Origin of the sequence: Pseudoalteromonas sp. APC 3495, assembly GCF_030407645.1 — a bacterium.
Classification (GTDB): Bacteria; Pseudomonadota; Gammaproteobacteria; order Enterobacterales; family Alteromonadaceae; genus Pseudoalteromonas; species Pseudoalteromonas tetraodonis.
Window position 1 is genome coordinate 1 of record NZ_JASDDA010000003.1, and the last position, 57,671, is coordinate 57,671.

The 57,671-nt window shown below is 40.4% G+C and carries 51 protein-coding genes and 1 riboswitch (1 of these 52 running past the window's edge); of the genes, 34 read left to right on the plus strand and 17 right to left on the minus strand.

The features are described from left to right. Positions 1-93 precede the first annotated feature (93 nt). Positions 94-259, plus strand: a riboswitch (cobalamin riboswitch). A gap of 36 nt (positions 260-295) precedes the next feature. Beyond that, a complete protein-coding gene (locus QL984_RS01580; RefSeq protein WP_273002734.1) occupies positions 296-2,146 on the plus strand; it encodes a TonB-dependent receptor in 1,851 nt (616 codons plus the stop codon). A 66-nt stretch (positions 2,147-2,212) separates the two neighbouring features. Here QL984_RS01580 and msrA read toward each other — a convergent pair whose 3' ends face one another. The 3 genes from msrA to QL984_RS01595 all read right to left on the minus strand — a co-directional run bounded on the left by msrA (position 2,213) and on the right by QL984_RS01595 (position 6,980). Next, positions 2,213-2,749: a peptide-methionine (S)-S-oxide reductase MsrA gene (gene msrA / locus QL984_RS01585; protein ID WP_033104041.1), complete on the minus strand. Its 537-nt coding sequence runs from the start codon at positions 2,747-2,749 to the stop codon at positions 2,213-2,215. A 76-nt stretch (positions 2,750-2,825) separates the two neighbouring features. Further along, positions 2,826-5,924, minus strand: a complete 3,099-nt coding sequence (locus QL984_RS01590) for an efflux RND transporter permease subunit (protein WP_013464318.1) — start codon at positions 5,922-5,924, stop codon at positions 2,826-2,828. Positions 5,925-5,927: 3 nt separating this feature from the next. Further along, on the minus strand, positions 5,928-6,980 hold the full coding sequence (locus QL984_RS01595; RefSeq protein ID WP_138686400.1) for an efflux RND transporter periplasmic adaptor subunit: 1,053 nt from the start codon (positions 6,978-6,980) through the stop codon (positions 5,928-5,930). Positions 6,981-7,227: 247 nt separating this feature from the next. On the opposite strand from QL984_RS01595, the gene QL984_RS01600 reads away from it, so the two are divergent. From QL984_RS01600 to QL984_RS01625, 6 genes are all read left to right on the plus strand, one after another. Further along, positions 7,228-7,932: a DUF2982 domain-containing protein gene (locus QL984_RS01600; protein WP_028835496.1), complete on the plus strand. Its 705-nt coding sequence runs from the start codon at positions 7,228-7,230 to the stop codon at positions 7,930-7,932. A 35-nt stretch (positions 7,933-7,967) separates the two neighbouring features. Then, positions 7,968-8,300 carry a hypothetical protein gene (locus QL984_RS01605; protein WP_013464320.1) on the plus strand — a complete coding sequence of 111 codons (333 nt, stop codon included), beginning with the start codon at positions 7,968-7,970 and terminating at the stop codon, positions 8,298-8,300. Positions 8,301-8,366: 66 nt separating this feature from the next. After that, positions 8,367-10,013 carry a DUF1566 domain-containing protein gene (locus QL984_RS01610; RefSeq protein ID WP_290171930.1) on the plus strand — a complete coding sequence of 549 codons (1,647 nt, stop codon included), beginning with the start codon at positions 8,367-8,369 and terminating at the stop codon, positions 10,011-10,013. Positions 10,014-10,023: 10 nt separating this feature from the next. Then, positions 10,024-10,539, plus strand: coding sequence for a DUF1566 domain-containing protein (locus QL984_RS01615; RefSeq protein WP_013464322.1), 516 nt, complete (start codon positions 10,024-10,026; stop codon positions 10,537-10,539). 153 nt (positions 10,540-10,692) lie between these two features. Beyond that, on the plus strand, positions 10,693-11,610 hold the full coding sequence (locus QL984_RS01620) for an AAA family ATPase (RefSeq protein ID WP_290171931.1): 918 nt from the start codon (positions 10,693-10,695) through the stop codon (positions 11,608-11,610). A gap of 11 nt (positions 11,611-11,621) precedes the next feature. Further along, positions 11,622-12,629 carry a general secretion pathway protein GspB gene (locus tag QL984_RS01625; RefSeq protein WP_290171932.1) on the plus strand — a complete coding sequence of 336 codons (1,008 nt, stop codon included), beginning with the start codon at positions 11,622-11,624 and terminating at the stop codon, positions 12,627-12,629. Positions 12,630-12,636: 7 nt separating this feature from the next. Here the strand turns inward: QL984_RS01625 and QL984_RS01630 are convergent, their stop codons facing one another. Together QL984_RS01630 and putA are read right to left on the minus strand one after the other, a co-directional pair. After that, a complete protein-coding gene (locus QL984_RS01630; RefSeq protein ID WP_033104047.1) occupies positions 12,637-13,833 on the minus strand; it encodes an HD-GYP domain-containing protein in 1,197 nt (398 codons plus the stop codon). A gap of 110 nt (positions 13,834-13,943) precedes the next feature. Continuing rightward, the gene (gene putA / locus QL984_RS01635; RefSeq protein WP_290171933.1) at positions 13,944-17,747 is read right to left on the minus strand and encodes a bifunctional proline dehydrogenase/L-glutamate gamma-semialdehyde dehydrogenase PutA; all 3,804 of its coding nucleotides are present in this window, start codon (positions 17,745-17,747) and stop codon (positions 13,944-13,946) included. Positions 17,748-17,916: 169 nt separating this feature from the next. Here putA and QL984_RS01640 point away from each other — a divergent pair, with 169 nt between their 5' ends. Continuing rightward, complete coding sequence (locus tag QL984_RS01640; protein ID WP_016899359.1) at positions 17,917-18,399, plus strand: winged helix-turn-helix transcriptional regulator; 483 nt, start codon at positions 17,917-17,919, stop codon at positions 18,397-18,399. Positions 18,400-18,490: 91 nt separating this feature from the next. Here the strand turns inward: QL984_RS01640 and QL984_RS01645 are convergent, their stop codons facing one another. Continuing rightward, positions 18,491-19,096 carry a TIGR04211 family SH3 domain-containing protein gene (locus QL984_RS01645; RefSeq protein ID WP_013464329.1) on the minus strand — a complete coding sequence of 202 codons (606 nt, stop codon included), beginning with the start codon at positions 19,094-19,096 and terminating at the stop codon, positions 18,491-18,493. Positions 19,097-19,308: 212 nt separating this feature from the next. On the opposite strand from QL984_RS01645, the gene QL984_RS01650 reads away from it, so the two are divergent. Both QL984_RS01650 and QL984_RS01655 read left to right on the plus strand, forming a co-directional pair. Then, a complete protein-coding gene (locus tag QL984_RS01650; protein ID WP_290171935.1) occupies positions 19,309-20,829 on the plus strand; it encodes a CYTH and CHAD domain-containing protein in 1,521 nt (506 codons plus the stop codon). Further along, positions 20,829-21,506, plus strand: a complete 678-nt coding sequence (locus tag QL984_RS01655; protein ID WP_290171936.1) for an START domain-containing protein — start codon at positions 20,829-20,831, stop codon at positions 21,504-21,506. Before QL984_RS01650 ends, QL984_RS01655 begins: the two co-directional genes overlap by 1 nt. Before the next feature lie 69 nt (positions 21,507-21,575). Here the strand turns inward: QL984_RS01655 and QL984_RS01660 are convergent, their stop codons facing one another. Next, positions 21,576-23,093, minus strand: coding sequence for a carboxypeptidase (locus QL984_RS01660; protein WP_290171937.1), 1,518 nt, complete (start codon positions 23,091-23,093; stop codon positions 21,576-21,578). A gap of 303 nt (positions 23,094-23,396) precedes the next feature. On the opposite strand from QL984_RS01660, the gene QL984_RS01665 reads away from it, so the two are divergent. The 5 genes from QL984_RS01665 (at position 23,397) to QL984_RS01685 (ending at position 31,741) form a co-directional block, all read left to right on the plus strand. Continuing rightward, positions 23,397-24,179 carry a response regulator gene (locus QL984_RS01665; RefSeq protein ID WP_028835488.1) on the plus strand — a complete coding sequence of 261 codons (783 nt, stop codon included), beginning with the start codon at positions 23,397-23,399 and terminating at the stop codon, positions 24,177-24,179. A 255-nt stretch (positions 24,180-24,434) separates the two neighbouring features. Beyond that, entirely contained in the window at positions 24,435-24,773 is a 339-nt protein-coding gene (locus tag QL984_RS01670) for a P-II family nitrogen regulator (RefSeq protein WP_010391070.1), read from the plus strand. A gap of 9 nt (positions 24,774-24,782) precedes the next feature. Then, the gene (locus QL984_RS01675) at positions 24,783-26,012 is read left to right on the plus strand and encodes an ammonium transporter (RefSeq protein ID WP_138764156.1); all 1,230 of its coding nucleotides are present in this window, start codon (positions 24,783-24,785) and stop codon (positions 26,010-26,012) included. 138 nt (positions 26,013-26,150) lie between these two features. Further along, complete coding sequence (gene mrcB, locus QL984_RS01680) at positions 26,151-28,484, plus strand: penicillin-binding protein 1B (RefSeq protein ID WP_138686408.1); 2,334 nt, start codon at positions 26,151-26,153, stop codon at positions 28,482-28,484. Between the two features lie 236 nt (positions 28,485-28,720). Beyond that, entirely contained in the window at positions 28,721-31,741 is a 3,021-nt protein-coding gene (locus QL984_RS01685) for a TonB-dependent receptor (RefSeq protein WP_128583256.1), read from the plus strand. Positions 31,742-31,829: 88 nt separating this feature from the next. Here the strand turns inward: QL984_RS01685 and hemL are convergent, their stop codons facing one another. The 4 genes from hemL to QL984_RS01705 all read right to left on the minus strand — a co-directional run bounded on the left by hemL (position 31,830) and on the right by QL984_RS01705 (position 36,409). Continuing rightward, positions 31,830-33,110: a glutamate-1-semialdehyde 2,1-aminomutase gene (hemL, locus tag QL984_RS01690; protein ID WP_138764155.1), complete on the minus strand. Its 1,281-nt coding sequence runs from the start codon at positions 33,108-33,110 to the stop codon at positions 31,830-31,832. Between the two features lie 37 nt (positions 33,111-33,147). Continuing rightward, the gene (locus QL984_RS01695; RefSeq protein ID WP_013464336.1) at positions 33,148-34,164 is read right to left on the minus strand and encodes an aspartate carbamoyltransferase; all 1,017 of its coding nucleotides are present in this window, start codon (positions 34,162-34,164) and stop codon (positions 33,148-33,150) included. Positions 34,165-34,275: 111 nt separating this feature from the next. After that, entirely contained in the window at positions 34,276-34,710 is a 435-nt protein-coding gene (locus QL984_RS01700) for a CopD family protein (protein WP_010391077.1), read from the minus strand. A 16-nt stretch (positions 34,711-34,726) separates the two neighbouring features. Continuing rightward, complete coding sequence (locus QL984_RS01705) at positions 34,727-36,409, minus strand: chloride channel protein (RefSeq protein ID WP_016899367.1); 1,683 nt, start codon at positions 36,407-36,409, stop codon at positions 34,727-34,729. A gap of 238 nt (positions 36,410-36,647) precedes the next feature. Between QL984_RS01705 and erpA the strand changes: the two genes are divergently transcribed. Further along, a complete protein-coding gene (gene erpA, locus QL984_RS01710) occupies positions 36,648-36,986 on the plus strand; it encodes an iron-sulfur cluster insertion protein ErpA (protein WP_002958911.1) in 339 nt (112 codons plus the stop codon). 57 nt (positions 36,987-37,043) lie between these two features. Here the strand turns inward: erpA and QL984_RS01715 are convergent, their stop codons facing one another. Further along, positions 37,044-37,232: a hypothetical protein gene (locus QL984_RS01715; RefSeq protein WP_013464338.1), complete on the minus strand. Its 189-nt coding sequence runs from the start codon at positions 37,230-37,232 to the stop codon at positions 37,044-37,046. A gap of 361 nt (positions 37,233-37,593) precedes the next feature. Between QL984_RS01715 and QL984_RS01720 the strand changes: the two genes are divergently transcribed. Further along, the gene (locus tag QL984_RS01720; RefSeq protein ID WP_008111877.1) at positions 37,594-37,833 is read left to right on the plus strand and encodes a helix-turn-helix transcriptional regulator; all 240 of its coding nucleotides are present in this window, start codon (positions 37,594-37,596) and stop codon (positions 37,831-37,833) included. A gap of 68 nt (positions 37,834-37,901) precedes the next feature. On the opposite strand, the gene QL984_RS01725 is transcribed toward QL984_RS01720, so the two are convergent. From QL984_RS01725 to QL984_RS01740, 4 genes are read right to left on the minus strand one after another with little or no spacing between them, the layout of a single operon-like run. Beyond that, entirely contained in the window at positions 37,902-39,281 is a 1,380-nt protein-coding gene (locus tag QL984_RS01725) for an MFS transporter (protein ID WP_138764154.1), read from the minus strand. Between the two features lie 53 nt (positions 39,282-39,334). Next, entirely contained in the window at positions 39,335-39,955 is a 621-nt protein-coding gene (locus tag QL984_RS01730) for a peptidylprolyl isomerase (protein WP_013464341.1), read from the minus strand. Positions 39,956-39,957: 2 nt separating this feature from the next. Further along, a complete protein-coding gene (locus tag QL984_RS01735) occupies positions 39,958-40,518 on the minus strand; it encodes a YajG family lipoprotein (protein ID WP_013464342.1) in 561 nt (186 codons plus the stop codon). Further along, positions 40,519-41,667 (minus strand): methyltransferase, encoded by a 1,149-nt coding sequence (locus tag QL984_RS01740; RefSeq protein ID WP_290171940.1) that lies wholly within the window; start codon positions 41,665-41,667, stop codon positions 40,519-40,521. A gap of 43 nt (positions 41,668-41,710) precedes the next feature. Between QL984_RS01740 and QL984_RS01745 the strand changes: the two genes are divergently transcribed. From QL984_RS01745 to cyoE, 17 genes are all read left to right on the plus strand, one after another. Further along, a complete protein-coding gene (locus tag QL984_RS01745; protein ID WP_024601885.1) occupies positions 41,711-42,310 on the plus strand; it encodes an alpha-ketoglutarate-dependent dioxygenase AlkB in 600 nt (199 codons plus the stop codon). A 69-nt stretch (positions 42,311-42,379) separates the two neighbouring features. Further along, complete coding sequence (locus tag QL984_RS01750; protein ID WP_028835483.1) at positions 42,380-42,691, plus strand: BolA family protein; 312 nt, start codon at positions 42,380-42,382, stop codon at positions 42,689-42,691. A gap of 109 nt (positions 42,692-42,800) precedes the next feature. Beyond that, a complete protein-coding gene (fabV, locus tag QL984_RS01755; protein WP_024601887.1) occupies positions 42,801-43,994 on the plus strand; it encodes an enoyl-ACP reductase FabV in 1,194 nt (397 codons plus the stop codon). A 354-nt stretch (positions 43,995-44,348) separates the two neighbouring features. After that, positions 44,349-45,692, plus strand: a complete 1,344-nt coding sequence (locus tag QL984_RS01760) for a Na(+)-translocating NADH-quinone reductase subunit A (RefSeq protein ID WP_138764152.1) — start codon at positions 44,349-44,351, stop codon at positions 45,690-45,692. Between the two features lies 1 nt (position 45,693). Beyond that, positions 45,694-46,899, plus strand: a complete 1,206-nt coding sequence (locus tag QL984_RS01765; RefSeq protein ID WP_008111893.1) for an NADH:ubiquinone reductase (Na(+)-transporting) subunit B — start codon at positions 45,694-45,696, stop codon at positions 46,897-46,899. Next, complete coding sequence (locus QL984_RS01770) at positions 46,892-47,641, plus strand: Na(+)-translocating NADH-quinone reductase subunit C (protein WP_138764151.1); 750 nt, start codon at positions 46,892-46,894, stop codon at positions 47,639-47,641. Before QL984_RS01765 ends, QL984_RS01770 begins: the two co-directional genes overlap by 8 nt. Then, positions 47,641-48,273, plus strand: coding sequence for an NADH:ubiquinone reductase (Na(+)-transporting) subunit D (locus QL984_RS01775; RefSeq protein WP_006791491.1), 633 nt, complete (start codon positions 47,641-47,643; stop codon positions 48,271-48,273). Before QL984_RS01770 ends, QL984_RS01775 begins: the two co-directional genes overlap by 1 nt. A 10-nt stretch (positions 48,274-48,283) precedes the next feature. Further along, a complete protein-coding gene (nqrE, locus tag QL984_RS01780) occupies positions 48,284-48,892 on the plus strand; it encodes an NADH:ubiquinone reductase (Na(+)-transporting) subunit E (RefSeq protein ID WP_006791490.1) in 609 nt (202 codons plus the stop codon). A 17-nt stretch (positions 48,893-48,909) separates the two neighbouring features. Next, positions 48,910-50,133 (plus strand): NADH:ubiquinone reductase (Na(+)-transporting) subunit F, encoded by a 1,224-nt coding sequence (nqrF, locus tag QL984_RS01785; protein WP_013464349.1) that lies wholly within the window; start codon positions 48,910-48,912, stop codon positions 50,131-50,133. A 140-nt stretch (positions 50,134-50,273) separates the two neighbouring features. Then, positions 50,274-51,299, plus strand: a complete 1,026-nt coding sequence (locus tag QL984_RS01790) for an FAD:protein FMN transferase (protein WP_138764150.1) — start codon at positions 50,274-50,276, stop codon at positions 51,297-51,299. A gap of 97 nt (positions 51,300-51,396) precedes the next feature. Continuing rightward, positions 51,397-51,609: a (Na+)-NQR maturation NqrM gene (gene nqrM / locus QL984_RS01795; protein WP_010391098.1), complete on the plus strand. Its 213-nt coding sequence runs from the start codon at positions 51,397-51,399 to the stop codon at positions 51,607-51,609. A gap of 325 nt (positions 51,610-51,934) precedes the next feature. Then, complete coding sequence (locus QL984_RS01800; protein WP_013464351.1) at positions 51,935-52,363, plus strand: hypothetical protein; 429 nt, start codon at positions 51,935-51,937, stop codon at positions 52,361-52,363. A 327-nt stretch (positions 52,364-52,690) separates the two neighbouring features. After that, the gene (gene cyoA, locus QL984_RS01805) at positions 52,691-53,644 is read left to right on the plus strand and encodes a ubiquinol oxidase subunit II (protein ID WP_138764149.1); all 954 of its coding nucleotides are present in this window, start codon (positions 52,691-52,693) and stop codon (positions 53,642-53,644) included. A gap of 2 nt (positions 53,645-53,646) precedes the next feature. After that, positions 53,647-55,635, plus strand: coding sequence for a cytochrome o ubiquinol oxidase subunit I (gene cyoB, locus QL984_RS01810; RefSeq protein WP_138764148.1), 1,989 nt, complete (start codon positions 53,647-53,649; stop codon positions 55,633-55,635). After that, on the plus strand, positions 55,632-56,264 hold the full coding sequence (gene cyoC, locus QL984_RS01815; protein ID WP_090494147.1) for a cytochrome o ubiquinol oxidase subunit III: 633 nt from the start codon (positions 55,632-55,634) through the stop codon (positions 56,262-56,264). The genes cyoB and cyoC overlap by 4 nt, the downstream gene beginning before the upstream one ends. After that, a complete protein-coding gene (gene cyoD, locus QL984_RS01820; RefSeq protein ID WP_138764147.1) occupies positions 56,264-56,620 on the plus strand; it encodes a cytochrome o ubiquinol oxidase subunit IV in 357 nt (118 codons plus the stop codon). Before cyoC ends, cyoD begins: the two co-directional genes overlap by 1 nt. A gap of 9 nt (positions 56,621-56,629) precedes the next feature. Further along, entirely contained in the window at positions 56,630-57,514 is an 885-nt protein-coding gene (cyoE, locus tag QL984_RS01825; RefSeq protein ID WP_008111919.1) for a heme o synthase, read from the plus strand. 95 nt (positions 57,515-57,609) lie between these two features. Here cyoE and QL984_RS01830 read toward each other — a convergent pair whose 3' ends face one another. Next, on the minus strand, positions 57,610-57,671 hold the end of the coding sequence (locus tag QL984_RS01830) for a hypothetical protein (RefSeq protein ID WP_138764146.1). 616 nt of this gene lie beyond the right edge of the window; 62 of the gene's 678 nt are visible here — the last part of the coding sequence; its start codon lies off the right edge, out of view; its stop codon occupies positions 57,610-57,612.

Below are 57,671 nucleotides of genomic sequence, written 5' to 3' on the forward strand. Positions count from 1 at the left end.
TCCAGAACCTTGAATCTTTGGGTTTTTAGATGTTTAGACGTCCGTTGACTTTTTTTAGTAAACAGATAACAATAGCAGCCTATTTTCAAGGTGCTTGCTAAACACTTCAATGGTGTGATTTTTTTAGTAGGATAATCGGGAAGTTGGTGCGTTTTCATTGATGAAGTCAATCCCAACACTGCCCCCGCAACGGTAAAGTTATGCTGTATTAAATTATGGTAACTGAGTCCGGAGACCGGCCTTGATTTAATCTTACTTACTAACATCTTTGCGGTGGGCAAAGATAGGGGACATGATGTTAAATAAAACTGCATTGGGTGTGGCCATTTCGGCTGCACTCTCTATTTCTGTATCTGCTGCAGAACAAACCATTGAAAAAATAACCGTTACTGCGAATAAATTTGAACAACCTATAAATGATGTATTAGCAAGTGTTGCAGTTATCGACCGCGCTGATATTGAAAAAGCTAATTACCGAGACTTACCTGCAATATTAAATACCATAGCTGGGATAGATATTGTTCGTAATGGTGGATTAGGTCAAAAGGCAGATATATTTGTTCGCGGGGCCAGCGCTAAATATACCTTAGTATTGGTTGATGGCGTAAGAGTGAGCGATGCAAGTTCAGGCAGTGTATCGCTGACGAATATTCCAGTTAACAGTATCGAGCGTGTTGAGCTTATTAAAGGGGCAAGAGCTGCTATTTATGGCTCTGATGCGGTAGCCGGAGTAATTAATATTATCACCCGTAAAGCCTCAAATAACTCGCTTTCGGCTACTTTAGGCAGCCATAGCTACAGTAATTATCAGCTTGCTGGTGGGGTTGTAAAAGAGGCGCTTAGCTTTAATTATAATTTAGGCTTCGAAGAGACGGATGGTTTTGATGTAACTGGCAAAGATCCGGCGGCTGAGTACACAAAAGATCATGATGATGATGGCTACAAAAATAAAAACATTGGCTTTAATTTAGCTTATGAACTTGCTGAGCTAGGCCAATTGAGCCTGCAATCTCAGTACAGTGAAGGTGAAGCACAATATGATAATGCATGGGGTAACGATGCCTACGACTTTGAAAATTACACCGCTAAGCTAGGCTGGAACAAAGCCTCTGATGTATATAGCCAAAGTACTTCGGTGAGCGTTTCGCAAGAAGAAAATACCCAAACAGGTACCGATGTGCAGCAAGTGTATAGCACAGAGCGTGTTGAGTTTGAATATCGAGGGCTTTATACCCTTACTGAAGAACTTGATATATCGGGTGGCTTTAATTATTTATCTGAGGATTTATCAAACTCGTCAGCAACGTCATCAGAAGAAAAACGCGATAATAAGGCGTTGTTTATAGGCGCATTTTATAGCCATAACAAATGGTTAGCAAATGCGGTTGTTAGAACCGATGATTATGACTTCCATGGCCGTGCAAACACTTACAGTACAGGACTTGGTTACAAAGCAAATAACTATGTAACACTACGTTTAAATCACGGTACTGCATTTAGAGCTCCTTCGTTAATTAATGCGTTTGTGACTAACAGCCCGTACTATTTACCAAACAATAATATTAAACCTGAAGAAGCCTTAAATAATGAGCTTGGTATAACTTTAGAAACCCAATGGGGCCGTTATGATATTGCTATTTTCGATAACCGTATCAATAATTTGATTAGTAATAATTATGATGCAGACTCAGGTAAATATATTGCCACTAACATAGATAAAGTATCTATGCAGGGATTTGAGCTGTCGGCAGAGTTTTCAGCGCTAGGCTTTGAACACTCGGTTAATTTTAGCTTTTTAGACGCTACAGATGAAAAAACGAATACCGATTTACCACGTAGACCTTCTGAATCGTTTAATTATCAACTCGCTAAAACATGGGGTGATTTTGATGCCAGCTTGGATATGCAATATCGCTCATCGCGTCCTTCGATTGCGTATTATGACTCGGAGCTCGCTGCTTATACGGTATTTAATATAGCAGCCAATTACCAGTTGCTAGATAATTTGTCGTTAGCTGCTCGAATAGAGAATATTACTGATAAAGAATATTTTACTGCTGCGACGGGCTTTGCTGCCAGTGGTAAGCTATTAGGTTATAACAGCGCAGGAAGAACTTTCTTTGTAGGGGCAAATTATCAGTTTTAGTCACTTATCCTAGTTGCCAAGGAATAAATAGCCCAGCTTATTGCTGGGCTATTTATTAAAAGCACTTTATTTCGATAAAAACTCGCTAAATTCGGTTTCAAACTTATGTAATTTGGGTGCAATTAAAATACTGCAATAGCCCTGCTCAGGATTTTCATTGTAATAGTCCTGATGGTAGTGCTCTGCGGGGTAAAAAGTGGTTGCTGGGCTCACCTCAGTCACTATAGGTTCGCTAACATGACTTTGCAGCTCTGCAATAACTGCCTGTGTTTGTACTTGTTGTTGCTCATTATGATAATACACAACGCTGCGGTATTGAGTGCCTATATCGTTACCTTGGCGATTTAGTTGTGTGGCATCGTGTAGGGTAAAAAACATCGCGAGTAAGGTTTCAAAGCTGATAACACTGGCATCAAATTCAACCTTAATTACCTCTGCATGGCCACTGTTGCCAGTGCAAATAGTTTTGTATGTTGGGTTATCAGTATGTCCACCAGTATAACCAGAGCAAACACTGAGTACACCTTTTACACGCCTAAATGCTGCATCAATACACCAAAAACAGCCGCCGCCGAGTGTTGCTACTTGTGTGGTCGAACTCATAAGTACTTCCTCAATTGTTAGGGATATGTGCACTGAATAAAGCGCCGTAACAGCTAGTTACGACGCTCTGAGTGACTTAGATCTCTTTAAGCGGTTTTTCAGCGGCTTGCTTATCAAGTTTTTGTTGTAAAAACTCAGGTGATTGTGTGTTTCGCGCTAGTGCGTAATAAGCGGCTGGCACCACAAACAGAGTTAGTATGGTTGCAACCGTTACGCCGGTAAATACCACCACACCAATTACCATTCTACTTTCCGAGCCTGGACCGGAAGCCAACACCAAAGGTACGGCACTCATAACCGTTGTTAGGGAAGTCATAATAATAGGGCGCAAACGCTGTGTAGCCGCTTGTAAAATAGCCTCACTAAATTCTACGCCTTTATCACGTAACTGGTTGGTAAATTCAACAATCAGTATACCGTTTTTAGCACTTAACCCTATGAGCATAACAATACCTATTTGGCTGTATATATTAAGCGTTAACCCCATACTCCACAGCCCAAACATGGCACCCATTAAACCAAGTGGCACAGTTAACATAATAACAAATGGATGCATAAAACTTTCAAACTGAGCTGCCAGTACTAAAAAGGTCACGGTTAATGCCAGCACAAACACATAGGTCATGGCTGATGCACCTTCATAAAACAATTGCGACTCACCTTTATAGTCAATGGCACCATCAATGTCGTTTTCCTCTGTGGCAACCTTGTTTAAAAAGTTTAGTGCTTGTTCTAGCGTGTAACCATCAGCGAGGTTGGCACTTAAAGTAATTGCACGCATTCGGTTATAACGGTTTAAACGCGAGGCGGTGGCTTCTTCTTTTAAGCTAATAAGGCTATCAAGAGGAACAAGTTCTCCGCTACGTGATTTTAGGTAAATATTTGAAATATCAGTCGGGTTGGCAAAGTCTTGTTTTGTGCCCTTTAAAATTACATCGTATTCTTCACCGCGGTCAATAAAGGTGGTTACACGGCGTTGGCCAAGCATGGTTTCAAGTGTACGACCCACATCAGAGACTGATACGCCTAAATCAGCGGCTTTATTTTTATCAATACTGACTAAAAACTGAGGGAAGGTTTCTTTATAATCATGATCAATACGCACTAATCCAGGGTTTTTCTCAGCGCGTTTAATAATTCTATCTCGCCAATCGGCAAGTTGAGCATAATCATTACCTTGCAAAACAAATTCAATAGGGCGAGATGAACCACCTCCGCCAATACCACGGCGCATAATAGCAAATGCACGAACGTCGGTGACCTCTTGCATTTTGCCGCTTATTTCATCCATGACTTCCCATGTTGAGCGTTTGCGCTTATCCCAGTCAGCCATGCCAACAATAGCCACGCCGCCACTGCCACCCCAACCTGGGACTCGAACAAGCACTCGACTTAGTTCGCCAGATTCAGAATAAGGCATCAAGCGCTCTTCAATTTTTGCCATATTAGCGGCATTATTTTCATAACTTGCCCCTTCAGGGCCATTCATAAGCACAAAGAAGGTGCCACGATCTTCTTTTGGCGTGAGCTCTGAGGGTATTTGTAAAAATAATGAATAACTAACAAACCCAGCCAAAACTAAGCTCAGCATTAAGCCCCATTTACGGGTCATGTTTGACGCTAAAGCGTTACGGTATCCATTTTCTAATTTAGTAAAAAAACGGTCCATAACTTGGCTAAACTTACTTTCTTTTTCAGAGGCCTTTAACACTTTTGAACACAGCGCCGGAGAGAGTGTCAACGCAGTGATACTAGAGAAAAACACGGCAGCACTTACTGCCATAGCAAACTCTGTAAATAGTGCGCCAATTCGTCCTTCCATAAACACTAATGGTACAAACACGGATATAAGCACTAAGGTGGTGGCTATAATTGCAAAGCCCACCTCACGTGCGCCGCGATAAGCTGCCAATAAAGGCGGCTCCCCAAGTTCTATGCGGCGGTGAATATTCTCTAGCATTACAATGGCATCATCGACCACTAAGCCTATTGCTAACACCAGTGCTAGTAGAGTTAATAAGTTAATTGAATAACCCATTGCTAATAAAAACATAAAACTACTGACTAGGGCGACCGGTACGGTGACCGCGGGAATAAGAGTGGCGCGAATGTTACCTAAAAATATAAAGATAATAAGCACGACTAACCCCATAGAAATTGCTAAAGTTTTATAAACCTCATTAATTGACTCTTTAATAAATACCGAAGAATCATAACTGTCTTCTATGGTGGTGCCTTCAGGTAAATTACGTTTTATTTTTTCCAGTTCACTGCGGGCGTTATCAACCACAGTTAGGGTATTGGCTTTGGCTTGTTTTACAATACCCATACCAATCATATTACGGCCATTACCTCGGAATAAACTTTCATCATCGGCGGCTTCTAGTTTTACGTCAGCCACTTCGCCTAGACGCACTAAATAACCATCTTCACCTCGTTTAATAACTAGGTTTTGAAAATCACGTTGGTTTTTATAGCTGCGTGCAGTGCGAACGGTAAAATCACGATCAACTGATTCGATTTCACCGGCCGGAAGTTCTACATTTTCACTACGCAGTGTTTGCTCAATATCACTAGAGGTAATGCCACGGGCGGCCATCGCTTGGCGGTTAAGCCATACTTTCATGGCATACTTTCGCTCCCCCCCAATGCGCACATTCGATACGCCATCAACAACGGCTAATCGGTCTACAATAAAACGCTGTGCATAATCAGAAAGTTGCAATGAATCCATGGTTTCGCTGTTAAGTACAAACCACGCGATAGGGCTTTCGTCACTATTTGATTTTGATACTTCAGGAGGACGCACTTGTTCGGGTAGGCTATCAAGTGCACGCGCAACACGTTCACGCACATCGTTGGAGGCATCATCTATGTCGCGGCTAATATTAAACTCAATGGTAATGTTTGAGCGGCCATTACGACTCGATGAGTTAATACTTTTAATACCTTCAATGCCCGAAATACGGTTTTCAATAACTTGCGTTATTTTTGTTTCAATAATTTCGGCAGATGCACCGGTATATTCAGTACTAATATTTACAATCGGTGTTTCAATATCTGGATACTCACGCAAAGGCAACATGCTAAAAGCAACTAAGCCAAAAGTGAGTAACAGTAAGTTAATAACAATCGCAAAAACGGGGCGTTTGACGCTAGTATCGGTAATTTTCACGTGTTACCCCTTAACGCTTACTTTACTACCTGAGCGAATTTTAATTATTCCCTCGGTAACAATTTGCTCGCCATTACTTAACCCTTTGTCTATCGCAACCCAGCCATTATTTCTACTTGCAACATGTACTTCTTTACGGTTTGCTATGCCATCTTCAATTTGAAAAACGTAATGCTTATCTTGCAGAGGAATAATGGCCTTTTCAGGCACCATCAGCGCTTGGTTACTGCTCAGTTCTAAAGCGGTATTAAGCAACATACCTGGGCGAAGTAAACCTGATTTATTAGCAAAACTTGCTGTTACTTCTACACTGCGAGTGATTGAGTCGATTCGTGAGCTTATATGGGTTACTTTACCGCTGAAGGTTTGATCAGGGTAAGCATCGTTTTGAGTGCGAACAATCATTCCGTTTTTCAATTGAGCTAAATACTTTTCAGGCACTTTAAAATCAACTTTTATAATACTAATGTCATCGAGGGTTGTGATCACAGTACTATTATTAATATACGCACCCACCGATATTTCGCGTTTCCCCAGTAACCCAGAAAAAGGCGCGGTGATGGCCATTTCATTGAGTTTGGTTTTAGCACTTTCAAGTTGTGCTTCGCTGGCATCAACGCGAGCGAGTTGTTCTTCAAGCAATGACTTGGCCGTCGCTTGCGAGCGAGAAAGCTCGGTCAGTCTGGCTAATTGACGTTTTTCTTCTTGTAAATTAATGCTAAGTTCTTTTACTGCAAATTGTTCTTGTTGGTTTTGCAGTTGTACTAATTTTTGTCCTTTGCTGACCAAGTCGCCATCTTCAAAGTAAATGCTAGTGACATAATCGTTTTGGGCGCTTTTAATGTAGATAGCCTGATTAGCGCGAGCACTGCCAATGGCTTCAATCATAATTGCGTTTTCTTGCGATCTGACCGTGTGGGCAGAAACTTGCGTTGTCATTGCCGAGTAATTGGCTTGCTCGCCCTGTGATGCGGGAAAATACAAATAAACGCTAAAAATTATTAGTAACGAAATAATAAATGGAAATAAGGCTTTACCTGATTGTTTAGAGTGCATTGTTTTCATACCTGAAAATAGATTATAAGTATTGTACGAAATCAGGACAAAAAAAGGCGGTTATGTATCTCATTAATTTGTGCGTTAAGCGTAAAAATAACTGATACTTAGTCATTGCGCATATTTAACAGTAATAATGGGAGTTAATTGATGAGCTTTAAAACATCATGCAAACGCTGTTTAACGCTGAGAAAGTTAGTATTGTGGGCTATTATTATGTTTATATTTTATATGGCGTTTTTTCAGTATGGCTAATATAAATAAACAAATACTAAAATACCGAGCGCAAGGCGCTAAAAATGGAATTGAAATATTAGTGGTCGGCAGCATTGGCTTGATTATTATCATGCTGTTTAATTTATTACGCCCAGGCGAAATAAGTATTATCGAAATTTTTTTAGTAAGTTTATGTATTGCTGCAATTTTAATTGGCTTTTTTAAAACACAAGAACCTTTTTATAGTATTATTTTAACTGAGCAGCAATTAATATATCAGCATAAGTATGGACAATGGCATATACACCCAGAGAATTTGCACCATTGTGGTATACCTAAGGTTGATAATGGCATTGATTACCTTGAGCTTAATGCGATTGGTATTAAGTTAAATGATATAGATTCATTCTTGTCTGCTTTAGCTCCAAGAATTGCGGGTAAATTGTTGATAGAGCAGCGACATTTCTTTATGCAAGTTGTTCAAAAAAATTGCAAAAATGGGCATTGCCCATCAGAATGGTTAGTTGAAGATAATAAATATAGGTCAAAAAAAGGAATTGACTATAATGGGCTCATAGCGATGTTTGCTAATAGGGCTAAACATCTTCAGCTTTTAACAGGGTATGACTTACTGTTACCAGCGAGTGTAATAGAAAGTGATATTTGGGAATTTAGCGCAAATTTAAATAAATGGAAGCGCGATCCCTCTCAGTTTATAAAGTCGCAGTGTGAATAATAATATAAGCACTCACTGCGGGATTAGGAATAACTATGAGCCAAGACAGATCTTTCATTAAAAGTGGTCGAAACACCATAATACATAAAGACAGAAAACTAGATTTAGTGATTGTTAATGGTGAGACTCACCCTAAAATTAAAGTAACAGGTAATGGTCTTGAGCCATTTAAAGAAGAACTGCCAAAAAACCGCCGAGATGCAAAAGAGCGTTACCTCGACGTTGTTTATATTACTAGTGCTGATGTATTTAGCGAAGAAAAACAATTGTTGTTTATTCAATCCTTAGATGGCCGCGAATATAAAGTAGATTACAGTAAAGTTGGCACTAAATTATTTGTTCGTATTCATCAAGATAGCTATTTATAATTTATATTGGCATTTTTTTTGCTTAATAGTTTTATTAGATAATTTTAAGACAAAAAGGTGCTGAGTATGAGAGCAATTTCGTTAATACCACTTATGTCATGCTTGCTTTTGGCTGCATGCGGAGGGGGAGGCGGTGCTGATAACAGTGATATAAAAACATCAGTATTTGCAGGTAACGATCTTCAAGTTGTAGAAAAATCAGAGTTTACCATCTCAGCTAAAGGCTCTCCTGCGGACGGTACATTTACTTGGCAGCGTGTGAGCGGCCCTATTGTAGATGCTTTTCCGCTTGAAGGGGCTGAGCAAACAATTACTGCACCAGATGTAAAGTCTGACAGTGAACTGGTATTAAGAGTTAGCTATCAAACCTCAGATGGCAGTTTAGTGAATGACGACTTGAGTGTTTTCATTGCCTCTAATAATCAGCTTCCTCTTGCTGTTGTTACTCAAGTTGCTCCTGCAAACTTGCCCTCGGTTTATAAGGATACTGTAACACTTAGTGGTTTAACTTCCACAGACCCAGATGAAAATGGCGAAATTAGCAGTTATTTGTGGCAATTATTGTCAGGGCCGGATTTAACAATTGATAGCTATACCAATCCAACGCTTAGTTTTTCTCATCCATTATTAGAAAATAACACCAACTTAAAATGGCAGCTCACCGTAACGGATGATGAAGGCGGAGTATCTGCATCACAATTTGATATGACCCTTAATAAAACAGCTCAGGTAATTATTGCCAATGCAGGCGCTGATCAAACAGTAGAAGAGTTTGATAAGGTTATTTTAGATGCCACTGCAAGCGAAGCGGCAACTCAATCTTATCAATGTATGTGGCAACAACTTACCGGTAATGCAGAAACCCTGATTGAATCACAGTCATGTACTGCCAGCTTTTTTGCCTCTGATATTGATTTAAATGCAACGCTTAGCTTTGAAGTACAAGTTATGGACTTAAAAGGGCGCACCGACACAGATACCGTATTTATTGATGTAACACCCAAAGCGCTTGGGTTAATAAATGATACAGGGGTAGGAGAGTGTTATAACAATACTCAGCGAATTAATTGTAATAATGATGAATTTCCAGCTCAAGATGCTGATCTTGGGCGCGATAGTTTTGCCAATCGTTTAGGTAAAGTGGGTAAAGGGAATCTGGCTTTTGATTACACCAAACTTAATGAGTTTGCCGATGAGCTTCTCGATGATGCGCAAAACTTTAGCTGTATTCGTGATAATACTACCGGCCTTGTTTGGGAAGTGAAAAGCCCTTATTCCGGTGTGTTACCAAATACTTCGTTGCGTGATGGACAAAACCGTTATATTTGGCAAGGGACTGTCAATAGTGGCGATGTAGCGGGTAGTGATAATACCACATGCCCGAGCGATACTGATTGTGGATTACAAACCTATATAGATGAGGTTAATGCGCTTGATTTTTGTGGTGGTAGTAACTGGCGTTTACCCACTTATACTGAACTTTTAGGTTTAATTGATTACGGTAAACAAGGGCAAAACGTATTGATAGATACTGCATTTTTTCCTAATACACCATCGACTAACACCGAAGGGCATTTACGCTATTGGACCTCACAGACCGCGGTTGATGGTGCCAGTTTATCTCAGGCTTACATTATCGATATGATGGATGGCAACGACTTAGCCTATCCAAAAGATAATGCCGCTTATGTGCGCTTAGTTAGAAATCGTTAAGGTGATTATTATGAAATTAATTAAAGTCTCTATGTTATTAGCCTTAGGATTAAGTCAGTCACTTGCAGCGCAGCAGTGTTATCAGGAAGTCGCGACTAGCGATGATACCGACCGATTTGTGATTAATATTGATGGCACTGTGTCAGATACTAAAACAGGGCTAATGTGGCAGCGCTGTAACTATGGTCAAGTTTATAATAGCGAAACAACTAGCTGCGATGGTGATACTCAACCATTAAATTGGCAAGCTTCACTTAAAGGCGCACTTAATGACACCACGGCAAATTATAACGACTGGCAAGTGCCGAGTATTAAAGAGTTAGCTAGTATAGTAGATCACCGTTGTACCGATCCAAGTATTAATGCGGGTATATTTTTAGCAACGCAGTCGCAAAATTATTGGTCTAATACCTCGGGTATTAGCAATATAAATTCGGCATGGGTTTATCAATTTTCCAGTGGTTTAAATAGCTTACATGCTAAAACAAGTAACGTATATTTACGCCTAGTACGCTATGAGAAGTAGTTAATTAATATATTAGCGAATCTAAAAATGCTCTTTTATTTACGGTTAGCCTTTTTATTTACACTATTTTAATAATAAAGCCTGGTTGTAGTTGTCACCCAGGCTATTTTTTTGCCATTATAGGCCGTGAATTAACGACCAAGGACTATAAAGGTGTATTTAAGCTATTTTGGTTTACAAGAAAAGCCATTCTCAATTTCGCCTAATCCCCACTACTTATTTTTAAGTGAACGCCACAAAGAAGCATTAGCGCACCTTACCTATGGACTAGGTGAAGACGGTGGCTTTGTGCTGTTAACTGGTGAAGTGGGGACGGGTAAAACCACCATAACACGTAGTATGTTAGAGCGACTGCCTGAAAATACCCAAGTAGCCATGATCCATAATCCTGCGTTATCAGAACTTGAACTGTTAGCCAGTATTTGCGATGAATTAAAAATAACTTACGACGCCAAAAATGCCACGCTGAAGAGTCTAACGGATGTGATTAAAAAGCACCTTGAGTTTAATAATAAAGCGGGGGGGCATACTATTTTAATTATTGATGAAGCACAGCTACTTGCCCCCGATGTGCTTGAACAACTTCGCTTATTAACCAATATTGAAACGGATCATAAAAAGTTATTACAAATAGTATTAGTTGGGCAGCCTGAGTTACAGGTACTTTTAAAACGTAATGAGTTAAGACAGCTGGCACAGCGTATTACAGCCAGGTATCACTTGTTAGCGCTAACACCAGGGCAAACCATTGCTTATATTCAACATCGGCTACATATTGCAGGTTGTGACAAGAAAATATTTTCAATGGAAGCGATGCAAATGGTGCATCAGCTAACTGGCGGTGTGCCACGATTAATGAATTTGGTGTGTGAACGCGCATTAGTAGGGGCATTTTCCAAACAACAAGAAATTGTTGGCAGTGATATTGTTAAGCAAGCAGCGAGTGAATCTTTACCTATCGACTTTATTGCCACAAATAATAAGGTGAGTAAAACAGGTTCGATTTGGCCCTATAGCGCTGCTGCGTTAATGCTTTTTGGTGCAGGAATTGGCCTGTCATTTATTCTTTAGTTAGGTGATTCATGTCTTATTTATTAGATGCGTTAAAGCAGTCAAAGCACGATACCATGAGCGCAGAGCAATATGACTTGCAAGCGCAACAATTAAAACAACAACACCAGTTGATGACCTATCGTCGAATTAGTTTTTTACTCGCAGGAAGTTTATTGGCAACGGGTATATTGACCAGTGGCTTTTTTGTCGGGAAGTGGCTGCAACAAGAAAATGTAGCCGTAAAAAATAAGGTTGTCCAAAATGACCTTAGTCAAAAAGACTCAGCAGTGGTAGAAAAACCAACAAGCCCAGAGGAAGTACAAAAAACGGTTGTTCAAGCAGTAACAAACCCTCAAGCGCCCCTTGTTACAACTGCGCCTAACAATTCTGTGCCACTGGCAGGGCAATTGGTTTATGTACAAACCCCAACGGGTGTGCAGCAAATGTTGCTTACGCCACAAGGACAATATTTACCTATGAGTGTTAATCAAGCGTCTCAAGGGCAAACGCAAAATTTCTCGGTGCAGAATAACGTTTCATCTAGTTTTCAATCACCGAGCAGCCAACCGCAAGGTGTACCAACTCAGCCAACGAAAAGAACACTCAGTGCCGATGAGTTGAGTAAATACAAAGTGTTAGGTAAACCACTTAATCAAAATGTGCCTGCTCAGCCAGAATCAACCGCTGAACTAGATACGGTTCCCGACACGCTTAAAAATGCGTTTGCGCAAGCCGTTAATGACACAGAAACAACAGCCGACTACGAAGTAACTCAAGGCTCTCGTCATTCATCACGGGTACAACCCGTTGAGCTACTGCCGGATGGCCTACAAAGTATGTTGCCAAGCATTAAATATCAGGCACATATTTATTCGTCGACAGCAGATAAGCGCTGGATAAAACTCAATGGCAGAGAGCTATATGAAGGGGAGTCTATTGGTGCATTGAGGGTGCTAGAAATAGCACCGGATCAGAGCGTACTTGATTTTGATGGCTATGAGTTTAGCTTAAAAGCTCTGCAAGATTGGCCACAGTAGTGGCCAATTAACTAAAGATAGAGTGCTTATAAAAACCCTCTAAATCTATATTATATTCTTTGGGTTTCACTGCTGATTCAAGCGTGTCTTGTGTTCTTTTGCTTGATAAGTCAATATCTTGAACTTCAGTGTAACGCCCATGTTTGGCATTAAAAAACGTTTTTACGACTGGTTTTAATGGTGTTGCAGGATTACTTTGGGTCACCAGCCCCACTTTTTGGCTGGAAAGTTTTACCAGCGTGCCCACTGGGTGAATACCAATGCATTGAATAAACTTATTAAGTAGCACGCCATCAAAGCTATCAGGGCAACCTTGTTTTAATATTTTAAACGCCTTAATTGGCTCCATACCCGCTTTATAAACGCGTTCAGCGGTTAATGCATCATATACATCAACAATAGAGGCCATACGAACATATTGGCTTATTTCATCGCCCTTTTTACCAAAGGGGTAGCCTTTACCATCTAAGCGCTCATGGTGCATACCTGCGATATCAACAGCAATCCCCGTTAATCCTGCGTCTTCTAGTATTTCTTTGCTAAAGCGCGCATGATTTTGCATCACTTTAAATTCTTCGTCACTGTAGCGACCTGGTTTGTTGAGAATCGCGTCAGGTATTTTTATTTTTCCCATATCATGCAATAGGGCACCTGTTGCAAGTTCTTCAATGATTGGTTTTTCAATATTGAGATGTTTTGCAAAAATACTCATTAAAATAGACACATTTATCGAGTGCTCTAATAAATAGGCATCTTTTTGGCGCATTTGCGTAATGCACGCCAGCGCATCTTGATTTCTAAATACGGAGTCAATAAACCCGCTAGCCAGCTCCCTAAAAGGAGCAACATCAACAGTGCGGCCAGATTCTATATCGCCAAATGCTTTGGTTTGTAAGTTTTTTGCTTCATCATAAAGCTTTTTAGCTTTACTCATTTCTTGCTCAGCGCTGTGGGTTATTAACCATGGATCGCGCTTTTTGATTTCGTGCTTAGTAGCAGGCGTTGGTTGTGTTTCAGATTCTTCAGAGGTGAGCATTTTATCAGGATCGATTTCAACCTCTAAAATGCCAGATTTTATTAATTTATCAATTCCACTTTGAGTTTTAACCCAGCCTTGGTTTTTTATTCTAATATTGCCAGTTTGCTTAACAACTTTTTGTACAAACATACCAGGTTTTAGCTGTGTAGTAGGAATGGTTTTCAAAGTGAACTCTAATTAACAAATATGATTAGAGAAAGTAACAAATAAATTCACATTTAGAAATAAAAAAAGGCATCAAATTGATGCCTTTTTAATTAAATGATGACTATTTTCTATTCATCATCTTCAACAAGCGTCATCAACGAGGTGTTACCGCCTGATGCCGTTGTATCGATACTGATTGTTTTTTCAGTAATTAAGCGCTTAATTAGCGTGTCGTAATACTCTGAGCTGATCACTGGCAGTATTGCGCCTTTACGTTGTGCAAGCTGTTGGCTGAAGTAGCCTAAGCGAGAAGAACGTGCAGCAACTACCGCACCCGCTAGGTGAGGGTGTGCCAATATAGCTTGTAACTGGTTTGGTTTAGCTACTTGGAAAACACCTTCAGCAACGCCGGTTGCAATAAACTTATCTCTAAAGGCAACCGCTTCGTCGTAAAATATTTCAGATGCAACAGTAATTACCGTATTACCAGCCGCTAGTGCGGTAATAATAGACAGTGCCCAAAAGTTAAATGAGGTGCTTTTATCTGCGTAACAAACCACACAACCCCGAGCTTCAAGGTGAAGTGTATTCGACTCACCTGTTGGTCCTGGCAATGTTGTATATTTACGCATGTGCTTTTCTAAGCGGTTTAACTGAGCGCGAGCATCGGCAAGTGTTAACGCTAAATCGTCCGCGAGGTCGTCAATAATTTCAACCGTCGCTACTTTCGCTAATAACTGACGTACCGCAGAAACACGATCATTCAGTGGCGTTGCACGCCAGATTTTTTCATCGCGCATAGAGTTAACCATCAGCTTTTCTACTTGCTCATTTGCGCCACTGTAGTGGTGTAAATCAAGCTCATCTGGCGTTAGGTTAGTCATTTGTACGTTATCTGGTGATGCTTTTTCTTTTACTAGGCGTTGTAGGTAGTTTGGCCCACCGGCTTTAGGGCCAGTACCAGAGAGTCCACGGCCACCAAACGGTTGCACGCCAACAATGGCACCAATCATATTACGGTTGATGTATACGTTACCTGCACGCGACATTTTCGATAAATGTTCACAACGTTCTTCAATTCGAGAATGAATACCCATTGTTAAGCCGTAACCCGTGTTGTTGATTTGGTCGACAACACTATCAAGCTCACTCGATTTAAAGCGGATAACATGCACACACGGGCCAAATACTTCACGTTTCAATACCGATAAGTCTTTAATTTCGTATAAACGTGGTGCAAAGAAAAATGCGCCATTTTCGCTGTTATCAGGAATTTTACACTCATAGTGAAGTGTTGCATTACCCTTTAGGTATTCAACATGGTCGTTGAGTGTTTTAAGCGCTTTTTCATCTATTACTGGGCCTACGTCTGTAGAGAGTAATGATGGGTCGCCAATATGCAACTCAGCAAGTGCGCCTTTAAGCATATCGATAATGCCATCAGCTACGTCTTCTTGAATAAAGAGTACGCGTAATGCTGAACAACGTTGACCTGCACTTTGGAAACCAGAACTGATAACATCATCAACAACTTGCTCAGGAAGCGCTGTTGAGTCAACAATCATACAGTTTTGGCCGCCAGTCTCTGCAATTAAAGGCACCTGAATATCGTTACGTGCTGCTAATGTTTGCGAGATAAGCGTGCCCGTTTCAGTTGAACCTGTAAACATAACAGCTTGAATACGCTCATCAGGAACAATGGTTTTACCTACTTCGCTACCGCGAGCAATGACAGGTTGTACAACGTGCTCAGGTAAACCAACTGATAGCATTAATTCAATGGCACGAAGTGCGATTAAGCTGGTTTGCTCTGCTGGTTTTGCAATAACCGTGTTACCAGTAACAATGGCCGCTGCAACTTGACCCAAGAAAATAGCGAGCGGGAAGTTCCATGGGCTAATACATAAAATAACACCACGGGCTTCAAAGCGCTCATCTTGCGCAAGCTCTTCAGCACGGGCTGCGTAGTAACGACAAAAATCAACGGCTTCACGTACTTCATCAATACCATCTTGTGCTACTTTACCTGCTTCTTTAATACAGATAGCAACAAGCTCATCGTGATGGCGCTCTAAAATATCAGCAACGCGACGCAACAAATTGGCGCGCTCTCTTACCGGTGTTTGTGACCATGATTCAAATGCGGTTTCAGCGTTGGCTAGCAACACTTTCATTTCATCGCTATTTTGTAATTTTATATGGCCAATAATTTCTTTATGGTTTGCAGGGTTTTTAACTGCCAGCGCGCCCTCTGGTACTTGACTTTCATCAATTAAGTGCTCTTCAAACCAAGTGTCTAAATTTTCTTTAAACGGGGTGATCACGTTAATATCAGTTAAGTCCATACCTTTTGAATTGGCACGTTCTTCACCGTATAAATCAATTGGCATTTTTATCTGTGTGTTGTATTTATTACGTAAACCTTGCAGTGTTTCAACAGGATCTGGCAATAATGCTTCAACCGGTTGTGTGGTATCTACAATGGCATTTACAAATGACGAGTTAGCGCCGTTTTCTAGTAAACGACGCACAAGGTAAGCAAGTAGGTCTTCGTGTTGGCCGACCGGTGCGTATACGCGGCACTGAATTTTTTCTTCATCAACGATTTGGTCAAATAAAGATTCACCCATACCGTGAAGACGTTGGAATTCAAAACCTTGGTTATCACCTTTGGCCACTTCTAAAATAGTCGCTGCGGTGTAGGCGTTGTGTGTTGCAAATTGCGGGTAAAGTACATCACGTGCTTCAAGCATTTTAATCGCACACGCTTTATATGATACATCCGTGGTTGCTTTACGGGTAAACACCGGGAAATAATCTAAACCATCTTGTTGTGTGGTTTTGATTTCTGTATCCCAGTATGCGCCTTTTACTAAACGCACCATCATTTTGCGACCCACACGGGTTGCTAGGTCGGTTAGCCATTCAATAACAAAAATAGCGCGTTTTTGATAAGCCTGAACCGCTAAACCAAAACCTTGCCAATCGCCTAAATCGTCATCGCTAAATACTGCCTCAATAACATCAAGAGAAATATCTAAACGGTCAGCTTCTTCAGCATCAACAGTAAAGCCGATATCGTATTTTTTAGCGGCAAGGGCTAGTTCTTTTAGTTTTGGAACGATTTCTTCCATTACACGCTCTCTATGAGTGAACTCATATCGAGGGTGAATAGCCGATAACTTTACAGAAATACCTGGGCTTTTTATTGGACCACGGCCATTTGCGGCTTTACCGATAGCATGAATCGCATTCATGTAGCTATCAAAGTAACGCTTGGCGTCTTTCATTGTGCGAGCACCTTCGCCTAGCATATCGTAAGAATATACATAGCCTTTTTGCTCTTTTTCAGTAGCACGCTCAATCGCTTCGTTAATGGTACGACCCATTACGAACTGTTTGCCCATTATCTTCATAGCAAAGTTAACAGACTTACGTATAACTGGCTCGCCTAAACGACCAATGGTTTTTTTGAGTATGCCAAACTGTTGCTCTTTAGTCTTATCGTTATAGTTAACCATTTTACCGGTTACTAATAATCCCCAAGACGAGGCATTAACGAATAAAGAGTCACTACTACCTAAGTGAGAGCTCCAATCGCCGTTTGCTAATTTATCACGTATTAATGTTTCTTGAGTTGCTTTATCAGGAACACGAAGCAGCGCTTCGGCTAAACACATTAATACCACACCTTCTTCACTCGATAGTGAAAATTCATTTAATAGCGCATCAACACCGCTTTGACCGTCTTGGTCTTTACGAATGTTTAAAACTATTTGGCGAGCTCTTTCCCATGCACGGCTTCGTGCTTTAACACCGACTTCTGCAAGTGGTAAAATGTGATCAATAACCGCATTTTCATCTATACGGTAGAAGTCACGGATCTTTTGTCTGATCGGACAAGTCGTTGTTAAATCGCCATTGAATAACATAAGCAACCCTCAGGAGTGTTAAGACTTAGGGTAATTGTTAATTACCGCTAAATGTTGTTGGTGTAAAGCGTGCATTCTAATTAAAATCCAGCAGAATATGCTGGTTAATTTTGCCGTTTTACGATAATTTACAGGGCATATTATTAACTTATCCATATAAAATACTGATATGACTAATCCGAATAGATTACGCCTGCTTGATCGTATCGATATATCAATTTTAGACGTTTTGCAGCGCAATGGTAGAATTTCAAATGTTAACCTCGCAAAACAAGTGAATTTAAGTCCTAGTCCTTGTTTAGATAGAGTTAAACGTCTGGAGCAAGAAGGCTACATAGAGGGATATTTTGCAAAGTTAAGCGAGGAAAAGCTCAATCAAAGCCTAGTGGCGCATGTGCAGGTATCGTTAGTCACCTCAAATACAGCGGTATTTAAAGTGTTTCGTGAACACATTCTTAAAATTAAGCAGGTTGTTGAATGTGATATGGTGGCGGGTGGTTACGACTATTTATTAAAAATTCGCGTCTCTAATATGGACGAATACAGAGAAGTATTAGGTGATTTGGTTGATATTCCAGGGGTGGGTACACACCACACTTACATGGTAATAGAAAAAATCAAACAGGATCCTGGACTGCGTTTAGATATGTAACCTTTGAGTACATTATTGCAGGTATAAAAAATTGCAGGCATAAAAAAAGCATCGAAAGATGCTTTTTTTATGCCTGCAATATAGGTGGCGCTTACGCCCAACCTTCATAGCGTTTTCTGCGCGATAACACGATGGTTAAAATAATTCCTAAGAACAAACCTAAAAATGCAATAGCACCGCCATAAGTGAGTAGCTGACGCTTTTCTTTAGCACTGGTTGCTTGCTTTAATTGTTGTTCTTGAGCAAGCGAGTCTTGTAATTGACTTATTTGTGCTAACAGCTGAGCATTTTGTTCGGTTAGCTGTGAGTTTTGTTCTTGTAGTTCAGGTAATTCTACTTGCGCTTGGCGTAATTTATTTTGCATAGCGCTAATTTCGCTGTTAAGCGCTTGATACTGCTGCTTTAAACCAGCTGATTCGCTGATGAATTTAGCCTCTACCCAGCCTTCACGGTCTTTATCATCTTTAACTTTTATAAAACCGTTTTGTTCATCAGATAATAAAGTCAGTTGCGTGCCTGCATCAATAGAACCGAGTAAGCGATAGTCTTTACTGGCGCCTGAACGCATAAAAGTATACAAGTTATCGATTATATAAGCTGTTTTAGCATTAGTAGGCGGCGTTGATTGAGCTTCCTCTGCTTGGCTCATAAACGGGGCGGCTGTTAAAAGCAGCCATAGTAAACAGTGTTTTAGCATTTATCTACCTTGTTAATCTAGCAGTGTCCGTTGTGAACGTGATTTTTATTTCGCATAAGTATATAGATAGTATGGATTTAATAGTTTAATAGCAAGATAGATATTGTAACCAAAGCATTTTGCTTGCGTGTTTATGACTAAAAAATTTGCAATATAGGTCTGCTTTGTTTATTTTGAGCACTTATTAATTTTAAGGGTAATCCGCAAGCCTAATGGATACTGAGATAGAACTGAAGTTTTTGGTATCAGATGACGTCATTCCACTGATCCCCTCGTTAATTACTCAATTTGCAAAAACAGTCACAAACAAGCCTTCTAAAAGTTTGCAAAATGCTTATTTTGATACGCCAAGCAGAGAGCTGAGAGCACTCGATATTGGTTTTAGAACGCGTTGTACAGACGAGCGCTGTGAGCAAACAATTAAGCTTGCAGGAGACGTGGTGGGGGGATTACATCAACGTCCAGAATATAACCTTCCTATAGAAACAAATCGACCTAATTTAATGGCGTTTGATTCATCAATTTGGCCACACGGCATGCAAATTGATGTTATATCACAAAACCTCTACCCTATATTTAGTACTAATTTTATCCGCCGTACGTGGTTAATTGAAACGCAAAATGGTGCCAAAATTGAAGTGGTATTAGATAAAGGTGAAGTGGCCGCCTCGGGTAAAGTGGAGATTATTAGCGAGCTTGAAATAGAGCTCGTCGAAGGTAGCCGAGACGAGCTATTTGCTTTAGCAGATAAATTAATAAGCCAAAACAGTGTGCGCTTGGGGCTTTATTCAAAAGCAGCAAGAGGCTACCGCCTAGCGGATAACACACCGTTACAACCGAGTAAATCTATCGGTTTTGTTAAACTTACTAAGCAAGCCACTCAAGAGCAAGCACTTATTGAAGCCATGGGCTTTGGTATTCGCTTTGTGCAAAAACATGAGCAATGCTATTTTGATAAGCCAAGTTTAAAAACATTAAAACGTGTGACCGACGGTATTAGTTTAATTCGTCATAACTTTTGGTTATTTGATGATATTGTCAGTAAAGACAGCACCGAGCACCTCAGAACGGAGCTAAAGTGGTTATTGAGTGAATTAGCATGGGTTGAAAATGCCATTCAGTTAAAAACTTACACTTCTAAGCGCCATGCTTTTTATAAAAAAATAAACAGTGCGCTCGCCTTAGCTCAAGTTATTAACGATTTAAAAGAGTTACAACCGAGTATTGATGATATTTTTGCGCTTTTTCATAGTGCGCGCTACAACCGTTTATTGCTGAGCTTAACAACATGGCTGATAAATAAGCAGTGGCGTAAAGACTGGAGCCAAGCAGAGCTACAAAACGCTGAGCAGCCCGTTATTGATATTGCTCATCGTTTATTTGATAAAGATTGGAAAAATTTACACCGCTTATTGCCTAAAGAGCAAAGTTTAGCGGGCAATGATTATTTAAATTTTCGTACTCAGTTAGAAAATAGCTTACTCAGTGGTAACTGTTTAGGTGCACTGTTTAATAAAGATGAACGATTAGAATTTAGGCTTCCTTGGCTCGATATTTCTCATGGCATGTATGAGCTAAGCACGCTTGATTATTTAAAACAGCTGTGTGGCGGGCAAGAAGATGCTCAACTAGCAAAAATACAACTATGGTTGGAACAAAAGTCTGACTTTTTAGTCAGTGCCATGGAGCAAAGTCGACACGCTTCATTTGATACAGAACCGTATTGGCTTTGATGGCTAAGCACTTTTGCACGCTTAACTTGTTGCAAAAGTGCATTATTCTATCGCTTTTGTGTTTTGTTACAAATGTGTATTCACAGCCCTCTTGGCAGCTTTACGAAAGCAAACAAGGGGTGAGTGTTTATTTTCAGCGTTTGAGCGATGATACCTTGAAAATGAAAGCTGAAACGGTGGTTAAGAATACCACAGCAGAAGATTTAATCGCCTTACTCAGTGATACCGATGCTGCTCCCCGCTGGATAGAAAATATTGCTAAAGTAAAATTACTGAAATATTTAAGCCCCTCAGAAAACCTTGTTTACAGCTTTATTGACTCCCCTTGGCCCGTTGCAAATAGAGATTTAGTCACGTATTCGTGCTATACAAAACGCAGCGCGTTGCAAACTCAACTTAGTATTCATGCCCGTCCTGATTTTTTACCTCAAACTAAAGGGGTAGTAAGAATAAGCACATTAGATGCGACGTGGTTACTGACTCAGCAAGCGAATAACTTGCATATTGACTATCAGGTTTATGCGTTATCAGGCGGAAGTATACCCAATTGGCTAAATAACCGAGTCGCTCTAAAAAGCACCTTTAACACGCTAATAAATCTAGTTGAAATACTCACGACAAAGCAGTACACAGCAAAGCCAACCGTCATTCGCACCGGTAATTGCACGCATAGCTAATGACCTCAGTTATATACAAAAAAAGTGACCTGAGTGGTCACTTTTTTAATTGTTATAAGCGCATAATCATTAGTATTTAGCGGATTGACCGTCTTTAGGCAAAGACTGTTTTATAAACTCGCGTAAATCGTTGTTAGAGCTTTCTAAATCTGCATGACGTAGGTACATCATGTGGCCACTGCGGTAGCCTTTAAAGCTTAATCTATTTTGCATTTTACCACTTGGATCTAGTTGCCACATTGTGTATTTAGCATCAAAGTAGTTTGTTGCACCATCAAAATAGCCAGCTTGAACCATCACATTTAAATACGGATTTTGAGCCATAGCTAAACGCAAGTTTTCACCGGTATTGTTTCCGCCTCTATCCCATGGGTGAACGTTACCAAATAAGTTATATTTGATGTCGGTTTTGTAATTAAGCTCTTCACGCAGGTAGTAGTTAATTGCAGGGGTAAAAGAGTGCAGCCACGATGTAAGCTCTGCCCAGTAATCTGGTGATTCACCGGCATCGCGCTTATCAATCCCTAAATAACGAGAATCCAGTCGACCAACCATTTGTCCGCGTTCACGTAATAACTCTTTCCAAAAAAACTGTGTTGGAATATCTAAGTTATTTTGGCTAACAAATGTTTCAGATAGACCTGCATATTTGGCCATTTTTTTAATAATACGACGTTTTTCATCTGGGGCAATAAATCCGCCTTTTGCAAGCGCGGGAATGAGCTCATTAACGGTAAACTGTTCCACTTCAGGTAATAGCTCGTCTAAGTCTTTAGCTTGTAAATCAGCGTTTAATGCCTTGTGGTACCAGGCTGTAGCTGCAAAGTAAGGTAGGCGGTTAGCGGCTTTTACAGGACCGTCGCGCTTAATACCAATATCGGTAGGTGAAACGAGTACAACACCGTTAATGTACATCCATTGACTATTTTGTAGCTCATGCGCTAAGCCTGATACACGAGTGGTACCATAGCTTTCACCAATTAAAAATTTAGGAGAGCGCCAGCGTTCATTGCGAGATACAAAAGTATTAAGCCACTCTGCTAGATATTTTATATCGGCATTCACACCAAAAAATAACTCTTTTTGTTTATCCTTTGGTAGAAGGTTACCATCTTTATCTTCAACGACACGCGAATAACCCGTGTTTACAGGGTTTACGTAAACGATGTCGGCTACGTCTAAAACCGAGTAAGGGTTATCTTTAACACCGTAAGGTTGAATAGGGTAGCCTTCGTCGTCAATTTTTAAAACGCGTGGGCCGGTGTATGCTAAATGCATCCAAACTGACGCTGAGCCTGGGCCACCATTGAATGAAATAAGTAATGGGCGCTTTGTTCTATCATCGACCTTATCGCGCGTGTAGTAAGTGTATTGAAGGGTTGCGATGGCGTCTCCCTTGTCATCCCATACCGGTTGTGTGCCAGTTGCTACTGTGTAAGAAAATCGTTCATTATTTATTTTTGCTTTGTGCTGGGTAACCACTTTACTGTCAATATCAATGCGACGTTGATTATCGGCAAACGAGGCGCTACTTAGGGTGAGCACAATAGCGGCAATGGGTAAAAATAGACTTCGACTAAATTTCATAAGTGACCCTTTTTATTTTATGTACTGCAGTTATAGCGATATTTGAGTAAAAAACAAAAGTAATGAGACTAGCTGCCGATAATAATCGTTGAGTTTATGTAATTAAGATTAATCTGATTGCAGCAAATAGGCGAAATATACTTGATATGTATGTTGCACTGTAAGTTTAAGGCGATTTAAAAATTTAATTATTAATTAAGTTTTTAAATCATTGGTCGCTTATTTGTTTCTATATGGATGATTGAAAGTGATTTCTTTTTAGGTTTATAACCTTAAAGAGTGGGCGCAAATAAAAGGGAGTTTATGCAACGCGTTTTAATTGTTGAAGATAACATTAGAGTACAGCAGATATTTAAGCACATTGCTGCTCAATATCTTGATGTTTTGGTTGATTTTGCCTCGTCACTTACTCAATGCAAACAACTCCTGAGCCAAACAAGTTACTCACTCGCCTTAGTTGATTTGCCACTTAGTGGACAAACCGATATGGATGTTGCTCGCTATATTTTATCGCAAGGTATCCCTACGCTATTAATGACAACGCAATTAGAAGAGTCCACGCGCCTAAAAATGCTGGAATTAGGGATTATTGATTACATTATTAAAGATAACCGTGACTCTTACCTTTATGCCATTAAATTTGTAGCACAGTTACTGCGTAATCAAGGGCGTAAGGCGCTAATTGTTGATAATTCTTTATTGAGCAGTAGCTTGGTTAAGCAAATGCTCGAAAAACAGTTATTTGATGTCATTACTGCTGATAATAGCGCTCAAGCATTGCATATACTTAACCATAATAGGGCAATTAAGTTAGTCATTACTAATCATAATTTAACTGATATGAATGGGTTTGAATTAATTAGAGCAATTCGAAATGTTAAAAGTCGTGAGCAATTAGCCATTATTGGTCTGGCCGATGTATATAGTTATGGTGTTGCCACGCAGTTTATTAAATCGGGTGCAAATGACTTTTTAACTAAGCCCTTTACTCATGAAGAGTTTCATTTTCGAGTGGTAAAAACTATGGAATCGCTATGGCTGGGTGAAGCTATAAGAGCTGATTTATCCCTCGACGCGACTGAGTAAGTCATTATGCTTAAAAAATTAATTAGTACTTAGAACGTTGTGCAGCGGGTCACTAGAGATGACGTCTTGCTTTTAACCACCTCGCACCAATGCAGTATTTTGCATAAAAAAAGCGCACCTAAATGGTGCGCTTTTTTGTTTTATATATTATTTATTTTTTTAAGTTTATGTTTTTATTATTAATTTAAAAATGGCACAAAGGTTGGATTGTATAGAGGAAATACAATAACAAGCTAGTGTCCTAAGGGGGCCTTTGTGAAAATGATCAGTGCAATAATAAAGCCATTCAAACTAGATGATGTGCGTGAAGCACTCGCTGATTTAGGCATCGAAGGAATGACAGTGGTTGACGTTAAGGGATTTGGACGTCAAAGAGGGCATACTGAGTTATACCGTGGTGCTGAATATCAGGTTGACTTTATACCTAAAATTAAACTTGAAATTGCTACTCGTAGTGAAAATTGCCAACGCGTTGTAGAAACCATTACCAAAGTCGCTGGAACGGGCAAAATTGGTGACGGCAAAATTTTTGTTTACGACCTAGACCAAATCGTCCGTATTCGTACTGGCGAGCTTGATGATGATGCAATTTAAGGGGGCAACATGGAAAATACAATTATAGAGCTGAAGTTTTCGCTCGATACGTTTTACTTTTTAATGTCTGGCATCTTAGTCATGTGGATGGCAGCCGGTTTTGCAATGTTAGAAGCGGGTTTAGTGCGCTCTAAAAATACCACAGAGATTCTAACTAAAAATATCGCGCTTTATTCTATCGCGTGTACTATGTTTTTGTTGATAGGCTACAACATTATGTACGTAGATAATGTTGAAGGCGGTGTTATTCCTTCGTTTGGTGGGCTAATAGGTAGCCAAGCGGCAGATGCTAATCATTCATTAGAGTCTGACTTTTTCTTCCAAGTAGTGTTTGTTGCAACGGCTATGTCTATCGTATCTGGCGCCGTAGCTGAGCGTATGAAATTATGGGCTTTCTTAGTGTTTACTGTGGTACTAACAGGCTTGATTTACCCAATTGAAGGTTACTGGACATGGGGTGGCGGCTTCTTATCTGAATTAGGCTTTGTTGATTTTGCAGGCTCTGCCATTGTCCATGCAACGGGTGCGGCTGCAGCGCTTGCGGGTGTAATTCTACTGGGTGCACGTAAAGGTAAATATGGTAGAAATGGTGAAATTTACCCAATTCCAGGTTCAAATTTGCCGCTTGCTACATTAGGCACATTCATTTTATGGATGGGTTGGTTTGGCTTTAACGGCGGATCACAGTTATTAATTTCAGATAAAGAAAACGCAACAGCGGTAGGTCAAATATTACTTAATACCAACGCTGCTGCAGCTATGGGCGCAATTTCAGCCTTGTTCTTATGTAAACTGTTATGGGGCAAAGCTGATTTAACCATGGTACTTAATGGTGCACTTGCAGGCTTAGTGGTTATTACTGCAGACCCATTATCACCATCACCACTAATGGCGTGTTTATTTGGCTTACTAGGTGGCTCATTAGTGATACTTAGTATTGTCGCACTGGACAAAGCGAAGATAGATGATCCCGTGGGCGCTATTTCTGTTCACGGTGTGTGTGGCATCCTAGGTATAGTGCTAGTGCCTGTTACTAATGCTGAGGCCAGCATTGTTAATCAGTTGATTGGCCTACTATGTATTATTGGTTTTGTGTTTATTGCTTCATTCATTGTATGGGCAATCCTCAAGCAAACCATGGGTATTCGTGTTACCGAAGAAGAAGAGTTAAACGGTATGGATCAACACGATTGTGGTATTGATGCTTATCCAGAGTTTGTATCAGTTAGAAGTAATTAATTTAAAGTATTGTGTGTTCAATCAAAGCCCTACTCTGTTAGGGCTTTTTTGATTTCAGGGGAGGTTAATTTTTCAGGTGCTAGAGTAATGTGATAAGCTCCTCGCGTTAAATTAACCTTCGGAATATATTACACTTAAATGGCTGAAAAAAAGAAAACATCGACCAGTAAACCCTCGACTAAGCGCGCTACAAAGACATCTAAATCATCGGCGCGAAAAAGTGCGACTAAAAAAACTTCAAGCACCGCAAAACGGCCACTTTTTAAAACGTTGTTTTCTATTTTTTGGAAACTGAGTCTGGCGACGTTTATCGCTATTGCACTTTATTTTATTTACCTTGATGCAAAAATAACTCGCCAGTTTGAAGGTAATAAATGGCAACTTCCGGCACAAGTGTATGCTCGCTCAATGACGTTTTTTCCAGGCCAGTTTTTATCAGAGCAAGAAGTATTATGGGAGCTTAAGCGCTTAAACTACACGGCGGTTAATCGCTTAAGCCGGACTGGGCAGTATATTAAAACAGCCAATAGTATTAAGATTTTTCGTCGTGACTTTGAATTTTATGATGGTTTAGAGAGCGCTCATGTTATTGAGTTGCGTTTCTCTGGAGAGAAGGTAGCCAGTATTAAAGATAAGTTTGGCCGTCGCTTAAACACTGCCAGATTAGAGCCTGTACAAATAGCCCGTATTGGTAATGACTCAAAACAAGATAGAGAGTTTGTACCATTAGATAAATTTCCTGACATGCTTAAAAATACCTTATTAGTAGTTGAAGACCGCGATTTTTATGATCATCACGGTGTATCGGTATTTTCAATTTTACGCGCTTTGTATACCAATATTCGCGCAGGGCGCACCGTGCAAGGGGGGAGCACATTAACCCAGCAGCTGGCTAAAAATATTTACCTTACCCGTGAGCGTTCGTTAGTGCGTAAAATTAATGAAGCCTTTATTGCGCTTATTCTTGATTACCGTTACTCAAAAGATCAGATTCTCGAAGCCTATTTAAACGAAGTGTACTTAGGTCAGTCATACAACCAAGGAGTACATGGAATGGGGCTGGCCGCCGAGTTTTACTTTGCCAAACCTGTTGATGAACTCGAGTACGACCAAATTGCCTTGCTGGTGGCTATGGTTAAAGGCCCATCTTATTACAATCCTAGACGTTACAAAGAACGTGCGATGGAGCGTCGTGACCTAGTGCTGCGTTTAATGGTCGATAACAAACTTATTTCTACTAAAGAGTATAGAGCCTCGTTAAAGCGCGCAATTGATATTGCACCAATGAAAGCCAGCTTGCAAAAGTCTTATCCAGGTTACTTAGAGTTGGTTAATCGCGAGCTCAAACAGCTGCTACCCGATCAAGACGTATTGGATGCGGGTGTGCGTGTATTTACCTACTTCGATTTACAAAAACAAACCGCGATGGAAGAGTCGATTCAGGCCAGTTTACCTTATTTAGAAAGACGTCCAAATACCAAAGAGTTAGAAGCGGCGATGATCTCCGTTAATGTTGAAAAAGCCGGTGTATCAGCGTTAGTCGCTGGACGTGATGTACGCTACTCAGGATTTAACCGCGTGCTCGATACCAAACGAAATATTGGCTCATTAGTTAAACCTGCAGTGTATTTAAGTGCACTGCAGCTTCCTCATTATAACTTAGCGACGTTACTTGATGACTCGCCTGTTCAAGTCACCAACGAGGAGGGTAACGTATGGCAGCCAGAAAACTTTGATCATCAATACCGTGGTGCCATGCCTCTTTATAAAGCATTTAGCCACAGTATTAATATACCGGCAGTTAACTTAGGGCTTGATGTAGGCGTCGATAAAGTGGCTAACACGCTCAGAGGGTTAGGAGCTAAAGGTTATATTAATGAATACCCATCGTTGTTATTAGGGGCTATTGAAATGTCGAGCTTTGAAGTGGCACAGCTTTATACCACGATTGCAGCAGACGGTGAATACAGAGAGCTGACGTCTATTTCTGCGTTAACCGACTCTGTTGGTAAAGTACTTTATAAGCACAAAGTAATTAACGAGCAACGTTTTGATAAAGATGCCATGTACATGACCAAATATGCTATGAAGCGAGTAACTAAAGATGGCACCGCTAAGCGCTTAAACTTACATTTTCCGTCGATTCAGTTAGCAGGTAAAACAGGCACCAGTAATGAATTACGCGACAGTTGGTTTGCTGGATTTGATCAAAATACAGTGACGGTTGCATGGATAGGCCGTGACGATAATAAAAGCACCGGCTTAACCGGCAGTGTTGGCGCGCTTGAAACCTATATTCGTTATTTAAAACCGCTAAACCCGCAAGCAATTGCCGATACCCGTCCGCCTTCAATTAGGTGGGCATTTGTAAACGAGCAAACTGGGAAGCAAGCACCACCGGGCTGTGGCAAAGTGATTCAGCTACCGCTTAGAGCCAGTGAGTTTAAACCAAGACCAGAATGTATTCGTTAAATAGTAAAAACAAAAAAAGCCCGAAAGGGCTTTTTTTATGCATTACTTTAGCTAAGAGGCTTGTAAGATATCTGGGTTTTTATTTTCATAGTAAAAGAACCATCTAGCCCTTTCAATGTAATTTTTTTAAGTTTTTATGTTAATTAAGTGTTTATTTTGTTTGCATTTTTGTTTCATGGGAATATTATAAATATGCCTTTAAGGCATATAATTATAATTTCAAACAGGGATAAATAATGAAATCAATATTTAAGAAAAGTATAACGGCTATTGCCGTATCAGCATCCTTAGGTCTAGCATTACCTGCTGTTGCATCTGATGTAATAGGAACTGTTAATAATATTAATGATAATAGTTCTTACACTGTAAAAGTTAAAAACCCTGCAACTGGTTTAGAGCGTACTCTAAATATCTCTAGTGAAGGTACCTTTCGTTTTGCTTCCCTGCCTACAGGTAGTTACGAGATACAAATATTAAAAGGCGATGCTGTAGTTGCTGAAGACCGCGTTAGAGTATCTTTAGGTGCTAATTCAAAAGCTAATTTTGATCTTAACAGTTTCGACTCTTCGGGCCCAGAGGTAATTCAAGTCGTTGGTGCTCGTATTTCATCAATAGATCTTTCAACAGCAGATTCGGGCCTAGTTATTACAGATGCTGAAATTGACAGAATGCCAATTAATCGTGATTTGACATCAGTTGCATTATTAGCACCTGGCGCAGTAAAAGGCGATAGCGCGTTTGGTAATACAGCATCATTTGGCGGTTCTTCTGTTGCTGAAAATGCGTGTTATATTAATGGATTAGAAGTTACTAATACTCGCCAAGGTTTAGGGTGTGGTGAAGTTCCGTTTGAATTTTATGATCAATTTCAAGTTAAAACAGGTGGTTATTCAGCCAAGTTTGGTCGAGCTACTGGTGGTACTATTAATACAACTACAAAAGGTGGTACTAACGAGTGGGAATTTTCTGCTGTAGTTCAGTACCAACCTGATTCTTTGCAAGAAGAGGGCAGCATTTCTCGTGGCAATAATGGAGCAGGTCAAATTTTCAGAGATGAAAGCTATGACTCTGATAACAAGACTGACGTTACACTTGCCGTTGGTGGCCCACTTATTGAAGACACACTTTTTTTCTATGGTTTAATAAACCCTCGTGATACTGAGTCGTCTTATACTTGGGGTGGAGATGAATTTTCACCGAACGATCAGTACCGAGAAGAATCTGCATCTGGCGGAGATAATTTATTCTGGGGTGGTAAACTCGATTGGGATATTAATGAAAACCATCGCTTAAGCTATTTTGCTTATTCAAATCGTCGTGATATTGAGCGTTCTGTTTATGATTACAACAACGGTGTTATAGGCGACCGCAAAGATGGTGCATTACTTAAGCGTGGTGGCGAAGCGCAAAGCTTGAGTTACACAGGTGTACTAACTGAAGATTTAGTTGTCACAGCAATGGCTGGTACAATTGAGACTGAGTATGAAACGCAATCAGAAAACTTAATTTGCCCAAGTATTACAGATTCTCGTGGTACTTCTAATCCAATCACTGGTTGTGGTGCTGGTGGTAGCTTTGGTGCAAATAATGATGAAAATACTCAGTACCGCCTTGATATTGAGTATGTTTGGCAAGACCATCAGATTAGCTTTGGTATCGATTATCAAGAGCGTGAATCTGAGCGTGTGAGCCGTCCTATCGGTGGCCACAGTTACGACTACAGAACACTTGCAGCTAACGGTAGCTTTCAAGCTGATAATGGCGCATTAACAAACAATACTGGTAACGTATTGCAATACGTTGAAGATCGAGTCTTTGATGGTGGCGGTAGCTTTAAGTCAGAGCTTACGGCTTATTACATAGAAGATAATTGGCAAGTAACAGATGATTTTGCGGTAACTGTTGGCTTACGTATCGATGAGTTTGACAGTTGGGGCACAACAGATAAGCTACTTACAAGCTTCAAAACGGATGTTGCTCCTCGTTTAGGTTTCACGTGGGATCCAACGAGCACTGGCGACACTAAAGTATATGGTACTTATGGACGTTATTACTTACCTGTTGCAAACAACACTATTTTCCGTGCAGCATCTGGGGTAAGTGATATTACTACTGCTTATACATATACGGGTGTTGATGCAACGACAGGAGCACCTACAGGTTTAGCTCCTTTGGCTGATACTCTTGGCACGGGCGGTTTAGCAAACTCACAACAAGTGAGTGGTGTTCCGGTTATTCCAGAAAAAGATATTTTCCAAGCACAAGAAGCCGAACCATTTTCAAAAGATGAATATATTCTAGGTGTACAGCAAGCACTAAATGATGAGTACACTGTTGGTATTAAAGGTGTTTATCGTGAAGTTGCTACTGCACTAGATGATTACTGTGGTCGCTACGCTTACCCATATTGTGTAATGATTAACCCAGGTTCATCTTCTAGCTGGTATAGTGACGGATATTACTGGAATGGTACTGATTGGGGTGATTCAAGCTTTGATAACGATGGTGTTCCAGATGAAGGGTCACTAACGACTTATTCTGCCGACACTATAGGTTTACCTAAAGCTAATAATGAATATACAGCAGTAGAGTTTAACCTAAATTATCAAGCTGATACGATTCGTTACCAGTTTGGTTATACATGGGCACGAAGTGTTGGTAACTTTGAAGGTGCTGTTAAATCCGATATTGGTCAAGCAGATGCGGGTATTACACAAGACTTCGATTTCCCAGCTGTAATGGATGGCTCTCAAGGTTATCAACCTAATGATCGTCGTCATACATTTAAATTCTTTGGTAGCTGGGAGCCAGTTGAAAACTTAACTGTAGGTTGGAATGCAACACTACAAAGCGGTCGTCCTAAAAGCTTATTCGGCCAAGGTTACCCGTCAAAAGATCCAAATCTAAATGGTGGTTGGGGTGATACTTTCTACATTTATACAAATGAGTGTCCTGATACCAATGGTAATGGTGAATGTGAGCAAGAAGAAAAAATCTATGAAAAGCATGACCGTGGTACAAATGGTCGTACACCATGGACATTTAACTTAGATTTATCAGCTGCATATGACTTTACAGTGTCGGATATTGATATGAGAGCATCAATTAATGTGTTCAACATATTAAATAGCCAGTCAGAAGCGTCTGTAAATGAGCATTACGAGCAAAATGAAGGCGAAGTAAACGCTTATCATGATGCTGCGTATTCTTGGCAAACTCCACGTTATGTTCGTATAGGGTTTGAAGCTCGATTCTAATCAACTGCATAACGATTCAATAGCGTTAAAAAACAAAAAAAGCCCGAAAGGGCTTTTTTTATGGGTAAGCGTTTTTAAAAACTAAACGTTATAGCTTAGCAAAAGCGCGCTCTGCTGCTTCAATCGTTGCTTGAACTTCTTGCTCTGTGTGCGCAGCACACACAAAACCAGCTTCAAACGCTGAAGGCGCTAAATAAACCCCTTCTTCAAGCATTAAGTGGAAGAACTTTTTAAAGCGCTCTAAATCACATTCAGTGGCTTGTTTGTAAGTAGTTACTTTTTCTGCATCGGTGAAGAAAAAGCCATACATACCGCCAGCGTAGTTAGTCGTTAAGGCAATACCTGCTTTTTTAGCTGCGGCTTCAAAGCCTTCACAAATCGCTTTACTAATGGCTTCTAACTTATCATGCACGCCAGGAGCGCTTAGTAGTTCGAGTGATTTTAAGCCTGCTGCCATCGCAATAGGGTTACCTGAAAGTGTACCCGCTTGATAAACAGGGCCTACAGGAGCTATGTAATCCATGATTTCTGTTTTACCACCAAACGCGCCTACTGGCATGCCACCACCAATTACTTTACCTAAACAGGTTAAGTCTGGTTTGATGTTGTAATACGCTTGAGCGCCACCAAGGGCGACACGAAAACCTGTCATTACTTCATCAAAAATAAGCACGGATTGGTATTGATCACATACTTCACGCAGTCCTTCTAAAAAGCCGGGCACTGGTGGAATACAGTTCATGTTACCGGCAACTGGTTCAACAATAATACACGCGATTTCATCGGCGTACTTGGCAAAAATCGCTTTCACTTCTTCAATATTGTTAAACGAAACGGTGAGTGTGTGCTTAGCTAAATCTTCAGGAATACCTGGAGAGTTAGGTACACCCATAGTTAATGCGCCAGAGCCGGCTTTTACTAGTAATGAGTCTGCATGGCCGTGGTAACACCCTTCAAATTTTAAGATTTTGTCACGACCAGTAAAACCACGGGCTAAACGAATTGCACTCATTGTTGCTTCAGTACCAGAGCTCACCATGCGTACTTTTTCGATTGATGGTACTAGCTCTTTTACTTTTTCAGCCATTAAAATTTCAGCTTCAGTAGGCGCTCCGTAGCTTAAACCATTTTCTACCGCGTCATGCACTGCTTGTTTAATTTCAGGGTGATTGTGGCCCATAATCATTGGACCCCAAGAGCCTACATAATCGATGTAACGGTTGTCATCAGCATCAAATGTAAACGCGCCCTGTGCTTTAGTAATAAACAGCGGAGTACCACCTACACCATTAAATGCACGCACTGGCGAATTTACTCCACCAGGAATAGAGTCTTGAGCTCGTTTAAATAAGTCTTGGCTAATTGTCATGAAAAATCCTATTGTTTTATCACTTTAAAATTAAAGCTTAGCTGTCGCGTTTGCGGCTAAACCAAGGAACGCTTACTTCATACTGCTCGACTTTGTTTTCTACGCCGAGGGTTAAAGCAAACAGTGCCATACGAATGAGTACGCCATTTTGTACTTGGCGGAATATCGCTAGATTGTCGTTAGCATTTAAGTCGTTATCAAGTTCGTTTGCCTCTAGGCGACTATCGCGAGGAAGCGGGTGCATTAATACTGAATTAGGTTTGCAATGAGTATTATAAATAGACTGGCTAATTCTAAATCCACCACGATACTTATTAGCTTCTTCTTGTGATGGAAAACGCTCTTCTTGGATTCGTGTTTGATAAACGATATCGGCTGCTAAGTTACCTTCCATTTTATCTACCAGTTCAATTTTATGACCGGCATTTTCAACCGCAGATAAAATTGAGTCAGGCATTTGCAAGCCATTAGGGGCAACCATCGAAAACTTAATGTCTTTGTAATGACACAGTAACTTAGAGAGTGAGTGAACAGTACGGCCATATTTTAAATCGCCGACTAGCGCAATATGCATACCATCGATATTTTGATCGAAGCGGTTAAGTTCACGCTCAATAGTTAATAAATCAAGCAGTGCTTGGGTAGGGTGCTCATTGGGTCCATCACCACCGTTTATTACTGGTACGCTGCAACCTGTTGCAAATTCAGCCACCGAGCCTGAGTCAGGATGGCGCATAGCAACAGCATCAGCATAAGCTGAAATAACTCGTGCGGTATCATAAAGTGATTCGCCCTTAGCAAGCGCAGAGCTTTGCATGCCGGTGGTTTCACGAACTAGTCCACCGAGTAAGTTAAACGCAGTGCCAAAACTAACACGAGTACGTGTACTGGGTTCAAAAAATAGATTTGCTAAAATAGCGCCTTCAAGCACGTTGGTCCGCTTTTGTTTTTTAGCGTATGGCTCCATTTTTTTTGCCACAGCAAATATGCGTTCAATACAGTCTCGGTCGAGTTGATTAACAGAGAGTATATTTTCACCTTGGAAACTGAACATGGGGTTATTCCTAGTTATTCAAAAAGGCGCGATAATCCACAAAGGAGCACGCAATCGCGCGTATTATACAAACTTAGTATGCGACTTGGCAGCGTAATTTATAAGCCTTTGCTAAAAGCTTGGCTTAATAATCGCCAAAGCGACAATAACGAGTAGCGCTAAAACAGGTAGCTCGTTGAAAATGCGATAAAACCGATCGCTTTTGGTATTTCTATCGTGTTTAAAATCAGCTAACAATTTGAAACAGTAGCCATGATAAATATATAAAATAATCACCAGCACGAGTTTGTAATGCAGCCACATGCTGTAACGAAACCATTCTCGGCCGTATTCAACAATAGTCAATACGCCAAATACTGCGGTAAGCACCGCAAAGGGTGTAACAAAATAAAGTAGCCGACGTTCCATTACTTTTAGCATTGAGTTACACGATTTTTCTTCACTCATAGCGTGATAAACAAAAAGTCGAGGTAGGTAAAAAATACCGGCAAACCAAGCAATCATAAAAAATACGTGCAAGGTTTTGTAGATTAATAATGCGCTCATATTGTTCTCATTATTGTTAAAGTAAACTGTTACGTATGGTTAAAATATGGTGGATTTGATCCCACCTTAGTAATCCCATAATTTGTTGATTATCTAATAAGTTATATACATAAAGTGCACCACTGCGTTTATCATTCAAAATTTCAAATGCATCTGCAAGGGTGGCTTGGCTGCTAATACCTTGTAAGCTAATGTATTTTATATTGACCGCCTGATCAGACATTAAACTTAAGTCATATTCAGCTAGGCGATAACCATTTTCTTCATCAAATACAATTAATGGTGTTTGACTGTCCATGGCATCTAGACTGTTTTTTATTTGCTCTTTATCGTCGGAGTAGAGCAGTTTAAAGTCTTCATCCATGTCATCCATCACTCCTACTTTCTGTAAGGCTTCAGTGGCGGGAGAGACATGATAGGGAAGCCCTTGAAAGTCTAATTGCTGTAAAAATATGGAGCGGTTACCAAATACCTGTAAAGCTGTAACGTAGGCGGTAGTAATGACGATCATCGCTGGCACAATAATTTCCGGTGACGAGGTCAGCTCCATCACAGTGGTCAGTGCCGCTAAGGGGGAGTGTAGTGTGGCCGCTAATAATCCTGCCATGCCCAGCACCCCGTAAGTGCCGGCTATATCGGTGCCGGGGCTAATAAATTGAGCAAAAAATGCCATTAAAGTACCGGTTAAAACGCCCAGCCCAATAACCGGACCTATCAACCCACCAGGAATACCTAAGCCAATAGCAAATAAAGTGGCTAATAACTTAGCAATTAAAATAGTGGTGAGTAGTTGAATATTTTCAGGTGACTCAACCGCAATAGTGATAGCGCTCATACCCGAGCCCATTGCTTGTGGAACTGCATAGGCAATTAAGCTGGCAATACACCCTGCAATCATTAAACGTGGAAACATACTAAGTGGTTTAAAGGTTTTAATAATTAACATTAAATTCTGATTAAAAGCATAAGCCACCGCGCCTAATCCCATGCCGCATAAAATTAAATAGGGGTAATGCCACCCACTTAAAGGGGCAATGGTTATTAGCGCAAGTTCTGAGCCCTCACCAAATACAAACTGTGTTGCTAATGCGCCGGTAACGGCTGCGAGCATAATCGGCACAAAAATATGCACTTTGTATTCTCTTAGCACCACTTCCATTACAAAAATAACCGCAGCCAGGGGGGTGTTGAACGATGCAGCAATGCCCGCGGCAACACCACAACCACTGAGGGTACGCATAGCGTTGTGGGGTAAGTGTAGTTTATTTGCTAATATGCTTGCCCCCGCTGCTCCCATATGAACTGAGGGGCCTTCGCGGCCAACAGAAAAACCGCTGATCAGTGCCAGCGCGCCGCCTACAAACTGGTTAACCGTATTATAAAGTGGCATTTGCCCGTAATGACGTTTTATTCTGTGTATTACAAAAGGGATACCCAAGCGGTAATGTTTAAAGCCGGTAAAAGCCGCAAATGTGGCTATCAGAAGTGCAGCAATCAAAGGCATTAATACCCGTTCTAGGGTAGGGAGAGTAGTAAAGTCGTCAGGGGTTTCTAAAAATAAGCTTTGAAAAAATAAAATGGTTAGGCGAAACAGTATAATGAAAAATGCAGCAATTAATCCGGCACTTACGCCCAATAAGCATAATTGTACGGATGTTTTTGGTTTTGCTAATCGACGTCTCAGTCGCTCAAGCCACATGCTTTATTTCCCCGTAGCATTTTTAGGCGTCAAGTTTATCAAAATAGTCTAGGGAAGTCCTTGAGATTTTTAACAACCGATTAATTTAAATTAAATTTATAGTATATTGATTCACAGAACAGATTAAACGCGCATTGTTTTAATTAAAGCTTATAAACGCGAGCTTACTATACTTGATTAAAACACTCAGGTATTAGATAATCTGGTGCATTAGTATAAAGGTATTGAGGGTTATAAAATGTCTGAAGAATTACCCATTAAGTTTAGCGACGCAGCCGCTGTGCGTGTTAAACAGTTAATCGACGAAGAAGAAAACCCAGATCTAAAACTGCGTGTTTATGTCACAGGCGGTGGTTGTTCAGGTTTTCAATACGGTTTTACTTTTGATGAAAAAGCGAATCCTGGCGATTTAGAGATTGTTAAAAACGGGGTTACCTTAGTCATTGACCCAATGAGTATCCAGTATTTAGTTGACGGTGAAGTAGACTACACCGAAGGGTTAGAAGGGGCACGCTTTTTTGTCTCTAACCCTAATGCCACAACAACGTGTGGCTGTGGCGCTAGTTTTAGCGTGTAAAGATACCGTTATTTGAAAAAAAACCGCTTAATTAGCGGTTTTTTTATGTGTTTAAAATCATAACTCAGTTGGTCTGTATTCTGTTATTTGCATTATTAACACAAAAAAACCAAGTACGAATGCAGAGAAAGCTAAAATATAGATAAAGCCTTTTTTACCCTGTTTGATTGGAATTGCATAATGGCGTAAAAAAAAGTACCAGCCCAAGCATAAAATAATAGGCAGTAAAAAAAGTAGTCTAAACATGATTTAGCCTTTTTAAACAAATAATAAGTTAATAATAAACGGCTTATATTTAAATGAAACAAAAAAGTTATAAAATATTTAACCTTATTCAGAGTTAGTAAATATTTGTTGTTAAACTTTAATCGCATAATTACTAATTAATCATTCAGATCAACGATGAATGGTATATAATGTATCCAAGAGTGAAACGGGCAAGGTTTCATTTTTCACAATAATAAAGTGTTAATACATATTTGAGCGTTTTTATTGGTTGAATTGTAAGCGTTTACACTGCGCTTTAGTGAGTGGTTGTAGGTTTACAGTGTTGGCGATTTTAAGCGCTTAGCTATATGTATATTTAAACAACGAGTAGGAGTTGTATATGATGGGTAAAACCGTATCTTCGGAAGAAAATGCAAAATTAACAAAGTGGCTTAAAACTAAGCGCCATGAAAAAGGCTACACCATGCGCAGCTTAGCGCAAATCTTGGGTACGCCACATTCTTTTATTGGCAAAATTGAAAATCAGGAACGTCGTTTAGATGTAATTGAGTTTGTTCGCTACTGCAATGCATTAGAAGTCGACCCGTATGAAGCATTAAGCTTAATTAAAGCTGACTAACGCTTTCTTTTTGGCTGTAATCGTAAAGTTAAATTAGCGTCTACAGCCAATACTAGTGCAGGGATGCATTAGGTATTTTTATGATAATTTTGCTCTAGTGAATATAGTTTGTGCTTAATTAGAAATAAAAACACTAATGAGGGTAAAACCATAAGCGCAGTTAATACAAAGAACAATGACCAATTCCCCATTAGCCAATCATCAATAACCACGCCACTGTAACTCGATAATAACGTACGCCCTAAATTACCCAATGATGCCAATAGCGCATAATGGGTGGCGCTAAATGCTCTGTCACACAGCATAGATATAAAAGCAACCATTGCCACTAAAGACCAAGCTTGGGTAAAGCCATCAACTACAATTGCCATTGCATATAAGTGCTCTTGTGGACCAGCTAAGGCAATCCAAGAAAACATTAAGTTAGATGCTGCCATGGCTACGCCACTAATAAATAAGCCTTTCACAATGCCATATTTATGGTTAAAAATACTGCCCAAAAAGGCAAATACAATGGTGATTAACCCCGTGCCGAGTTTTGAGTAATTTGCTATTTGCGTATTACTGAAGCCAACTTCTTTATAAAATACAATCGACATCCGCGCTAAAAATGCTTCACCAATCTTAAATAAGAAAATAAACGCCAGCAGCGCCAACGCGGTTTTAACGCCATTTTTAGCAAAAAAGGTTTTAAACGGATCAACCACGGTAACGCCTAGCCATGCAAGCGTTTTTGTCAGTGGTGTTTGTTTAGTTGCGGCGAGTTTTTCAAGATAAACACGTTCTAGTTCGGCATGTACGGCTTCGCGATTTGATTGTGGCTCTTTAGCCCAAAATACACAGCTAATTAATAACAGCATAATCGCGGATAAAAAATAATACACCTGTGGCCAGTCAATATTTGGCATATCAGCCATGTAAAAAGGCACAGCTCCTAATAAAGCATAGCCAGTCCACCAACCTGAGGTGGCCATTGCAGCAGCCGCGGTGGCTTTGTGAGATTCATTTTCACTAAGGGTGTCTATTCGAAAGGCGTCAATTGCAATATCCTGCGTGGCAGAGGCTATGGCGATTAACAAGCAAAGTGCGGCGGCAACCGCTAGGTTTGCTTTCAAATCAAGTCCTGCAAGTAGCAATGTGCCAAGCAAAATAAAGCTTTGGCAAAACAGTATCCAACTACGGCGCTGACCAAGCCAATTATATAAAAAGGGCAGTTTAGTGCGGTCTATTAAAGGTGACCATAAAAAGTTGATGCTGTAGGCACCAAACACAATGCCAAATAGGCCAATCATGCTGCGGCTCAAACCTTCATCTTTAAGCCATGCCGACATTACTGAGCCAATTAATACCCACGGAAAGCCACTGCTCATTCCAAATATAAAAACATTAATCAAACGTTTATCTTTAAAATAAGAAAAGTATTCGCTAACAGAAAGTGTGCTATTCATAGAGGCTCATTGGCTTATACAAAGAGCAGCTAAGGCTGCTCTTATTAAAAAAGTTATAAAGGAACTTGCTCAAGCACCTTAATATTTAATATAACGACCGGTTTTTCGGGTACAAAGTTGTAGCCAATTTTGTCATTAAATCCGGTTTTTACAGCCATGATTTTATCGAGTGTTTCATAGCCTTCCATCACACTGCCAAACACTGCAAATCCCCAATCACGGCCAGGGTTTAAATGATCGTTATCATCCATATTAAAAAAGAACTGACGCGTTCCTGAGTGTGGTTCACGGTCTTGATAAGCCATCGCAATGCTATACATATCGTTTGTTAAGCCGTTACCGCTTTCATTAAAAATAGGGTCGTTTTCATGTAGACCATCGTAATCTTTATCATAACCACCGCCTTGAATTACAAAGTCACGATCATTTTCTACGTCGCGTTCTACACGATGAAACACACTGCCTTGATAGCTTTTATCCGACACGTACGTTAAAAAATTATTGACCGTAATAGGAGCTCTTGAGCGGTCTAATTCAACCACAATGCTGCCCAACGATGTCACAATTTCTACCCGAGGAAAAATGTTATCTTTTTGCACAAAACGACCCTCTTGAGCCGCTAAGCTACTAACGCTAAATAATAAGCTTACGCAGATTAAAAAAAGTTGCTTCATTGTTAACCTTCTAAAAATGCAATTAATTCTGGGTCAGATACAATGCGGGTAATTAACTGCTCAGTCAACTTATTGAGCTGACCTTCAACTTTTGCCCTATCGTGACCAAGCGGGCCAGATAAATTAGCATTACCGCTGTAGCGTTTACTAAAATTACTGGTCGGGCGAATCACCCGCACTTCAAACTCAATCTTGGCTTCACTGGTATGGCTCATTAGCGTTTCTGTAACTACCGCTTGCAGCGTGTGAATATCTAACTCAAAACGCAATTGCGCTAAATTAGAAATGCTGGCGCCATTGCGACTCAGCGCACTGTCTAGTGCACTTTTAACCGATTCAGTAATACCCGTACTGGCAATGGTTTTGGTTTTGCTCGATTCAATCAGCTTTAAGGTTGCACTGTCACCACGTAAATCAATCACGCTGGTGTTTAAGCTGCTGTTTATTGAGCTTATTTGACCACTTTTATACACAGGGTTAAGAATAAGCTGATTAGGCTGATTGGCACATCCCGAAAAAACCACTAATGTACAACAGCTCAATAATGCTTTTAAGAGTTTCATTTATAACGTCCCACTATTTTTAGTTGCGCTGAGTACCACAAACTTTTTATTAGAGCCTAATAAAGTACAGTTACCAAACATACGGTTTAGTTTGTCGTGGTAATCTAGATGGCGGTTACCAATAATACGCAGCTCGCCACCTTCTTTTAATGTGTCTTTTGCTTGCTTGAACATTTGCCATGCTATGTGGTCGGTAACCGCTTGTGCTTGGTGAAATGGCGGGTTACACAATACAATATCAGTGCTTTCACGTTCAAAGTCAGTTAAACAATCATTCTCTATAAAGGTACATTGTTCAAACTTGTCTTCCATGTTGAGCTCAATGTTGAGTCGAGCTGATTCAACCGCCATATATGACTCATCAACAAAGCTAATATGAGCATTAGGACAGCGCGCTAATGTCATTAAACCAACTACGCCATTACCACAGCCTAAATCAATAATATTTTTGGCTTTATTTGTTTGCGGCAAATAATTAAAAAAGAAACGCGCGCCAATATCAAGTGAATCACGTGAAAACACATTGGCATGATTACTTATTGTAAAATCAGTGCCTTCGAGCGGCCAGCTCACTGGGAAATCTGCACCTTTATAACCGCCAGCGGCTTGGCTAATAATTAAACGTGATTTTTTTACTGCGAGGCTTGTTTTCGTCTCACCAATAAAATCTTCAAATGCTTTAATCGTAGAGTTATGCACGTCTTTAGTTTTTGCAGCACCAATAACCGGTGTACCGGGCGCCAGTACTTCGCTTAATTCAGATAGCTGATACTGTAAAAAAGCCAACGTGCGTGGTACTTTTACCAACACTAGGTCTACTTGTTCGGGCAAAGCCGATAAACTATCAAGCTGGCTAAACGCAGTTGTTGCGATTTTGTTTTGCGCTAAGTTATAAGCCGCCGCCTGATGGCTAATATAAGAGTCGTTTACTGAACAAACTGTTAATTGTTGCTTGCTAAAGTAACAGCTAAGTGCACCAAAGCTGTCGTTTAAGATCAGTAAAGAGCGACAATCAGGGTAGTGTTCATTAACATAGTCAATGAGGTATTCGTCTGCTGAATCCCACGCTTGTAAGCTGCGGTTTTTTTGATCCAAAGGAAAGCGTTCAAGAGTAAAGGTGTTATCGCCGAGCGTAGCTTGCGTAGTCATAATAGTTTAATGATCGGTAATCAAATGATAGGTAAATTCTAACATGCAACCGCCAAACGCCAACCCCCAACTGTTACCAAATGGCTTTTCTTATCAAAGTAGGGTGCTTAGTGCGCAAAAAAGCCTCGATTTATTTTATTATTTGCAGCAAAACTTAAATTGGCAACAACCAAATATAACGGTGTTTGGCAAAACGGGGCCAATACCAAGGCTGCAATGTTTTATCAGCGAAGAGAATCTTGAGTACGGCTATTCTGGGCATAAACTCGATTTAGAGCCTTGGCCAGACGTATTACTTGCTATGCGAACACGATTAGAAAATCACCTACAGCAACCGTTTAATTCAATTTTGGTTAATTATTATCGTGATGGCCACGATAGCATGGGCTGGCATAGCGATGATGAGACGCAGCTAGGGCCTGAGCCTACAATAGCCTGTGTATCGCTTGGCGCAGAGCGATTATTTAAACTTAAACACAAAGTAAGTAACAGCATTACTAACATTAAATTACAAAGTGGTAGCTGTTTAATAATGAGCGGCCAAAGCCAACAAAATTACCAACATGCATTGCCCAAACAAACAACGCTTAAACACCCTCGAATAAGTTTGACGTTTCGCTATATTAATAATAGTTTCAGTTAAATAGCATTAGCCATGGTATAGCCGCAGTTGTTATAGTAAGGACATAACTGAATTTTGAGGATGGTTTTTATGTCAATGCAAGAACAAATACGTAACAAGCTAGCCGATGCGATTGCGTGCAAGCATTTAAATGTGATCAACGAAAGCCATATGCACAGTGCAGGCACTGAATCACACTTTAAAGTGATTGTAGTTAGTGAGGAATTTGCTGGTAAGCGATTATTGCAGCGTCATCGTGAAATTAACGAAATTTTAAAAGATGAGCTGGCAAATCATATTCATGCGCTTGCGATGCACACTTACACCCCTGACGAATTTACCGAGCACGACGGTGAGGCACCGCAATCACCTAATTGCATGGGCGGCTCAAAAGTTGGATAACAGGTAATAGTGGATTGGTTTGAGCAGTGAGTAACTGATCAGATCAGTTTTTTTTGTTTTAGCCTTTAAACTAGCGCTAATTTTTATTGTAAAAGATATAGGATGATCAATGGTCATTAAGCCTAAAATTCGCGGATTTATCTGCACCAATGCACACCCAGTAGGCTGTGCAGAGCATGTACAAGAACAAATTAATTATGTTAAGCAGCAAGGGGCATTAAAAAATGCACCTAAAAATGTATTAGTTATTGGTGCGTCTACAGGTTATGGCTTAGCGTCTCGCATTACCGCTGCATTTGGAGGTGGCGCTAAAACATTAGGTGTTTTCTTTGAAAAAGAAGGCACTGAGCGTAAAACAGGCTCTGCGGGTTGGTATAATACGGCGGCGTTTCAAGCAGCCGCTGAAGCTGAAGGTTTATGGTCAAAAAATATTAATGGTGATGCGTTTTCTAACGAAATTAAACAAAAAACAATCGACACCATTAAAGCTGAATTAGGTAAAGTTGACTGTATTATTTACAGCTTAGCGTCACCTCGTCGTACTGATCCAAATACCGGCGAAGTGTTTTCTTCAACGCTTAAGCCAATTGGTAATGCGGTAACCACTAAAAACTTAAATACGTCAAAGCGTGAAATTGATGAAGTAACTGTTGAAGCGGCAAACCAAGACGATATCGACAACACCATTAAAGTAATGGGTGGCGAAGATTGGGAAATGTGGATTGACGCACTTAAAGAAGCGGATGTATTAGCAGATAACTTTAAAACCACGGCTTACACTTATATTGGTAAAGAACTAACGTGGCCAATTTACGGTCATGCAACAATTGGTAAAGCCAAAGAAGATTTAGACCGTGCCACTGCTGCTATTAAAGCTGCTACCCAAGATTTAAATGGTGAAGCCTACGTTTCATCGCTTAATGCGGTTGTTACTCAAGCAAGCTCTGCAATTCCAATCATGCCACTTTATATTTCTGCCTTATTTAAAGTGATGAAGGCTGATGGCACTTACGAGGGCACAATTGAGCAAATTCATGCGCTATTTAGTGAGAACTTATACGGTGATTCACCTCGCTTTGACGAGGGCGGGCATTTATTCCAAAACTATAAAGAACTGGAAGATGACGTTCAATCTCGCGTTCAAGCCATTTGGGATAGTGTAGATACAAACTCAATTGATGAGTTAACCGATTATATTGGTTACCATAATGAATTTTTACGCTTGTTTGGTTTTGGTATTGACGCGGTTGATTATGAACAAGATGTAAATCCTGTTGCACCTATTGCCAATATGATTGACTAACTTGTCGCTGATAGCGCATTTTTGAAAAAGTCGCCTTGTGCGGCTTTTTTGTTTTTAGCTTTGATTTGAAAAAATATTTGCTAATTGTTGGCTAATTTACCACTTTGGTCTAGCTTGTATTTTATTAATTGTTAATTACAAAACTAAATAAACGTTTCTCTCGTATAATTTTCATAAATACACTCGCATAGTCAGCCACAATAATGTTAAAATCAAAGCAATATGTGAGGAGTTTTACTGCGCTGCTTGTTTGGTATTTATAGCGAGTCATTTTATATAGCTTGCAATAATACAAATAGCGGCGTGGTTAGTACGATTTTTCAGTTTCTTTCCGTTAATGTAGTGCAAGTGCGTATGATCAATATAAAAAAAGGTCTGGATTTACCCTTAGAGGGCGCACCTCAGCAAGTTATTCATGATGGTTCTACCGTCAAACGTGTAGCTGTGCTAGGTGAAGAGTTTATCGGTATGCGTCCAACCATGCATGTTCGTGTGGATGACCAAGTCAAAAAAGGCCAGGTACTTTTTGAAGATAAAAAGAACCCAGGCGTATTATTTACTGCACCAGCTTCTGGTACAGTAAAAGAAATTAATCGCGGTGCTAAACGTGTGCTGCAATCTGTTGTTATTGAAGTAAACGGCAGTGAGCAAATCACCTTTGGTTCTTTCTCGGAAACTGAGCTTAACAGCTTAGACCGTGAAAAAGCTAAAGAAGTACTAGTTCAATCGGGTCAATGGACAGCACTTCGTGCTCGCCCATTTAGCAAAATAGCAGCATTGGATGCAAATCCGAGCTCTATTTTTGTGACAGCTATCGATACAAACCCACTCGCTGCAGATCCTGCAGTTGTTATTGCTGAAAATGCGAAAGCGTTTGAAGCAGGTTTGGCTGTTGTGTCACGTTTAACCGATGGCAAAGTATTTGTTTGTAAGCAAGCAGGTAGTCAAGTTCCTAGTTCACCTATTGCTCAAGTAGAAGTACATGAGTTTGGTGGCGTGCATCCGGCTGGCCTTGTTGGCACTCATATCCATCACCTTGACCCAGTATCTGCTAGTAAGCAAGTTTGGCACATTGGTTACCAAGACGTTATTGCGTATGGTCACCTTTTCCTTACTGGTGAAATTTACACAGACCGTGTGATTTCGCTTGCAGGTCCGCGTGTTAAGAATCCTCGTTTAGTGAAAACACAATTAGGTGCTTCACTTGATGACTTAGTTGCAGGTGAATTAGAAGACGGTGATAACCGTGTTATTTCTGGTTCTGTACTTGCAGGTGCTACGTCGTCTGGCGTTCATGCATTTTTAGGTCGTTACCATGTTCAAGTATCTGTATTACTTGAAGGTCGCGAAAAAGAATTTTTTGGCTGGATTGCACCAGGTAGTGATAAATTCTCTGTAACGCGTACATTCTTGTCTCACCTTACACCGAGTCGTTTATTTAAAATGACAACGTCTACGGGCGGTTCAAAACGTGCCATGGTTCCACTTGGAAGCTATGAGCGTGTTATGCCACTTGATATTTTGCCAACGCTTTTATTACGTGACTTATTGTCTCGTGATTTAGACAGTGCAATTTCATTAGGTGCGCTTGAATTAGATGAAGAAGATTTAGCGTTATGCACCTTCGTTTGTCCTGGCAAATACGAGTACGGCGCAGCCCTACGCGATTGCTTAACTACGATCGAGAAGGAAGGCTAAAATGGGCTTAAAAACTTTCTTAGAAGATATCGAACCGCATTTTGAACCAGGTGGTAAGCATGAGAAATGGTACGCGCTGTATGAAGCCGCTGCGACTATTTTTTACACGCCAGGTTACGTAAACAAAGGTTCAACTCACGTTCGTGATAACATCGACCTAAAACGCATGATGATTTTAGTGTGGATGGCGACGTTCCCTGCCATGTTCTTTGGTATGTTCAACATTGGTCATCAAGCGGCAATCGCGCTTGGTAATGGTTTTGAACTAGCTAACATTTGGCAAGTAGGTTTATTCCAGTTATTAGGCGGTGAGTTAACCGTTGATGCTGGTTGGGGCGCAAAAATGTTCTACGGAGCATGTTTCTTCCTACCTATTTATGCAACAACCTTTATTGTCGGTGGTTTTTGGGAAGTATTGTTTGCTTCTGTGCGTAAGCATGAAGTAAATGAAGGTTTCTTCGTAACCTCTGTATTATTTGCATTAATCCTGCCTGCAACGATTCCTTTATGGCAAGTTGCGCTAGGTATTACTTTTGGTGTAGTTATCGCAAAAGAAATATTTGGTGGTACAGGTCGTAACTTCTTAAACCCTGCGCTTGCTGGTCGTGCGTTTTTATTCTTCGCATACCCTGCACAAATTTCAGGTGACACAGTATGGACTGCCGTAGATTCATTCTCTGGCGCGACTATGCTTGGTCAAGCGTTTGCTGGTACGTTAAATTACGCGACTGATATTGAGCTTTGGTGGAATGCGTTTTACGGATTCATTCAAGGTTCTATGGGTGAAACGTCTACACTAGCTGTACTTATTGGTGGTTTATTCCTAATTTACGTGCGTATTGCGTCTTGGCGTATCGTGCTAGGTGTATTCCTAGGTATGGTAGTAACCTCATCAATACTAAATACTATTGGTTCTGAAACCAATGCTATGTTTGCTATGCCTTGGTACTGGCATATGGTATTAGGTGGTTTTGCATTCGGTATGTTCTTTATGGCAACTGACCCTGTATCTGCTGCATTTACTGATAAAGGTAAATTAGCATACGGTGCGCTTATTGGCTTTATGGTTATCATGATCCGTGTTGTTAACCCTGCATACCCAGAGGGCATCATGCTAGCAATCTTATTTGCTAACTTGTTTGCACCTTTATTCGATCACTTTGTAGTGCAAGCTAATATCAAGCGGAGGTTGGCACGTAATGTCTAGTAATAACGAATCAATTGGCAAAACGCTAGCTGTTGTTGTCTCATTATGTTTGGTGTGTGCAGTAATTGTATCGCTAACGTCAGTGCAACTTCGCCCTTTGCAAAAAGCAAACAAAGCAAAAGATATTCAAAGCAATATTTTAGCTGCTGCAGGCATTAGCAAAGTTGATAACGTTGCTGAAACGTTTGAAGCTAAAATCGAAACTCGCTTTATAGACATGCAAAGTGGTGAGTTTGCTAAACCGGTAGAAGATTTTGACTTTGAAAAAACAAAGTATGATGCTGATGAAGGCTATCCTTTAAAAGAGAATGGTATTAAGGACATCGCCGGTATTCAACGTATTACCAAGCGTGCGCCTGTTTACATCTCTAAAAAAGACGATGGCTCTACTGATGCAATCATCCTTCCTATTCAGGGTTATGGTTTATGGGGTTTAATGTACGGTTTTATCTCGCTTGAAAGCGATGGCGAAACTATTAAAGACATTATTTTCTACAAACATAACGAAACACCTGGTTTAGGTGGTGAAATTCAAAACCCACAGTGGACTGCAACGTGGGAAGGTAAAGAGTTACCAATCCAAATCGTTAAAGGGACTGCAGCTGGTGATGAGCATAAGATCGACGGTCTTTCAGGTGCTACATTAACGTCTAACGGTGTTGACCATGCAGTTGACTTTTGGACTGGCGAAAATGGCTTTGGCCCTTTCCTTGCGAAAGTACGTAAAGGAGCATTGAACTAATGGCTGATACTAAAGAAATGAAGGCGGTCCTATTCGGTCCAGTTTTCGCTAACAACCCAATCGCATTACAAGTACTTGGTATTTGTTCTGCGCTAGCGGTAACGTCTAGCTTAAAAAATGCATTAATCATGTCAATTGCATTGACCTTGGTAACTGCATTCTCTAGCCTTTTTATCTCGACTATTCGTAACCATATCCCATCATCAGTACGTATCATCGTACAGATGACGATTATTGCATCATTGGTAATCGTGGTTGACCAAGTACTACAAGCTTTCTCTTACGCTACGGCAAAAGAGTTATCTGTATTCGTTGGTCTAATCATTACTAACTGTATCGTAATGGGTCGTGCTGAAGCTTATGCAATGAAGTCGCCGCCATTAATGTCTTTCCTTGATGGTATTGGTAATGGTTTAGGTTACTCTGTAGTGCTTCTTACTGTTGGCTTTATTCGTGAGTTATTCGGTAAAGGTTCACTGTTCGGTGTTGATATTATTCCATTAGTACAAAATGGTGGTTGGTACCAACCTATGGGTCTATTGATCTTACCACCGAGTGCATTCTTCATTATTGGTTTATTCATTTGGGTACTTCGTACTTATAAGAAAGACCAAGTAGAAGCTAAAGCGTAAGGGGCGATAAGTGGAACATTATATTAGTTTATTTGTAAAAGCCGTTTTTATTGAAAACTTAGCGTTAGCATTCTTCCTAGGTATGTGTACTTTCTTAGCCGTGTCTAAAAAAGTAACTACATCAATTGGCCTAGGGGTAGCGGTTATTGTTGTATTAGGTATTTCAGTACCGGTTAATAACTTGGTTTACCATGCGGTATTAGCACCAGGTTCACTTGAGTGGCTTGGTTACCCAGAAGCGGATCTTAGCTTTTTACGTTTCTTAACTTTCATTGGTGTTATTGCTGCACTGGTGCAAATTCTTGAAATGGCATTAGATAAGTTCTTCCCACCGCTGTACAACGCATTAGGTATTTTCCTACCACTAATCACAGTTAACTGTGCAATTTTTGGTGCGGTAGCCTTCATGGTTGAGCGTAACTATAACTTCGGCGAGTCTGTTGTTTATGGTATTGGCGCTGGTGTGGGTTGGGCGCTTGCAATTACATTACTTGCAGGTATCCGTGAGAAAATGAAGTATTCAGACGTACCAGATGGTTTACGTGGTCTAGGTATTACCTTTATCACTGTTGGCTTGATGGGTCTTGGCTTTATGTCATTCTCTGGTATTTCACTGTAATAATAGCGAGGTCAATCATGGATATTTTCTTAGGCGTTGGTGTTTTTATCGCTATCGTTGTAATACTAGTTTTAATCATCATTGGTGCTAAATCTAAGCTAGTTGCAAGCGGTGACATCATCATCGGTATTAATGGCGATCCAGACAAAGCCATTAAAACATCAGCAGGTAGTAAGCTATTAGGTGCACTATCTGAGTCAGGTATTTTCGTATCTTCTGCATGTGGTGGCGGTGGCTCTTGTGGTCAGTGTCGCGTTCACATTAAAGAAGGTGGCGGTGATATTCTGCCAACTGAACTTGACCACATCTCTAAAGGTGAAGCACGTGAAGGTTGTCGTTTAGCGTGTCAGGTTAATGTTAAAAATGACATGGAAATTGAACTTGAAGAGTCAATTTTCGGTGTTAAAAAATGGGATTGTGAAGTTATCTCTAACGATAACAAAGCAACGTTCATCAAAGAACTTAAGCTACAAATTCCAGATGGCGAGTCAGTGCCGTTCCGTGCGGGTGGTTACATCCAAATCGAAGCGCCAGCTCACCATGTTAAATACGCTGATTTCGATATTCCTGAAGAGTATCGTGGCGATTGGAACCATTTTGGTTTCTTCGACCTGGAGTCAAAAGTAGACGAAGAAACAATTCGTGCTTACTCAATGGCTAACTACCCAGAAGAAGAAGGCATTATTATGCTTAACGTGCGTATCGCTACGCCGCCGCCAAGAAACCTAAGCCTACCATGTGGTAAAATGTCATCGTACATTTGGTCACTGAAAGAAGGTGATAAAGTAACTATTTCTGGTCCATTTGGTGAGTTCTTCGCTAAAGACACAGACGCTGAAATGGTATTCGTAGGTGGTGGTGCAGGTATGGCACCAATGCGTTCACATATCTTTGACCAACTTAAGCGTTTAAACTCTAAGCGTAAAATTAGTTTCTGGTATGGTGCACGTTCTAAGCGTGAAATGTTTTATGTTGAAGATTTTGACGGCCTAGCTGAGCAAAACGATAACTTCGTTTGGCATACAGCGCTTTCAGATCCGCAACCAGAAGATAACTGGGAAGGCTACACTGGCTTTATCCACAACGTGTTATTTGAGAACTATCTTAAAGACCACGAAGCGCCTGAAGATTGTGAGTTCTACATGTGTGGTCCTCCAATGATGAATGCGGCAGTTATCTCTATGCTTAAAGATTTAGGCGTAGAAGAAGAAAACATCTTATTAGATGATTTCGGTGGCTAATACCCAAACTAAATAAATTTAGTTAAAATACCAGCCTCATAGCACTAAGTGTTATGAGGCTTTTTTATATCAACTGATTGAGTTTGGCTTTACCGCTGATTTTAGTTGATACTCTATTTAACCTTTATAAGTAGGCTATTATGAATCGATTAAGTACAGTTAAAGGCGTGGCAGCCTTATTTTTAATCATATCCACGTTACTTATTACCGGTTGTGGCAATTCACAACACAACGAAGAAGCTTACCTTGAAGGTAAAACGATGGGGACAACTTACCACATCAAGTTTTACGCTGATCAAGTGGACCCTCAAGCAGTACAAGCAGAAATAGATGCGGTTTTAGTTGATATTAACCAGTCTATGTCGACCTATATTGAAGAGTCAGAAATAAACACCTTTAACCGTTTAGGTGCTAATCAAGTAATGCCAATTAGTGATGATTTTAGAGCGGTTATTGCAGAATCTATACGAATTGGTGATTCAACTAAAACACTCGATGTGACTATGGGACCGCTAATCGATTTATGGGGGTTTGGTCCTGATAAAAAACCAACAAAGCGCCCAACGGATGAAGCACTGGCAAATATGGTCAGTAACATTGGTATAGATAAGCTGGTCCTTAATGAGCAAGGGTTAGCTAAAACAGTTGCTGATTTAGAGCTGTCGTTTTCGGCTACCGCAAAAGGCTATGGTATTGATAAAGTTGCTGAGCTATTACAAAGTAAAGGCATTACAGATTACATGGTTGAAATTGGTGGAGAACTGCGTATTGCTGGTACAAAACCAGACAATCAAGCATGGCGAATAGCAATCGAACAACCTGATGCAAATCCGGGCGAGCGCAAAGTACACCGCGTATTAACACCGGGTAATAATGGCATTGCCACCTCAGGCGATTATAGAATATTTTATACTATGGATGGTGAGACCTATACGCACCTTATTGATCCGATGACAGGCATGCCAATTAAGCACGATTTAGTCTCTGTTACTGTTTTACACCCAAGTGCAATGACGGCGGACGGTTTAGCGACTGCTTTAACGGTAATGGGTATGGAAAAGGCACAACGTTATGCGCAGCAGCATGATTTACCTGTGTATTTAATTGCGAAATCGGCACAGGGGTTAGTCACCTATTCGAGCCCTGCGTTTAAGCCTTATTTATAGTCTTTAGGTTTATATCCTTATCATGAGGGTATATAATGCAATAAGCTCAGATATGATGTTTGGGCTCATTTTATTGCTGAACAATAGGGGCTAAGCAATGTCACTTTTTTTTCTAACCTTTGGCTTACTTATTTTAATTGTCGCTGCAATGGCGATAGGCATGATAGTACAAAGAAAATCGATGGCGAGTAGCTGCGGAGGCCTAGGCTCTGTAGGTATTGATAAAGCATGTGATTGCGATGATCCATGTGATAAACGCAAAAAGCGTCTAGCCAAAGAGCAAGTATGGAAAGAAAACCAAATTCTTTAAATAGGGTATCCCTGTTTAAACAAAAAAACCTCTCGTAGCTCACTACGGGAGGTTTTTTATTTATATCGGCATAAATAAATCACCAGCCGATAAAATAATCGTGTTTTTATCTTGAACAGAAAATTCTCTTTGTTATACTCATGCCCGAACTTTCAGTAAGTTTTGAAAGTTCTATTGATGCGGATCAAAACTAGCTTGGCAAAATAGTGCTAATGCGTTGAGACTGTATTTCATGTCACTGTATAAGGCTTTACGGCTGCAACCTTTTTTGTTGCCACGGTGTACACCGAATTTTGTTATTAGTCATTTTAATAGGTTAATGTTTTTGAACTCACTTTCTTTGTTTCATACCAGCGCTTTGCTTACCTTAGGTAAGTCAGTGTTGCATGAGCGCTTTAAAAAAGCGAAAAAGGGCGTGAGTGTGGCTGTAACATTATTAGTTTTTAATGTCGTTATGTTGCTTAGTGGCGCTATTGAGGATGCCTTTAGGCTTGAAGCATTGGTCAGTGATGGCTTTTTTATAGAGCCATTATTACTGACAATTGCCGAATTTTTAGCTCATCCCATCTTATCGTGTCAGTTACTTATTGGCCTTTGTTGGCTATTGTTCCACATGTTTCCAGCGCGTCGTGCTGGAATAATCCTCCGTAAAGCAGCCTTTGCTTTTAGCGAGGCTAAAGTTCAGCAACCAGTGCAAGCTGCGCATGGTTGTCGTGCTCCACCTAGCTTTACAGGTTGTCTGTTTACCCATTAATTTTATGGGTATAGGTTACACCTGTGGTATCTAATTATTTATTCTTGCTGTAAATAACGATTACTTTCATTGTAGCTTAGTGTTTATTACACACTCTCAGCCAACCACACCTCACCCAAGTTAATTTTTATTGCGTTATATTAATGTGTTTAAAAAGCTGGGTTGGTTCTGCTAGGTGTTTATTATTAAGCCAGTGGTCAATACTTCATGCTTGCATTCGCTCTGCATTATTGTAATTCAATCTTAATTAACTTGGGTTTTTATCAAATATCGTTGCTAAATATTTTTGGCAGCTAATAAAAACTCTTTAGGTTTTAGGATAGTCCCTTGTTAATTCGTAACCTTTTTAATATTGCTTTAGCTAGTATGGCGCTGATCTTATCAGGCTGTAATGGCGGGGTACTCGACCCAAAAGGGCAGATAGGTATTGATGAGAAAAATCTGATCATCATCGCCACTGTGCTTATGTTGTTAGTTGTGATCCCCGTTATTGTGATGACTTTATATTTTGCTTGGAAATACAGAGACACACAAAACCATGAAATTTACGCACCAAAATGGGCTCACTCTAATAAGATTGAGGCTGTTGTATGGGCGGTTCCTATTGTTATTGTTGTTATTTTAGGTGTGATCACCTGGCAGTCAACGCAAGAGCTTGACCCCTATAAACCGATAGAAGGTAAAGGTGAACATCTTACTGTTGAAGTGGTGTCACTTAATTGGAAATGGTTATTTATTTACCCTGAACAAGGTATTGCCACGGTGAATGAATTGGTATTTCCAGCCAATGTTCCGGTTGAATACAAAATCACGTCAGAAAGCACCATGAACTCGTTTTTCATCCCTCAGTTAGGTAGTCAAATCTACTCAATGGCGGGCATGGAAACTAAGCTGCATTTAATTGCTAATGAGCCAGGCACGTTTAAAGGCTTTTCGGCTAATTACAGTGGCGCGGGTTTTACTGGTATGAAATTTAATGCCATCGCAACGCCAACAAAAGCTGACTTCAACCAATGGGTTGAACAGGTAAAAACTAACGCTAATAACCTTACTCATGCCAATTATGTTGAGCTTGCAAAATCAAGTGAGAACAACCCAGTTGCTTATTATGGCAAGGTTGATGACGGTTTATTTCATACCATAGTGATGAAATACATGCAGGCGCATGGCGATATGAATAAAAAACATCATGCCATGGGTAAACATCAGCAGATGAGTAATGAGCATCAAGCAATGGGTAATCATTCAATGCCATCATCACACAGCCAGGGCGAGGAATAATCATGTCGTTTTTAGGTAAATTATCTATAGATGCAATTCCGTTTCATGAACCTATTATCATGGTTACCATGGCGGTGATTGCTGTTGTCGGGCTTATTATAGCTGGGCTAGTAACAAAATATAAAAAATGGGGTGTGCTTTGGCGTGACTGGATCACCTCGGTTGATCATAAACGCTTAGGCGTTATGTACATTTTATTAGCACTAATCATGCTGTTTCGTGGTTTTTCTGATGCCATTATGATGCGTGCGCAGTTAGCGCTTGCTACCAGTGGCGCGCCAGGTTATCTGCCGCCAGAGCATTACGACCAAATATTCACCGCTCATGGCGTTATTATGATCATCTTTATGGCGATGCCATTTATGATTGGTTTAATGAATATTGTTGTACCACTGCAAATTGGTGCCCGTGATGTGGCTTTTCCATTTTTAAATAATTTAAGTTTTTGGTTTACCGCTAGTGGTGCCATTTTAATAAATTTATCACTTATATTTGGTGAATTTGCCAAAACAGGCTGGGTTGCTTACCCACCGTTGTCGGAGTTGACCTTTAGCCCTGGGGTGGGGGTCGATTATTATATTTGGGCCTTGCAAATATCGGGGCTCGGTACGCTATTAACCGCTGTTAACTTTCTAGTGACAGTATTTAAAATGCGTGCCCCTGGTATGACTCTGATGAAAATGCCAATTTTCACATGGGCATGTACGTGGGCAAATATCTTAATTGCGGCATCATTTCCAATTTTAACCGCAGTGCTTGCCATGCTAACGCTAGACCGTTATTTAGATTTCCACTTCTTCACTAATGAAGCCGGCGGAAACGCCATGATGTATATCAACCTGTTTTGGGCATGGGGTCACCCAGAGGTATACATTTTAGTATTACCAGCTTTTGGTATCTTCTCTGAAATAGTGTCGACCTTCACTGGTAAACGTTTATTTGGTTATAAATCGATGGTGTATGCAAGCGGTGCCATTTCTATTCTTGGCTTTATTGTGTGGTTACACCACTTCTTTACTATGGGTTCAAGTGCCAATGTAAATGCCTTCTTTGGGGTAATGACCATGGTCATAGCTGTGCCTACTGGGGTTAAGTTATTTAGTTGGTTGTTTACTATTTACCGTGGTCGCTTGCGCATTACTGTGCCCGTACTGTGGACGCTTGGTTTTATGGTTACCTTCAGTATTGGTGGTATGACGGGGGTATTACTAGCAATCCCTGGTGCCGATTATGTATTGCATAACAGCTTATTCTTAATCGCTCATTTTCATAACACCATTATTGGTGGCGCAGTCTTTGGTTACTTAGCTGGTTTTGTTTTTTGGTTCCCCAAAGCAATGGGCTTTAAGCTTGATGAGCGTTGGGGTAAAGCATCATTTTGGTGTTGGTTAATCGGTTTCTTCGTAGCCTTTATGCCATTGTACGTACTCGGCTTTTTAGGCATGACTCGTCGCTTAAATCACTCTAATAATCCTGATTGGAATATCTGGCTTTATATTGCTGCAGTGGGCGCCGTGATTATTATGTTCGGTATTATTTGCCAAGTTATTCAGCTTTATGTGAGCTTTAAAAACCGCGAAGCGCTTGATGATACCACCGGCGATCCTTGGAACGGTCATACCCTTGAATGGTCAACGTCATCACCACCACAATATTATAACTTTGCTGAAATCCCGCATGTTGATGATATTGATACATGGACTGATATGAAAGAAAAAGGCCTAGCTTATCAAGGTAAATCTAGCTATAGCCCAATTCATATGCCAAAAAATACCGCATCGGGTGTGCTTATTGCTGCGAGTTTAACGGCGTTTTGTTTTGCCATGATCTGGCATATTTGGTGGCTAGCAGGGCTTGGTTTTATTGGCGCGATTGCGCTGTTTATTAACCGTGCTTACACCAGCGATGTAGATTACTACGTGCAAAACGATGAAATATTACAAATAGAAGGCGCGCATATTGCCAGTAATACGAAGGAGGTAAGCGCATGAGTACGTTATCTGCAACTCAAGGCTATGTAAATTTAGAGCCTCATAGCGTAAGTCATACGCATGAGCATCACGATACCTCTGGCGATACAATCTTTGGCTTTTGGCTTTATTTAATGACCGATTGCCTTTTATTTGCTTCATTTTTTGCAACCTACGCAGTGCTTTATATGAACACCGCAGGTGGTGTATCGGGCAAAGATATTTTTGAGCTTGATTTTGTTGCCGTAGAAACTGCGGCGCTACTTATTAGTAGTATCACTTTTGGTTTTGCCATGATTGCCGCTCAAGGGCAAAAAAAGGCGCTGACGCTTGGTTGGCTCGCGGTCACTTTTTGTTTAGGCGCGGTGTTTATTGGCATGGAAATTTATGAGTTCCATCATTTAATTGTTCATGGCAATGGCCCACAGCAAAGTGCTTTTTTAACATCGTTTTTCTCATTAGTGGGTTTGCATGGTTTACATGTAACTGCAGGCCTTATCTGGATGAGCATAATGATGATAGAAGTGATCAAGCGCGGTTTAGGTAAACAAACCGTCACGCGCTTAAGTTGCTTAAGCTTATTTTGGCACTTTTTAGATATTGTGTGGATTTGTGTATTTACCGTTGTTTATTTAATGGGAGCAATGTAATGAGTCATAGTGAAACGCATGCTTTAGCGCAAATGCAAAGCCAACATCATGAACAGTCGCATGGCAGTGTTAAAACCTATCTTATTGGTTTTGTTTTGTCAGTGATTTTAACGGCTATTCCATTTTGGATGGTGATGGAGGGCGATTTTTCAAAAGTCACCACGCTTTGGAGTATCGTTACTTTTGCAATCGTGCAAATTTGGGTGCATTTAAAATACTTTTTACACCTTAATTTCACCACCGATGAAGGCAAAGCGAATACCTTTACCTTCTTGTTTAGCGCGTTGATCATCGTCATGGTGGTTGGACTGTCTGTTTGGATCATTTATGAATCAAACGCAATGATGATGTATTAGAGGTTTCAGATGTTTCGTCGTTATTTAGCTGTTACTAAGCCAGGTATTATTATGGGGAATTTGATCAGCGTTGCCGGTGGTTTTTTACTTGCCGCCCGCGGTGATATAGACCCATGGTTAATGTTGGTTACCTTGGTTGGTTTATCGCTTGTTGTTGCATCGGGATGTGCCATAAACAATGTTATAGATAGAGACATTGATGTTGCTATGGCACGTACTCGCTCACGTGTAACTGTAACGGGCGAAATGTCTGCAAAAGCCGCTTTAAGCCATGGCGTGTTATTAGGGCTAATTGGCTTTGGCTTATTAATCGCCTTTACCACGCAAGCGGCGGTATTTTTTGCCGCCTTTGGCTATGTCATTTATGTAGGGGTGTACAGCCTCTACATGAAACGCAACTCTGTTTACGGCACCTTTATTGGTAGTCTATCGGGCGCAGTTCCACCTGTTGTTGGCTATTGCGCCGTTACGGGTGTGTTCGATATGGGTGCATTAATACTGTTGGTGATGTTTAGTTTGTGGCAAATGCCGCACTCATATGCGATTGCTATTTTTCGCTTTAAGGATTACCAAGCCGCTAATATTCCAGTATTGCCCGTGGCGCAAGGTGTTAACAAAGCTAAGCGCCATATTGTGCTTTATATTGCAGTATATGCTTTAGTCGTGATGCTATTGCCAATTAGTGGTTATACCGGTGCTGCCTTTATGGCAGTTGCCTGTATCACCAGTTTTTGGTGGTTACTCATGGCACTTAGAGGGTATCGCTACAACATAGACACCACCCGTTGGGCACGCCAAGTGTTTGCGTTTTCAATTATTAATATTACCGCTTTGAGTATTGCCATGGCGGTAGATTATCAAACAATTGCGCCACAGTTAGTGGCGCTAAACTGATCTTATCTGATCAATGAACCGAGTTAATTCCCAAAGTTAACCAAAGGCTCTGAGCATTGCGAGGAGCCTTTTTTCGTCCTTAAAACAAGGCTAAGTTATTTACTTAAGCTTTCAGCTTCATAAAACATGGGTTTCAATGTGCCACAATTTATAAACT

What these genes read in the sequence shown, in the direction of transcription:
- QL984_RS01580 (WP_273002734.1), top strand. Translation starts at nt 296, where the DNA reads ATGTTAAATAAAACTGCATTGGGTGTGGCCATTTCGGCTGCACTCTCT.
- msrA (WP_033104041.1), bottom strand. Translation starts at nt 2,749, where the DNA reads ATGAGTTCGACCACACAAGTAGCAACACTCGGCGGCGGCTGTTTTTGG.
- QL984_RS01595 (WP_138686400.1), bottom strand. Translation starts at nt 6,980, where the DNA reads ATGCACTCTAAACAATCAGGTAAAGCCTTATTTCCATTTATTATTTCG.
- QL984_RS01600 (WP_028835496.1), top strand. Translation starts at nt 7,228, where the DNA reads ATGGCTAATATAAATAAACAAATACTAAAATACCGAGCGCAAGGCGCT.
- QL984_RS01605 (WP_013464320.1), top strand. Translation starts at nt 7,968, where the DNA reads ATGAGCCAAGACAGATCTTTCATTAAAAGTGGTCGAAACACCATAATA.
- QL984_RS01610 (WP_290171930.1), top strand. Translation starts at nt 8,367, where the DNA reads ATGAGAGCAATTTCGTTAATACCACTTATGTCATGCTTGCTTTTGGCT.
- QL984_RS01615 (WP_013464322.1), top strand. Translation starts at nt 10,024, where the DNA reads ATGAAATTAATTAAAGTCTCTATGTTATTAGCCTTAGGATTAAGTCAG.
- QL984_RS01625 (WP_290171932.1), top strand. Translation starts at nt 11,622, where the DNA reads ATGTCTTATTTATTAGATGCGTTAAAGCAGTCAAAGCACGATACCATG.
- putA (WP_290171933.1), bottom strand. Translation starts at nt 17,747, where the DNA reads ATGTTATTCAATGGCGATTTAACAACGACTTGTCCGATCAGACAAAAG.
- QL984_RS01640 (WP_016899359.1), top strand. Translation starts at nt 17,917, where the DNA reads ATGACTAATCCGAATAGATTACGCCTGCTTGATCGTATCGATATATCA.
- QL984_RS01645 (WP_013464329.1), bottom strand. Translation starts at nt 19,096, where the DNA reads ATGCTAAAACACTGTTTACTATGGCTGCTTTTAACAGCCGCCCCGTTT.
- QL984_RS01650 (WP_290171935.1), top strand. Translation starts at nt 19,309, where the DNA reads ATGGATACTGAGATAGAACTGAAGTTTTTGGTATCAGATGACGTCATT.
- QL984_RS01655 (WP_290171936.1), top strand. Translation starts at nt 20,829, where the DNA reads ATGGCTAAGCACTTTTGCACGCTTAACTTGTTGCAAAAGTGCATTATT.
- QL984_RS01660 (WP_290171937.1), bottom strand. Translation starts at nt 23,093, where the DNA reads ATGAAATTTAGTCGAAGTCTATTTTTACCCATTGCCGCTATTGTGCTC.
- QL984_RS01665 (WP_028835488.1), top strand. Translation starts at nt 23,397, where the DNA reads ATGCAACGCGTTTTAATTGTTGAAGATAACATTAGAGTACAGCAGATA.
- QL984_RS01675 (WP_138764156.1), top strand. Translation starts at nt 24,783, where the DNA reads ATGGAAAATACAATTATAGAGCTGAAGTTTTCGCTCGATACGTTTTAC.
- mrcB (WP_138686408.1), top strand. Translation starts at nt 26,151, where the DNA reads ATGGCTGAAAAAAAGAAAACATCGACCAGTAAACCCTCGACTAAGCGC.
- QL984_RS01685 (WP_128583256.1), top strand. Translation starts at nt 28,721, where the DNA reads ATGAAATCAATATTTAAGAAAAGTATAACGGCTATTGCCGTATCAGCA.
- hemL (WP_138764155.1), bottom strand. Translation starts at nt 33,110, where the DNA reads ATGACAATTAGCCAAGACTTATTTAAACGAGCTCAAGACTCTATTCCT.
- QL984_RS01695 (WP_013464336.1), bottom strand. Translation starts at nt 34,164, where the DNA reads ATGTTCAGTTTCCAAGGTGAAAATATACTCTCTGTTAATCAACTCGAC.
- QL984_RS01700 (WP_010391077.1), bottom strand. Translation starts at nt 34,710, where the DNA reads ATGAGCGCATTATTAATCTACAAAACCTTGCACGTATTTTTTATGATT.
- QL984_RS01705 (WP_016899367.1), bottom strand. Translation starts at nt 36,409, where the DNA reads ATGTGGCTTGAGCGACTGAGACGTCGATTAGCAAAACCAAAAACATCC.
- erpA (WP_002958911.1), top strand. Translation starts at nt 36,648, where the DNA reads ATGTCTGAAGAATTACCCATTAAGTTTAGCGACGCAGCCGCTGTGCGT.
- QL984_RS01715 (WP_013464338.1), bottom strand. Translation starts at nt 37,232, where the DNA reads ATGTTTAGACTACTTTTTTTACTGCCTATTATTTTATGCTTGGGCTGG.
- QL984_RS01720 (WP_008111877.1), top strand. Translation starts at nt 37,594, where the DNA reads ATGATGGGTAAAACCGTATCTTCGGAAGAAAATGCAAAATTAACAAAG.
- QL984_RS01725 (WP_138764154.1), bottom strand. Translation starts at nt 39,281, where the DNA reads ATGAATAGCACACTTTCTGTTAGCGAATACTTTTCTTATTTTAAAGAT.
- QL984_RS01730 (WP_013464341.1), bottom strand. Translation starts at nt 39,955, where the DNA reads ATGAAGCAACTTTTTTTAATCTGCGTAAGCTTATTATTTAGCGTTAGT.
- QL984_RS01735 (WP_013464342.1), bottom strand. Translation starts at nt 40,518, where the DNA reads ATGAAACTCTTAAAAGCATTATTGAGCTGTTGTACATTAGTGGTTTTT.
- QL984_RS01740 (WP_290171940.1), bottom strand. Translation starts at nt 41,667, where the DNA reads ATGACTACGCAAGCTACGCTCGGCGATAACACCTTTACTCTTGAACGC.
- QL984_RS01745 (WP_024601885.1), top strand. Translation starts at nt 41,711, where the DNA reads ATGCAACCGCCAAACGCCAACCCCCAACTGTTACCAAATGGCTTTTCT.
- QL984_RS01750 (WP_028835483.1), top strand. Translation starts at nt 42,380, where the DNA reads ATGTCAATGCAAGAACAAATACGTAACAAGCTAGCCGATGCGATTGCG.
- fabV (WP_024601887.1), top strand. Translation starts at nt 42,801, where the DNA reads ATGGTCATTAAGCCTAAAATTCGCGGATTTATCTGCACCAATGCACAC.
- QL984_RS01760 (WP_138764152.1), top strand. Translation starts at nt 44,349, where the DNA reads ATGATCAATATAAAAAAAGGTCTGGATTTACCCTTAGAGGGCGCACCT.
- QL984_RS01765 (WP_008111893.1), top strand. Translation starts at nt 45,694, where the DNA reads ATGGGCTTAAAAACTTTCTTAGAAGATATCGAACCGCATTTTGAACCA.
- QL984_RS01770 (WP_138764151.1), top strand. Translation starts at nt 46,892, where the DNA reads ATGTCTAGTAATAACGAATCAATTGGCAAAACGCTAGCTGTTGTTGTC.
- QL984_RS01775 (WP_006791491.1), top strand. Translation starts at nt 47,641, where the DNA reads ATGGCTGATACTAAAGAAATGAAGGCGGTCCTATTCGGTCCAGTTTTC.
- nqrF (WP_013464349.1), top strand. Translation starts at nt 48,910, where the DNA reads ATGGATATTTTCTTAGGCGTTGGTGTTTTTATCGCTATCGTTGTAATA.
- QL984_RS01790 (WP_138764150.1), top strand. Translation starts at nt 50,274, where the DNA reads ATGAATCGATTAAGTACAGTTAAAGGCGTGGCAGCCTTATTTTTAATC.
- nqrM (WP_010391098.1), top strand. Translation starts at nt 51,397, where the DNA reads ATGTCACTTTTTTTTCTAACCTTTGGCTTACTTATTTTAATTGTCGCT.
- cyoB (WP_138764148.1), top strand. Translation starts at nt 53,647, where the DNA reads ATGTCGTTTTTAGGTAAATTATCTATAGATGCAATTCCGTTTCATGAA.
- cyoC (WP_090494147.1), top strand. Translation starts at nt 55,632, where the DNA reads ATGAGTACGTTATCTGCAACTCAAGGCTATGTAAATTTAGAGCCTCAT.
- cyoD (WP_138764147.1), top strand. Translation starts at nt 56,264, where the DNA reads ATGAGTCATAGTGAAACGCATGCTTTAGCGCAAATGCAAAGCCAACAT.
- cyoE (WP_008111919.1), top strand. Translation starts at nt 56,630, where the DNA reads ATGTTTCGTCGTTATTTAGCTGTTACTAAGCCAGGTATTATTATGGGG.